Annotated in this window: 43 protein-coding genes (1 of these 43 only partly in view); 28 read left to right on the forward strand and 15 right to left on the reverse strand. The window is 32.4% G+C overall.

Annotated features, from left to right (window positions below; all coding sequences use genetic code 11):
* Nucleotides 1–208, reverse strand: partial view of a c-type cytochrome gene (locus ACIQ66_RS02735; protein ID WP_396211274.1) — the 5' portion only. The gene continues 83 nt to the left of window position 1, outside the view; only the first 208 of its 291 coding nucleotides appear in the window; it begins with the start codon at nucleotides 206–208; its stop codon lies off the left edge, out of view.
* Between the two features lie 170 nt (nucleotides 209–378).
* Nucleotides 379–1,311: a peptidylprolyl isomerase gene (locus ACIQ66_RS02740; RefSeq protein WP_396211275.1), complete on the reverse strand. Its 933-nt coding sequence runs from the start codon at nucleotides 1,309–1,311 to the stop codon at nucleotides 379–381.
* A gap of 175 nt (nucleotides 1,312–1,486) precedes the next feature.
* Between ACIQ66_RS02740 and trmD the strand changes: the two genes are divergently transcribed.
* From trmD to hemN, 16 genes are all read left to right on the forward strand, one after another.
* Complete coding sequence (trmD, locus tag ACIQ66_RS02745; RefSeq protein WP_396211276.1) at nucleotides 1,487–2,164, forward strand: tRNA (guanosine(37)-N1)-methyltransferase TrmD; 678 nt, start codon at nucleotides 1,487–1,489, stop codon at nucleotides 2,162–2,164.
* Nucleotides 2,165–2,340: 176 nt separating this feature from the next.
* On the forward strand, nucleotides 2,341–2,691 hold the full coding sequence (gene rplS / locus ACIQ66_RS02750; protein ID WP_298175729.1) for a 50S ribosomal protein L19: 351 nt from the start codon (nucleotides 2,341–2,343) through the stop codon (nucleotides 2,689–2,691).
* Nucleotides 2,692–2,909: 218 nt separating this feature from the next.
* Entirely contained in the window at nucleotides 2,910–4,133 is a 1,224-nt protein-coding gene (locus ACIQ66_RS02755) for an NADP-dependent isocitrate dehydrogenase (protein ID WP_396211277.1), read from the forward strand.
* A gap of 131 nt (nucleotides 4,134–4,264) precedes the next feature.
* Nucleotides 4,265–6,640 carry a TonB-dependent receptor domain-containing protein gene (locus tag ACIQ66_RS02760; RefSeq protein ID WP_396211278.1) on the forward strand — a complete coding sequence of 792 codons (2,376 nt, stop codon included), beginning with the start codon at nucleotides 4,265–4,267 and terminating at the stop codon, nucleotides 6,638–6,640.
* A 4-nt stretch (nucleotides 6,641–6,644) separates the two neighbouring features.
* Nucleotides 6,645–7,478 (forward strand): DUF4249 family protein, encoded by an 834-nt coding sequence (locus ACIQ66_RS02765; RefSeq protein WP_396211279.1) that lies wholly within the window; start codon nucleotides 6,645–6,647, stop codon nucleotides 7,476–7,478.
* 322 nt (nucleotides 7,479–7,800) lie between these two features.
* Complete coding sequence (locus ACIQ66_RS02770; RefSeq protein WP_396211280.1) at nucleotides 7,801–8,463, forward strand: thiamine diphosphokinase; 663 nt, start codon at nucleotides 7,801–7,803, stop codon at nucleotides 8,461–8,463.
* Nucleotides 8,464–8,475: 12 nt separating this feature from the next.
* Complete coding sequence (locus ACIQ66_RS02775) at nucleotides 8,476–9,849, forward strand: MATE family efflux transporter (RefSeq protein WP_396211281.1); 1,374 nt, start codon at nucleotides 8,476–8,478, stop codon at nucleotides 9,847–9,849.
* A gap of 7 nt (nucleotides 9,850–9,856) precedes the next feature.
* A complete protein-coding gene (locus ACIQ66_RS02780) occupies nucleotides 9,857–10,438 on the forward strand; it encodes a hypothetical protein (RefSeq protein WP_396211282.1) in 582 nt (193 codons plus the stop codon).
* A gap of 30 nt (nucleotides 10,439–10,468) precedes the next feature.
* Nucleotides 10,469–10,696: a hypothetical protein gene (locus ACIQ66_RS02785; protein WP_298175710.1), complete on the forward strand. Its 228-nt coding sequence runs from the start codon at nucleotides 10,469–10,471 to the stop codon at nucleotides 10,694–10,696.
* Between the two features lie 6 nt (nucleotides 10,697–10,702).
* A complete protein-coding gene (murQ, locus tag ACIQ66_RS02790; RefSeq protein WP_396211283.1) occupies nucleotides 10,703–11,515 on the forward strand; it encodes an N-acetylmuramic acid 6-phosphate etherase in 813 nt (270 codons plus the stop codon).
* A 4-nt stretch (nucleotides 11,516–11,519) separates the two neighbouring features.
* Complete coding sequence (locus tag ACIQ66_RS02795) at nucleotides 11,520–11,741, forward strand: DUF6095 family protein (RefSeq protein WP_298175706.1); 222 nt, start codon at nucleotides 11,520–11,522, stop codon at nucleotides 11,739–11,741.
* A 2-nt stretch (nucleotides 11,742–11,743) separates the two neighbouring features.
* Nucleotides 11,744–12,316, forward strand: a complete 573-nt coding sequence (locus tag ACIQ66_RS02800; RefSeq protein WP_396211284.1) for a pentapeptide repeat-containing protein — start codon at nucleotides 11,744–11,746, stop codon at nucleotides 12,314–12,316.
* Between the two features lie 23 nt (nucleotides 12,317–12,339).
* Nucleotides 12,340–12,714, forward strand: a complete 375-nt coding sequence (locus ACIQ66_RS02805; protein WP_396211285.1) for a DNA topoisomerase IV — start codon at nucleotides 12,340–12,342, stop codon at nucleotides 12,712–12,714.
* Nucleotides 12,715–12,755: 41 nt separating this feature from the next.
* Nucleotides 12,756–13,616 (forward strand): TerC family protein, encoded by an 861-nt coding sequence (locus tag ACIQ66_RS02810; protein WP_396211286.1) that lies wholly within the window; start codon nucleotides 12,756–12,758, stop codon nucleotides 13,614–13,616.
* Between the two features lie 312 nt (nucleotides 13,617–13,928).
* Nucleotides 13,929–15,977, forward strand: a complete 2,049-nt coding sequence (locus tag ACIQ66_RS02815; protein WP_396211287.1) for a DUF349 domain-containing protein — start codon at nucleotides 13,929–13,931, stop codon at nucleotides 15,975–15,977.
* A gap of 223 nt (nucleotides 15,978–16,200) precedes the next feature.
* Nucleotides 16,201–17,565: an oxygen-independent coproporphyrinogen III oxidase gene (gene hemN, locus ACIQ66_RS02820; RefSeq protein WP_396211288.1), complete on the forward strand. Its 1,365-nt coding sequence runs from the start codon at nucleotides 16,201–16,203 to the stop codon at nucleotides 17,563–17,565.
* Between the two features lie 79 nt (nucleotides 17,566–17,644).
* Here hemN and carB read toward each other — a convergent pair whose 3' ends face one another.
* Nucleotides 17,645–20,497, reverse strand: coding sequence for a carbamoyl-phosphate synthase large subunit (gene carB / locus ACIQ66_RS02825; RefSeq protein WP_396211289.1), 2,853 nt, complete (start codon nucleotides 20,495–20,497; stop codon nucleotides 17,645–17,647).
* A gap of 200 nt (nucleotides 20,498–20,697) precedes the next feature.
* Nucleotides 20,698–20,859 (reverse strand): 50S ribosomal protein L34, encoded by a 162-nt coding sequence (gene rpmH, locus ACIQ66_RS02830; RefSeq protein WP_008464848.1) that lies wholly within the window; start codon nucleotides 20,857–20,859, stop codon nucleotides 20,698–20,700.
* A gap of 168 nt (nucleotides 20,860–21,027) precedes the next feature.
* On the opposite strand from rpmH, the gene ACIQ66_RS02835 reads away from it, so the two are divergent.
* Complete coding sequence (locus ACIQ66_RS02835; protein ID WP_396211290.1) at nucleotides 21,028–21,543, forward strand: DUF2892 domain-containing protein; 516 nt, start codon at nucleotides 21,028–21,030, stop codon at nucleotides 21,541–21,543.
* A 76-nt stretch (nucleotides 21,544–21,619) separates the two neighbouring features.
* On the opposite strand, the gene ACIQ66_RS02840 is transcribed toward ACIQ66_RS02835, so the two are convergent.
* Nucleotides 21,620–22,513 carry a lytic transglycosylase domain-containing protein gene (locus ACIQ66_RS02840; RefSeq protein ID WP_396211291.1) on the reverse strand — a complete coding sequence of 298 codons (894 nt, stop codon included), beginning with the start codon at nucleotides 22,511–22,513 and terminating at the stop codon, nucleotides 21,620–21,622.
* Nucleotides 22,514–22,567: 54 nt separating this feature from the next.
* On the reverse strand, nucleotides 22,568–23,227 hold the full coding sequence (locus tag ACIQ66_RS02845) for an alpha/beta hydrolase (protein ID WP_396211292.1): 660 nt from the start codon (nucleotides 23,225–23,227) through the stop codon (nucleotides 22,568–22,570).
* A gap of 79 nt (nucleotides 23,228–23,306) precedes the next feature.
* Between ACIQ66_RS02845 and ACIQ66_RS02850 the strand changes: the two genes are divergently transcribed.
* Nucleotides 23,307–23,618, forward strand: coding sequence for a GNAT family N-acetyltransferase (locus tag ACIQ66_RS02850; protein ID WP_396211293.1), 312 nt, complete (start codon nucleotides 23,307–23,309; stop codon nucleotides 23,616–23,618).
* A 94-nt stretch (nucleotides 23,619–23,712) separates the two neighbouring features.
* Nucleotides 23,713–24,054 (forward strand): hypothetical protein, encoded by a 342-nt coding sequence (locus ACIQ66_RS02855; protein ID WP_396211294.1) that lies wholly within the window; start codon nucleotides 23,713–23,715, stop codon nucleotides 24,052–24,054.
* A gap of 175 nt (nucleotides 24,055–24,229) precedes the next feature.
* Here the strand turns inward: ACIQ66_RS02855 and mtaB are convergent, their stop codons facing one another.
* The 3 genes from mtaB to ACIQ66_RS02870 all read right to left on the reverse strand — a co-directional run bounded on the left by mtaB (nucleotide 24,230) and on the right by ACIQ66_RS02870 (nucleotide 27,243).
* A complete protein-coding gene (gene mtaB, locus ACIQ66_RS02860) occupies nucleotides 24,230–25,558 on the reverse strand; it encodes a tRNA (N(6)-L-threonylcarbamoyladenosine(37)-C(2))-methylthiotransferase MtaB (RefSeq protein ID WP_396211295.1) in 1,329 nt (442 codons plus the stop codon).
* 123 nt (nucleotides 25,559–25,681) lie between these two features.
* A complete protein-coding gene (locus ACIQ66_RS02865) occupies nucleotides 25,682–26,857 on the reverse strand; it encodes a GlmU family protein (RefSeq protein WP_396211296.1) in 1,176 nt (391 codons plus the stop codon).
* Between the two features lie 134 nt (nucleotides 26,858–26,991).
* A complete protein-coding gene (locus ACIQ66_RS02870; protein ID WP_396211297.1) occupies nucleotides 26,992–27,243 on the reverse strand; it encodes a type B 50S ribosomal protein L31 in 252 nt (83 codons plus the stop codon).
* Nucleotides 27,244–27,471: 228 nt separating this feature from the next.
* Here ACIQ66_RS02870 and ACIQ66_RS02875 point away from each other — a divergent pair, with 228 nt between their 5' ends.
* The 4 genes from ACIQ66_RS02875 (at nucleotide 27,472) to ACIQ66_RS02890 (ending at nucleotide 33,059) form a co-directional block, all read left to right on the forward strand.
* Nucleotides 27,472–28,014: a DUF4199 domain-containing protein gene (locus ACIQ66_RS02875; protein WP_396211298.1), complete on the forward strand. Its 543-nt coding sequence runs from the start codon at nucleotides 27,472–27,474 to the stop codon at nucleotides 28,012–28,014.
* Nucleotides 28,015–28,021: 7 nt separating this feature from the next.
* Entirely contained in the window at nucleotides 28,022–28,975 is a 954-nt protein-coding gene (locus ACIQ66_RS02880) for a glycosyltransferase family 2 protein (RefSeq protein WP_396211299.1), read from the forward strand.
* A 527-nt stretch (nucleotides 28,976–29,502) separates the two neighbouring features.
* Nucleotides 29,503–31,230 carry a phospho-sugar mutase gene (locus tag ACIQ66_RS02885; protein WP_396211300.1) on the forward strand — a complete coding sequence of 576 codons (1,728 nt, stop codon included), beginning with the start codon at nucleotides 29,503–29,505 and terminating at the stop codon, nucleotides 31,228–31,230.
* Nucleotides 31,230–33,059 carry an ABC transporter ATP-binding protein gene (locus ACIQ66_RS02890; RefSeq protein WP_396211301.1) on the forward strand — a complete coding sequence of 610 codons (1,830 nt, stop codon included), beginning with the start codon at nucleotides 31,230–31,232 and terminating at the stop codon, nucleotides 33,057–33,059. The genes ACIQ66_RS02885 and ACIQ66_RS02890 overlap by 1 nt, the downstream gene beginning before the upstream one ends.
* 413 nt (nucleotides 33,060–33,472) lie before the next feature.
* Here ACIQ66_RS02890 and ACIQ66_RS02895 read toward each other — a convergent pair whose 3' ends face one another.
* Genes ACIQ66_RS02895 through ACIQ66_RS02905 form a run of 3 tightly spaced genes read right to left on the reverse strand, consistent with a single transcriptional unit; the run spans nucleotide 33,473 to nucleotide 38,384 of the window.
* Complete coding sequence (locus tag ACIQ66_RS02895) at nucleotides 33,473–34,186, reverse strand: hypothetical protein (RefSeq protein WP_396211302.1); 714 nt, start codon at nucleotides 34,184–34,186, stop codon at nucleotides 33,473–33,475.
* 40 nt (nucleotides 34,187–34,226) lie between these two features.
* Nucleotides 34,227–36,692 carry a carboxypeptidase-like regulatory domain-containing protein gene (locus tag ACIQ66_RS02900; protein WP_396211303.1) on the reverse strand — a complete coding sequence of 822 codons (2,466 nt, stop codon included), beginning with the start codon at nucleotides 36,690–36,692 and terminating at the stop codon, nucleotides 34,227–34,229.
* Between the two features lie 6 nt (nucleotides 36,693–36,698).
* Nucleotides 36,699–38,384: a M23 family metallopeptidase gene (locus tag ACIQ66_RS02905; RefSeq protein WP_396211304.1), complete on the reverse strand. Its 1,686-nt coding sequence runs from the start codon at nucleotides 38,382–38,384 to the stop codon at nucleotides 36,699–36,701.
* A 187-nt stretch (nucleotides 38,385–38,571) separates the two neighbouring features.
* Here ACIQ66_RS02905 and ACIQ66_RS02910 point away from each other — a divergent pair, with 187 nt between their 5' ends.
* The 4 genes from ACIQ66_RS02910 to ACIQ66_RS02925 all read left to right on the forward strand — a co-directional run bounded on the left by ACIQ66_RS02910 (nucleotide 38,572) and on the right by ACIQ66_RS02925 (nucleotide 41,622).
* On the forward strand, nucleotides 38,572–38,862 hold the full coding sequence (locus tag ACIQ66_RS02910) for a hypothetical protein (protein ID WP_396211305.1): 291 nt from the start codon (nucleotides 38,572–38,574) through the stop codon (nucleotides 38,860–38,862).
* 4 nt (nucleotides 38,863–38,866) lie between these two features.
* Nucleotides 38,867–39,160, forward strand: a complete 294-nt coding sequence (locus ACIQ66_RS02915; protein WP_396211306.1) for a cell division protein ZapA — start codon at nucleotides 38,867–38,869, stop codon at nucleotides 39,158–39,160.
* A gap of 207 nt (nucleotides 39,161–39,367) precedes the next feature.
* Nucleotides 39,368–40,930, forward strand: a complete 1,563-nt coding sequence (rny, locus tag ACIQ66_RS02920) for a ribonuclease Y (protein ID WP_396211307.1) — start codon at nucleotides 39,368–39,370, stop codon at nucleotides 40,928–40,930.
* 110 nt (nucleotides 40,931–41,040) lie between these two features.
* Nucleotides 41,041–41,622 (forward strand): Uma2 family endonuclease, encoded by a 582-nt coding sequence (locus ACIQ66_RS02925; protein WP_396211308.1) that lies wholly within the window; start codon nucleotides 41,041–41,043, stop codon nucleotides 41,620–41,622.
* Between the two features lie 33 nt (nucleotides 41,623–41,655).
* On the opposite strand, the gene xerD is transcribed toward ACIQ66_RS02925, so the two are convergent.
* The 3 genes from xerD to ACIQ66_RS02940 all read right to left on the reverse strand — a co-directional run bounded on the left by xerD (nucleotide 41,656) and on the right by ACIQ66_RS02940 (nucleotide 44,360).
* Entirely contained in the window at nucleotides 41,656–42,552 is an 897-nt protein-coding gene (xerD, locus tag ACIQ66_RS02930) for a site-specific tyrosine recombinase XerD (RefSeq protein WP_396211313.1), read from the reverse strand.
* Nucleotides 42,553–42,630: 78 nt separating this feature from the next.
* The gene (locus ACIQ66_RS02935) at nucleotides 42,631–43,356 is read right to left on the reverse strand and encodes a hypothetical protein (protein ID WP_396211309.1); all 726 of its coding nucleotides are present in this window, start codon (nucleotides 43,354–43,356) and stop codon (nucleotides 42,631–42,633) included.
* A gap of 116 nt (nucleotides 43,357–43,472) precedes the next feature.
* A complete protein-coding gene (locus ACIQ66_RS02940) occupies nucleotides 43,473–44,360 on the reverse strand; it encodes a hypothetical protein (protein ID WP_396211310.1) in 888 nt (295 codons plus the stop codon).
* 52 nt (nucleotides 44,361–44,412) lie between these two features.
* Between ACIQ66_RS02940 and ACIQ66_RS02945 the strand changes: the two genes are divergently transcribed.
* Nucleotides 44,413–44,681, forward strand: a 269-nt coding sequence (locus ACIQ66_RS02945; RefSeq protein WP_396211311.1) for a TM2 domain-containing protein, incomplete at its 3' end; no start/stop codon positions are given.

The following is a 44,681-nucleotide window of genomic DNA, read 5'->3' on the forward strand; positions in this document are numbered from 1 at the left end:
GCTTCCATTGTTCGGCTGTATAATCTTTGGGTTTAAACAATTCATGACACTTTGCACAATTGTTTTCGTAAGACATTTTGGCTGCAATCAAGTCGGGAGTTAGCTCGATTTTAGCAATTTGACTAGTACTTGTTGTTGGAGAAGTTTTTGGTGAACAAGCAAAAATTAGCAATGCCATCGCGGATATAATTGATGTTTTTGATTTCATTTTTTAGTTGTTTTTTGGATTATAAAAAGTAAATATAAAAAAATCCCAATAGAATTAACTATCAGGATTCATTTTTAACTTCATATCTCGTATTTCTTATCTCGTAAGATTTCGAAAAATTCGGAATAAGTGATTCACACAATTTAATTTCATAAAATTAAGTTCTCTACTTACTTCACGTCCATCAATTCAACATCAAAAACCAAAGTTGCATTAGGTGGAATTACACCGCCAGCACCACTTGTTCCGTAGCCTAAATACGATGGAATTACAAAACGAGCTTTATCACCCACCTGTAATAATTGAATTCCTTCATCCCAACCATCAATAACATGTCCTTTTCCTAACGGGAATTCGATTGGTTTTTTTCTTGGATAAGAAGAATCAAACGTTTTACCATTTTCTAATTGTCCTGTATAATGAACAGAAACAGTTTTTCCAGCTTCTGCTTTTTTACCATTTCCTTTTTGGATAATTTTATAACGCAAACCGCTTTCTGTTTTGTCAAAACCAGCTGCTAATTTTTCCATTGCTTCCTCAGCTTGTTTTTTAGCTTCTTCAATTCTTCTTAACCTTGAACCTTCAAAAGTTCTGAAAGCCTCGATAGCATTCCACTTTTCTGCCTCTTCACCTTCTCTAACAATTTCTACTGTTTCAAGTAAATCACCTTGCGCTACAGCATCAACAATGTCTTGTCCTTCAACAACATGACCAAAAACAGAATGTTTACCATCTAACCATGGTGTTGGTACATGCGTTATGAAAAACTGAGTTCCGTTGGTTCCTGGTCCAGCATTTGCCATTGATAAAACACCTGGTTTATCATGCTTTAAAGTTGAGTTAAACTCATCATCAAACTTATAACCACCATCGCCAGTTCCTGTTCCAAGTGGGCAACCACCTTGAATCATAAAATCTGGTATTACCCTGTGGAATTTTAATCCATCATAATACGGTTTTCCCATTGATTTTACTGAGTTTTCTAATTGACCTTCTGCCAATCCGACAAAGTTTCCAACTGTTCCAGGGGTTAAATCGTGTGTTAATTTTACTAAAATTGAACCTTTTGAAGTGTTAAATTTAGCGTATATTCCGTTTTCCATTCTATTGTATTTTTTATTTGTGGTGCAAATTTACAAAATTAAAATTGTTCTAATTTAACATTAGAGCAATTTGAGAATATATTTTACATTCATTTACTTTTATTAACCTGTTAGGAATAAAAAATTGGAAAAAAAGCGGTAGTAGCTTCTAAAGAATAATTTTTATCTTTGCCAAATGCGAATAGATATCATTACCATTTTACCAGAATTACTGCGAAGTCCTTTTGAAGCATCAATTATGAAACGTGCTATTGATAAAGGCTTAGTGGAAGTTCATTTTCATAATTTGAGAGATTATACAACCAATAAACAGAAATCGGTTGATGATTATCCTTTTGGTGGAGGTGCTGGAATGGTGATGATGGTGCAACCTATTGACGCTTGTATTACTCATTTGAAAAGTCAACGTGACTATGATGAAGTTATTTATATGTCGCCTGATGGAGAAACACTTAACCAAAAAATGGCCAATACAGCATCGATGTACGAAAACATAATTATTTTGTGCGGGCATTATAAAGGTGTTGATCAACGCGTTCGCGACCATTTTATTACCAAAGAAATTTCGATTGGTGATTATGTATTAAGTGGTGGCGAAATTGGAGCCATAGTTTTTTGCGATGCTATAATTAGATTAATTCCTGGTGTTTTGAGTGATGAAACCTCAGCTTTGACCGATAGTTTTCAAGACGGATTACTTTCGGGACCAATATATACAAGACCTGCCGAATACAAAGGATGGAAAGTGCCCGAAGTTTTAACCAGCGGACATTTTGCCAAAATTGACAAATGGCGAGAAGATATGGCGTTTGAACATACTAAGAATAGACGACCTGATTTGTTGGAAGATTAGTCACAGTTGACAGTCGCAGTAATCAGTATAAAACTGTAAACTGAAAACTGAGACTGAAAACTAAAATGAAAAGTTGTTTATTTAAAATAAAGTTGTAAATTTGCACCCACATTTGACCAACCTCTGGCGAAAACCGCGAATGTTGCTCAGATTTTAAACCATAATTAGCAATTAAAATGGCAAATTTAGTAGATTTCGTTAATAGCGAATTTGTAACAAGAAAAGATTTCCCTGTATTTGGAGCTGGTGATACTATCACAGTTTACTACGAAATTAAAGAGGGTGAAAAAACAAGAACTCAGTTTTTTAAAGGAGTGGTTATTCAAAGAAGAGGTTCTGGATCTACAGAAACTTTCACAATCCGTAAAATGTCTGGTGCAATTGGTGTAGAGCGTATCTTCCCAGTAAACTTACCAGCTTTACAAAAAATTGAAATTAACAAGAAAGGTGCTGTACGTAGAGCAAGAATTTTCTACTTCAGAGAACTTACTGGTAAAAAAGCAAAAATTAAAGATAAAAGAAGATAATTCTTTTTTCACAATTTATAGAAAGTCTCGATTCGTTCGAGACTTTTTTTATACAAAAATAGCGGGTTCAAATTATCAAATTCGTAATTTAAAAACCTTAAAATCGTAATTTAATAATTCAATCGATTTCGTACCTAAAGTATTTATTTTAAAGGTTTAAATTCTATATATTTGTTTCCGCTATTTTTTTTAAAACAAACAAACAAAACACAATTAATATGGCAAAAATTAAAGTAGCCAATCCAGTAGTCGAATTGGATGGCGATGAAATGACACGAATTATTTGGCGATTTATTAAAGACAAATTAATCCTTCCTTATTTAGATTTAGATATCAAATACTACGATTTAGGCATAGAAAGTAGAGAAGCTACCAAAGACCAAATTACAATAGACTCTGCCGAAGCAATAAAAAAATATAATGTTGGTATCAAATGCGCTACTATCACTCCAGACGAAGAGCGCGTAAAAGAATTCAACTTATCAGAAATGTGGAAATCGCCAAACGGAACCATTCGTAATATAGTGGGCGGAACTGTTTTTCGTGAGCCAATTATTATGCGCAATGTACCAAGATATGTTCAAGGTTGGACAAAACCAATCGTTATAGGGCGTCACGCTTTTGGAGATCAATATAAAGCTACTGATAAAGTTATTAAAGGAAAAGGTACTTTAACCATGTCATTTACAAACGAAGCTGGAGAAACTACTGAATGGAAAGTTTATGACTTCAAAGGTGATGGTGTAGCCATGTCAATGTACAATACTGACGAAAGTATATACGGATTTGCTCATTCTTCTTTTCAAATGGCGTTGACAAAAAAATGGCCATTATATCTTTCTACTAAAAACACAATCTTGAAAGCATACGACGGAAGATTTAAAGATATTTTTGAAGAAGTTTTTCAACAACACTACAAAGCCGATTTTGATGCAAACGGAATGGTTTACGAACACAGACTTATTGACGACATGGTTGCATCTGCAATGAAATGGAACGGTGGATTTGTTTGGGCTTGTAAAAACTATGATGGTGATGTTCAATCAGATACTGTTGCGCAAGGTTTCGGCTCACTAGGATTAATGACTTCTGTATTAGTAACTCCAGATGGAAAAACAGTTGAAGCCGAAGCAGCTCACGGAACGGTAACACGTCACTACAGAATGCACCAACAAGGAAAAGCAACTTCTACCAACCCAATTGCCTCAATCTTTGCTTGGACAAGAGGTTTAGAACATAGAGGAAAATTAGATGGAAATCAAGACTTAATTAATTTCTGTAATGCTTTAGAGCAAGTTTGTATAGACACAGTTGAATCTGGAAAAATGACCAAAGATTTAGCAATGCTAGTAAAACCAAAAGGTTTAACAGATGCTGATTACCTAACAACAGAAGCTTTCTTAGAAGCGATTAAAACCAACTTAGACAATAAATTAGGATAATTTTTTTCTAAAATTAATACTAAAAGACAATCAGCAATGGTTGTCTTTTTTTTTACTTAACTATACATTAACATTCATTATGTAACAAAATTGGCTATTTTTCGTCAAATTTGCAGTACAAAACCAAAGTCATGATTTTTAAAAAAATTATTCCCTTCATTTTAATTCTATTTATTTCAAATCTGGGATTTTCTCAAGAAAAATTTACGCTTAGCGGAACCATTTCCGATGCCAGCAGCAACGAAACATTAATTGGTGTAAATATTATTGCCAAAGACACCAAACTCTACGCAACCACCAACGAATATGGGTTTTACTCGCTAACATTACCCAAAGGTGATTATGAAATTCTAATCAGTTATGTAGGTTTTACAACTATTTCTGAAGCAATTTCTTTGAATCAAAATACCAAAAGAAATTTTTCACTTCAAGAATCTGGTCAAGAGTTGAAAGAAGTTGTGGTTACTTCAGAAAAGACAAAAGCCAACATTCGTAAACCAGAAATGAGTGTTAACAAACTCTCAATTAGCACGATAAAACAAATGCCTGTTGTAATGGGAGAAGTTGATGTTATAAAATCAATTCTGTTTTTGCCAGGTGTTACCAATGCTGGCGAAGGTCAATCGGGTTTTAATGTTCGTGGTGGTGGTGCCGATCAAAATTTAATTTTGTTAGACGAAGCAACTATTTTCAATTCATCACACGTTTTTGGCTTCTTCTCGGTTTTTAACCCAGATGCCATCAAAGATTTGAAATTATACAAAGGTGGAATACCTTCTAAATTTGGCGGTCGTGCATCTTCAGTTTTAGATATATACCAAAAAGATGGAAACAGTAAAGATTTTCACATCAATGGCGGAATTGGATTAATTACCAGTAGAATTCTTGCCGAAGGTCCAATTGTTAAAGACAAAGGCTCTTTCCTTGTTGGTGGACGTGGATCTTATGCGCATTTATTTTTGAAACTTTCTGACAATAAAAATACTGCTTATTTTTATGATTTAAATACCAAGTTAAACTACAAATTAGATAAAAATAATAGCTTATATCTATCAGGCTATTTTGGTCGTGATATTTTTTCACTAAACAAAACGTTTACTAATACTTATGGAAATTCAACATTAAATCTGCGTTGGAATCATCTTTTTAATGACAAATTATTTTCAAATTTATCGCTAATTTATAGTGATTATTACTATGGATTAACACTTGATTTCATTGGCTTCAATTGGGATTCTGGAATCAAAAATTATAATTTAAAATACGATTTCAAACATTATTTATCCAATGATATAAAACTAAATTATGGTTTCAATGGAACTTATTACGATTTCAATCCAGGAACCATCGAGCCAATTGACGAAACTTCTAATATAAACTTTAAACAATTAGACAAAAAATACGCTTTTGAACCAGCATTATATCTCGAAGCCGAACAAAAACTTACAGACAAATTAGCTTTTAATTATGGCTTACGCTACAGCTTTTTTTACAGATTAGGAAATTCAACTGTAAACTTATACGAAAATAACCAACCTGTTGTCTATGATGCCGAGACAAAAGTTTATGAGAAAGCTAAACCAATTGGTACTACTTATTTTGGAAAAAACAAAACTATTGCCAGTTTCGACAACTTCGAACCACGTTTTTCAGCAGCTTATGAATTGAATGAAAATCAATCGGTGAAAGCTAGTTATAATCGAATGGTACAATACCTTCAACTGGTTTCAAATACGGCTTCTCCTACTCCACTTGATGTTTGGATGCCAAGTGATAATTATATCAAACCTCAAATTGCCGATCAAGTGGCTGTTGGTTATTTCAATAATTTCAAAGAAGACGTTTATACTGTGGAAGTTGAAAGTTTTTATAAAACAATCAAAAACAGAATGGATTATATTGATGGCGCTAATTTGATTGCCAACGAAGCTATTGAACAAGTTATTCTTAACGGAGAAATGCGTTCGTATGGACTTGAATTCATGCTTCGCAAAAACACTGGTAATTTGAGTGGTTGGATTGCTTATACTTTATCAAAATCGCAACAAAAAACACCAGGAAGAACCGCTGACGAAATCGGAATAAATAATGGAGAATGGTATCGTTCTGCTTATGACAAAACTCACAATTTAGCAATAACTGGAAGTTATAAACTGAACGAAAAATGGAATTTTGGAGCCAACTTCACGCTGCAAACTGGTCAACCTGTAACCTATCCTAACGGGCAATATACTTACCAAGGCATTACTGTTCCAAGTTACGGAATACGAAATAAAAATAGCCTACCAGCCTACCATCATCTAGATGTTGCAGCAACACTAACACCTAAAAGTAGTAAAACAAAAAAATGGAAAGATGAATGGGTTTTTAGTATTTATAATATCTACAGTCGCAAAAATGCTGCTTCCATAAGTTTCCGAGAAAATACTGAAACTGGAAACAATGAAGCATCAAGATTATCTATTTTTGGAATTGTTCCTTCCGTTTCTTATAATTTTAAATTCTAATAGTATGAAAAATATAAAACTATATATTGTCCTTATTTTAACTTCAATTTCAATACTAAGCTGTGAAGATGTTATCAATGTCGATTTAGATACTGCCAATCCAAAACTGGTTATCGATGCTTCGCTAAAATGGCAAAAAGGCGAAACAGGAAATCTTCAAACAATAAAGCTTTCAACTACTACTGATTTTTATTCTAATACAATTCCACCAGTTACTGGTGCAACGGTTTCTGTTATAAATCTATCTTCAGATATTACTGTAATTTATATTTTTAACGAAACTGCTCCTGGAACTTATGTATGCACTAATTTTAATCCAATTATAAACAACGAATACCAACTAACAGTTGTTAATAATGGTGAAACTTACAAAGCAACTTCCAAACTAATGCCGACACCAGTAATCGAATTTGACAAACAAACCATGATTCCAGGTTTTGGTGGCGATGAAATAGTTGAAGTAAAATTTTATTTTGTTGACAACGGTGACGAAGATAATTTTTACCTTGTTGGAGCCAAAAACAGTAACATTGTATATACCGAATATAGCGTAATTACAGATGAGTTTTTTCAAGGAAACATGATGTTTGGCGTTTATATTGATGATAAATTAAAAGCTGGCGATGTAATCGATTATTCATTACAAGGAATTACCGAAAAATATAGTAATTATATGAACAAACTTTTAAGTATTTCTGGTAGCGGCGGCGGAGGTCCTTTTTCAACTCCACCGGCAACTCTTCGTGGAAATATTGTAAACCAAAATAATGCAGACAATTATCCACTAGGTTACTTTCACTTATCAGAAATTGATACAGGCTCTTATACTATTGAGTAGCTAATCAAGCTATTCATTCCAAGAAAACCTTGTTATAAGAAGTTTTCTATATTTCTTCAAGAGCTTCCGTTGGTCGCTTTGAAAAAATAAGAAAAACTAAACTTATGACAAGGTTTTGCTTTCCATTACTATCTCGGCTAAAAATTCAAACTTCAAATTATGAAATCGCCATTAACTACAAGTTTGCGTAAGCAAACACCAATGATTAAAAAGCGATACCAAATGTTACCTCAAAAAAATAAAATTTAAACATTTGAAATCATATAATTAAGTTCGTAATTTGCACTCATAAAAAATCTAAAATCACAAATCCTAAATCATAATGTCTTCCCACCACATTGTTCGCGACGACCAAGAACCAGCATTAATTATTGCCAATGGTGCTGCATGCAGTTATGAGTTATTAGGACAATTATTAGAATGGTCACCAATTGTGATAGTTCTAGACAACGCAATCGACCGCGTTTTACAATTAGACATAAAAATAGATGTTTTACTAGGCGATTTCGATGATAATTTTAATCCAGAACTCTACAAAGAAAAACAGTTTCCACTAGAAATTATACATACACCCAACCAAGACAAAACCGATTTAGAAAAAGCCTTTGACTATTTAATAGAAAAAGGACACAAAGCCGTAAATGTTGTATGGGCAACGGGTAAAAGAGCCGATCATACTATCACAAATATCACCAATATTGTAAGTTACAGAAATAAATTGAAAATTGTTATTCTAGACGATTACTCAAAAGTGTATTTATTACCAACAAAATTTGAAAAATGGTACACTGCAAAAACACCAATTTCTCTTATTCCGATTGGAAAAGTAACAGGAATAACAACCGAAAACTTATTTTACCCATTAAAGAATGAAGAACTTACAATAGGTTACCGAACTGGTAGTAGCAACCACGTAATAGAAGATGGAATTGTAAAAATCGAACATATAGAAGGTGACTTGCTACTAATGGAATGTTGGGATTAATTAAATAATAAAATGAACTTATCTACCTATACAAAAGAGTTTTCATACAACCTTAAACTGGCTTATCCAGTTATTCTAGGAATGGTTGGCCATACTTTAATAGCAATTGTCGATAATATTATGGTGGGCAAGTTAGGTTCAACTGAACTAGCTGCTGTTTCATTAGGAAACAGTTTAATTTTTGTAGCTATGTCAATAGGTATCGGATTTTCAACAGCCATAACGCCAATAATTGCCGAAGCGGATGCCGAAAACAAAAAGGGTAAAATACGATTGGTTTTTCACAACGGGTTATTTTTATGCACCATTTTAGGTTTTGTACTTTTCGGGTTAGTTGTAATTGCCAAACCAATTATGGAATTGTTACAACAACCAAAAGAAGTAATAACCTTAGCCAAGCCCTATCTTGATTGGGTTGCTTTTTCGCTTGTTCCTCTTATTATATATCAGGGTTATAAACAATTTGCAGACGGATTATCATTGACTAAATATTCGATGTATGCAATTGTATCGGCAAATATTATACATGTCTTTTTTAATTATGTTTTAATATATGGCGTTTGGGGTTTTCCAAAAATGGGAATCATCGGTGCCGGTTTAGGAACGGTAATTTCTCGTATAGCTATGGTTGTTTTTATGCACTTTATTTTAGCCAAACAAGAAAAACTAAAAAACTATTTTCAAGGTTTCAGTTTTAATGAAATCAAAAAAGAAACTATCTCTAAAATTGTCAACCTAGGATTTCCATCTGCAATGCAAATGCTTTTTGAAGTGGTACTTTTTACAGCTGCTATTTGGCTTTGTGGAAATATTGGAAAAACAAGTCAAGCCGCTAATCAAATTGCCTTGAGCTTAGCTTCAATGACTTTTATGTTTGCCATGGGATTAAGCGTTGTAGCCATGATTAGAGTTGGAAATCAAAAAGGAAATCAAGATTATAAAAATTTGGTAATTGTGGCACGTTCAATATTTTTATTAGCTATTTTTATCGAAATTATATTTGCCATATTGTTTGTGCTTTTACATAATTCATTGCCCTATATTTTTCTAAATATGGAAAATCAAGCGCAACTTATAGACAATAAAGAAGTTATTGCTATTGCTGCCAAGTTATTACTAGTAGCTGCGGTTTTTCAAATTTCAGACGGAATTCAAGTAGTAGTTCTTGGTGCTTTACGTGGTTTACAAGATGTAAAAATTCCAATGTATATAACTTTTGTAGCCTATTGGGTTATTGGCTTTCCTATTTCATACTATCTTGGCGAACATACATCCTTAAAAGCTGTTGGTGTTTGGATAGGACTTTTAGCAGGATTATCATTTGCAGCAATTTTTTTGTATATTCGCTTTCACTTTCTAACTAAAAATTTAATTAATACAAAATAATTTTATCATGATTCAACTTTTAAGAGGTGAGGAATTTAGAAAAATTTTTGTTCCAGAAAGCTTAAAATTAAATTATGCCATTTCTAATTATGGTCGTCTTGTAAGTTATACTGAAAACACTTTGGAAGGAAAAGAATTAAGAGGAAGTATGCTAGAGGGTTATAAAATATGGAAATATGCCGTATATACAGATGGTAAACGCAAAACAGTCCATATGTTTATGTACAGACTCGTTGCTATGTATTTCATCGAAAAAGCTCCAGATGATGAAAGACGATTTGTGCTTCATTTAGATTTTAACAAAGTTAATGACCATGTATCTAACCTAAAATGGGCAAATCAAAAAGAACTAACAGCACATCATAGCAAAAATCCTTTAGTTATTAAAGCTAAGCAATTTATAATCGAATATAATAAAAAAGCAGATGGTAGAAAACTAACTTCTACACAAGTTATTCGTATCAAAAAAATGTTAAAACGAGAAGACAACAAAACACGATTAACATTAATTGCCAAACAATTCAATATAAGTACACAACAACTTTGGCGCATAAGAACAGGCGAAAACTGGAGCCATCTTCAAGTTTAAAAATCTTTCATAACATCAAAAAAAAAAACAATGCAATTACCAAAATTTGTTCTAGGCGATAACACCGATTTTCCTGAAGATATTTTTATCATTCACCTTGATTATCCTCGTTTTATCATTAATCTAAAAGATGATGAAGTAGAGTTTATGGAAGAAGATGAAGATCTTGACGAAGCCGAACTTAATGCCGAAATGGAAAACTTGATTACTCTTGCCAACGAATTTTACGATAGAGAAATTCAACGATATGAAGAATAATTGGTTATGAATTTTATTAAAACAACGGAGCAATCATCCAAATACGAACATTTAGAAAAAATGTCGGTGGCCGAATTATTGCAAAATATCAACAACGAAGACAAAACCGTTCCATTAGCAGTTGAAAAAACCTTGCCTCAAATTGAGCCTTTGGTTACCAAAATTGTTGAGAAAATGAAATTGGGTGGAAGACTTTTCTATATAGGTGCTGGTACTTCTGGTCGATTAGGAATTGTCGATGCATCAGAATGCCCACCAACTTTCGGTGTTCCATTTGATTTAGTAAACGGAATTATAGCTGGTGGCGACAAGGCGATTCGTCGTGCAGTTGAAAACGCCGAAGACAATACAACACAAGCTTGGCTCGATCTGCAAGAACAAAACATTTCTTCAACTGATGTTGTAATCGGAATTGCAGCTTCTGGCACAACACCTTATGTTATCAAAGGTTTGGAAAAATGCAACGAAAATAACATCGTAACTGGTTGTATTACTTGCAACGAAGGAAGTCCATTAGCCTTGGTAGCCAACTTTCCAATAGTAGTTGTTGTAGGTCCAGAATTTGTTACTGGAAGTTCAAGAATGAAAGCAGGAACTGCTCAAAAGTTGTTGCTAAATATGATTTCAACAACAACCATGATACAACTCGGAAAAGTAAAAGGCAACAAAATGGTCGATATGCAACTAAGCAACGACAAATTGGTTGATAGAGGCGTAAAAATGATTATGAGCGAAATCACAGTTAGTTACGATGAAGCCGCAATACTGCTTTCAAAATATGGAAGCGTTCGAAAAGCTGTAGATAATTATAATTTGTAAAAAAATGTCAACCAATAGAACTGTTTTATCCAAAGGAATCAAATATTTAGTTTTTGCTTTACCACTACTTTTTATTGGTCCATCGGTAATTTATAACGCCTTTATCAATAAGCAAAATGTTTGGCATTATCTTGTTTTAGCAGTCGGAATTTTTCTTTCAGGATTAGCTGTTTATTTTATGTACAAAGGCTTACAAACTATTATGAAAGCATTATTTAATGATTAATTATGAACGAGCTTCTATACATCAACACCACTTTTGAAAAAGTAATTCTACTCGACGCCAAGATTACCAATCGCGAATTTGACGGTTGTACGTTCAAAAATTGTGATTTTTCTAATGCCAATTTTACCGAAACAACTTTTATAGATTGCGAGTTTATCGATTGCAATTTAGCAATGTCGAAACTCAAAAATGCAAGTCTAAAAACGGTAACTTTCAAAAACTGCAAATTACTAGGAATCGCTTTTCACGAATGCACCGATTTTTTATTCAGTGTTCATTTTCAAGATTCTACATTAGATTATGCTTCGTTTGTCAATAAAAAAATGCCCAAAACCAATTTCATTTCTTGTTCACTAAAAGAAGTAAATTTTATTGGATCCAATTTAGCCAATTCTGTTTTTGATAATTGCAATCTTATCAATGCCATTTTTAACGAAAGTGAACTTAAAGAAGTTGATTTTACCACTTCTCATAATTTCAAAATTGATCCCGAATTCAATTCGATAAAAAAAGCAAAATTTTCGTTGCAAGGGATACCGAATTTGTTAGACAAATATGATTTAAAAATAGAGTAATTTTAACAATTAATAAAAACTAAATGAAACCAATTCTTATCCTATTTTTGCTTACACTTATTTCTTGTATGCCCACTAAAACAGAATGCAATTGTACCGATTTTAAAACAGGTAAATTTGAATTTACTAAAGAAATTGATGGCAAAAAAATAACTTCAACATTCGAACGAACTGACAAACTTCAAGTTGAAAACTTTCAAGGGAAAACAGATTCTGCTTCGGTAAGATGGATTAATGATTGTGAATTTATTTTGCAAAAAATCAATCCTAAAAACAATACAGAAAAAAAAGCTATTAGTATGAAAATTGTTGCCACAAAAGAAAAAACATACACCTTTGAATTCTCGTTTGTAGGCGATGCAAAAAAACAACAAGGTTTTGTAACAAAACTTGACTAACTTACGTTTAACAACATTTACAAACTAAATTTAAAAACAAAATGCTCGAATTAATTTCAAACCCAAATGCTTGGATAGCTTTATTAACCCTAACTTTTTTAGAAATTATTTTAGGAATCGACAATATCGTTTTTCTATCAATCGTTTCAGGAAAATTGAAAGCCGAAGATCAACCAAAAGCCAGAAGAATCGGTTTATTGCTAGCAATGGTTTTTAGAATAATACTATTATTCGGAATTTCATGGGTTTTAAGTTTACAACAAATACTTTTACCAATCAATTGGGGCTTTTTTGAAGCACGAATTACGGGTCAAAGTCTTATTATTTTTGGTGGTGGATTGTTTTTGTTATATAAATCAGTTTCTGAAATTCATCACAAAATGGAAGGAGAAGAGGAAAGTGCTTCAGGAAAATCGGCTTCAAGTTTATCAAGTGCCGTTTTTCAAATTGCAATGCTAAACATTGTTTTCTCTTTCGATAGTATTTTGACAGCTATTGGAATGATAAGTATGAAATCGCCCGCAGAAGGTGGTTTTGGATATGAAGGAGCTATTGAAATTATGATCATCTCAATCGTAATTTCTATCGTTATCATGATGATATTTGCAGGGCCTGTTAGCAAGTTTGTAAATGAGCATCCTACTATTCAAATCCTTGGTTTGTCATTCTTAATCTTAATAGGTGTAATGCTTTTAGCTGAAGGTTCTCACTTAGCGCATTTCCGCTTTGGTTCTGATGTAGAAATACATAGCATTCCAAAAGGATACTTATATTTTGCCATTTTCTTCTCATTATTTGTAGAGTTTTTGAATATCAAAATGCGAAAAAACAGTAAACCTGTTGTATTGCATAATAACAAATTAGAAGATAAAAAATTGGAAGATTTTGATCTAAATAACTAGTTTTTTTTTAATTAAAAACGAATTACACAAATTTACACGAAGCAAAAATTCTAAAAAAAGATTTTCACAAATTAAAATTACTATCAGCAATTATTTGTGTACTAATAGAAGCTAACAATATGTACTAACTTCTGAAATTTGTGTCTAAAAATTGTAACTACTTTTATAAAAGCATTGTTAGAGAAAATTCTTTAATGATGCTTTTTCATTTTTATTTGGTTTAATTTTTCTAATTGTTTTGAATTTTGTTAGGTGTTTACTACCTTTCGCCCTATTATATCGTATAATTATAAACCTTACACATTTAAAAAAATGTCTGAAGAAAAGAATGATAACCTGCCTAGTAACGAAAATCTAGCAGATGGAAACCCTGAAAACAATGCTGTAGAAGCAACGACTCCTGAAATGCACGAAGTTGTAGAAACTGAAGAAACAACTTTAACAGAACAAATTGTCGAACCAGCTCCAAAAGTTGAAGCTACTAAAGAAGATAATATCGCTGAATTGACCGATGAGCAAGTAGCTGACGATTCGCTAAAAATAGTTGACAAAAGCATCATTGCTATCAATGAAATAGCTGCAACCAACGCTGCCGAAAGCGAAGATGAAACCATACGTCATGAAATTCCTATGGAAGATTATGAAGCCATGTCTATGGAAGCTCTTGTTGATACACTTGAAAAAATCGCTGAAAACGAGAAGGTGATGGCTGTAAAAGAGCACGTTGAAGAAATAAAAAAATCATTTTTGGCAAAATACCATCATTTTATTGATGAGAAAAAGGAAGAATTTAATGCCGAAAATCCAGATACAACTGAGGATTTTGAATATCATTTTCCACTAAAAACTAAGTTTGACCAAATATATTCTCATTACAGAGATAGAAAAAATAAACATTACAAAAGTTTACAATCTAATCTTGAAGCCAACCTTCAAAATCGATTGGTGCTTGTTGAAGAATTGAAAAACTTAGTCACAAATCCAGGAAATATTACTAATTCGCTTAAACAGCTAAACGACATTAGAGATCGTTGGAAAAATGCTGGCTCAATTCCTAAAGATAAATACAACCACGTTTGGAATAATTACCATTTTCATATGGAGAATTTCTATGACTTTCTTCACTTAGACAGAGAAGCTAGAGATATTGATTTCAAACATAATTTGGAACAAAAACAAAAAATTATTGCTCGTGTTGAAGAGTTAACACAAATGGAAGACGTGAACAAAGCCTTCCGTGAATTGCAAGATTTACACAAAATTTGGAAAGAAGAAATCGGTCCTGTTTCGAGAGAACACCGTGAGGAAATTTGGAATAAATTCAGCGAATTGACCAAAATTATGCACGACAAGCGCGAACTTATTTTCGAAAAATTGCGTGCTGGTGAAACTGAAAATTTAGAGAAAAAGAAAGCCATTATTGCCCAAATTGAAGTTTTAGCTACCGAAAAAGTAAATTCTCATGCACTTTGGGCAGCTCAAGTGGCAAAAGTAGAAGCGTTGCGCAACGAATTTTTCTCAACAGGAAAAGTTCCTAGCGAAGTAAACGAAGAAACTTGGTCGACATTCAAAACGGCGGTTCGTAATTTTAATACGCTTAAAAATTCTTTTTACAAAGACATTAAAAAAGATCAAACTGATAATTTGACCAAAAAACAAGCCTTAGTTACCAAAGCAGTTGAATTGCAAAACAGTACAGATTTTGCCGCAACTACGCCAATTATGAAACAAATTCAGGATGAATGGAAAACTATTGGTCATGTGCCAAGAAAATTCTCTGATAAAATTTGGGCTGAATTTAGAACGGCTTGCAATCATTATTTTGACAAATTAAAAGAAAACAAAACTGAAGAAAACACAGAAGAAGTTGAAGCATTCGAAAAGAAAAAAGAATACCTTGAAACTTTGCGTGCTTTTGAAATGACAGGCGATCACAAAACAGATTTAGATGCTATCAAAGCACATATCGAAAATTGGAAAGGCTTTGGTAAAGTTCCTTTTGGCAGAAGACATATCGAAGGAAAATTCAATAAAATATTAGATGTTTTATTCGAAAAATTAAGCTTGAGCAAAAAAGAAACCGACATGATGCGTTTCAACAATCGTATCGAGCAATTAGCTGGTTCTGACGATTCGAGAAAATTAGAAAACGAAAAAGTTTTCTTAATGCGTAAAATTGACGAAGTGCAGAGCGAAATTTTCCAATTGGAAAACAACATTCAGTTTTTTACCAATACAAAAAATGCCAAAAAAGAAAATTCAATTGTGTTAGAAGTACGTAAAAACATCGCAAAACACAAAGAAGAATTAGCGGTTTTAAAAGACAAATTAAAACAACTTCGCAATCTAAAAGCAGAATAGTTTTTTCTTTAAAATAATTCAGAAACCTCGAACGTATAGACTTCGGGGTTTTTTGTTAGATGTTAGATGATGGGTGTTGGATGTTAAATTATAGAAATCTACTTTCTGCAATCTAAACCAAAACTTCGTACCTCGTATTTCTAAACTCGAACCTTCACATGATATTTATCATTTTTTATTCAAATTGATAAAATTAAGTTTGTACCTTAAAAGATAGTATTTCATGTCCGTCTCCTTAATACAAAAATATAATGTTCCTGGTCCACGATACACAAGCTACCCTACTGTTCCTTACTGGAATGAAAATTTATTTTCTCTAGAAAACTGGAAAAAAACACTTAAAAACTCTTTTTACGAAAGCAATACTACCGAAGGCATCAGCGTTTACATACATTTGCCTTTTTGCGAAAGCCTTTGTACATTTTGCGGCTGTAACAAACGCATCACCAAACGTCACGAAGTAGAAAATCCTTATATTGAGGCAATTCTAAAAGAATGGAAATTATACTGCGATTTGCTTTCAGAACAACCTACTATTAAAGAAATTCATTTGGGCGGCGGCACACCCACTTTTTTTTCACAAAAAAATTTGACTACACTTATCAATGGTATTTTTAAAAGAGCCAAAAAAGCACGTAATCACGAGTTTAGTTTTGAAGGCCATCCAAATAATACAACTAGAGGACATTTACAAACTTTATATGACTTGGGATTTAGACGCGTAAGTTTTGGTGTTCAAGATTACTCAAGCAAAGTGCAGCAATCCATAAATCGTGTCCAACCGTTTCATAATGTAGCGAAAGTTACGTTTTGGGCAAAAGAAATTGGTTATACTTCTATTGGGCACGATTTAATTTTTGGTTTACCGTTCCAAACGCTTGAAGACGTTATGGATACTATTGATAAAACCAACTCTCTACAACCCGATCGCTTGGCGTTTTACAGTTATGCACATGTGCCATGGATAAAAGGCAACGGACAACGCGGTTTTAACGATGAAGATTTACCAATAGATGATGAAAAGCGTAAACTATACGAAGAAGGCAAAAAATTACTGAGTCAAAACGGTTACCATGAAATTGGAATGGATCATTTTGCACTTGCGAGTGACAGTATGTACCAATCTTTTTTAGATGAAAAACTGCACCGTAATTTTATGGGCTATACTTCGTCTAAAACGCAGGTTATGATTGGTTTGGGCGTTTCTTCTATTAGTGATAGTTGGTATAGTTTTGCACAAAATGTAAAAACAGTCGAAGAATACTACGCCAAATTGGAGCAAAACGAACTACCTGTTTACAGAGGACATTTGCTAACCAACGAAGATTTGATTATACGCAAACACATATTGAACCTAATGTGTCAATTTACCACTTCTTGGGAAGACAAAGAATTGTATTTTAATGAGTTGCCCTACATTATCCACCAGTTAAACGAAATGGAACACGACGGTTTGGTAAAAATAAGTAGCACTAGTATAACCGTAACCGAAAAAGGAAAACCCTTTGTACGCAACCTATGCATGGCATTTGACCTACGACTAAAACGTAAAGCACCCCAAACACAATTGTTCTCAATGACGGTTTAGAATTCTGTCTTATCAAAACTTCGTAAAACCTTGTGCCACAAAAATCGTTACACAAAGCTTCACAAAGCAATTGAAAACTTTATTTACTCAAATACATTTTTCTTCTGCTGTATAATTCGTAGAATTGATCATCTTTTAAATCATCAATAAACAAAATACTTTCTCCTGTTGATTTCATTTCTGGTCCGAGTGCTTTATTTACATCTTTAAATTTACTAAAAGAGAAAACGGGTTGCTTAATAGCATAACCTTTCAACTGAGGATTGAACGTAAAATCGGTTACTTTATTTTCGCCCAACATTACTTTGGTTGCGTAATTTACATAAGGTTCGCCATACGCTTTTGCAATAAACGGAACCGTTCTTGATGCTCTTGGATTGGCTTCGATGATGTAAACCGTATCATCTTTTATGGCAAATTGAATGTTGATTAAACCAACAGTTCGTAATGCCAAAGCAATCTTTTTAGTATGATCTTTTATTTGTTGCATCACAAATTCACCTAAATTAAACGGTGGCAAAGTCGCATTAGAATCACCTGAATGAATGCCGCAAGGTTCGATGTGTTCCATAATTCCGATGATGTACACATTTTCTCCATCACAAATAGCATCAGCTTCTGCTTCAATTGCGCCATCCAAATAATGGTCTAAAAGCAATTTATTTCCTGGAATCGATTTTAATAAATCAATTACGTGTTCTTCTAATTCTTGTTTGTTGATGACAATTTTCATTCCTTGTCCACCCAAAACATACGATGGGCGAACTAATAACGGAAAGTCTAAACTATCAGCCAATTTAGAAGCTTCATCAGCACTTTCAGCAATTCCAAACTTTGGAAACGGAATGTTCAATTCGGTTAACAATTCAGAAAAACGTCCTCTATCTTCGGCTAAATCTAGAGCATCGAATGAAGTTCCAAGAATTTTAATTCCATATTTAGATAATTTCTCTGCTAGTTTTAAAGCCGTTTGTCCACCAAGTTGTACAATTACACCTTCTGGTTTTTCGTGGCGAATGATGTCGTAAATGTGTTCCCAAAAAACGGGTTCGAAATACAATTTATCAGCGGTATCAAAATCGGTTGAAACAGTTTCTGGATTACAGTTTATCATGATGGTTTCATAACCACATTCTTTTGCTGCTAATACTCCATGAACACAAGAATAGTCAAACTCAATTCCTTGCCCAATTCTATTTGGTCCAGAACCTAAAACTACCACTTTCTTCTTATCAGTTACAATGCTTTCGTTTTGAACGTATCTTTCTCCGTTTGCTGTTTGAATTTCAGCTTCAAAAGTCGAGTAATAATAAGGTGTTTTTGCTTTAAATTCGGCAGCACATGTATCCACCAATTTATAAACACGTTTTATGTTCATTTCATCACGCAATTTATAAACCTGACTTTCCAAACAACCCAACATGTGAGCAATTTGTCTATCGCCGTATCCTTTTTGCTTTGCTTCGAGTAATAACTCTTTTGGCAAAGCATCAATTTTGTAGTTTGTAATTTCTCTTTCCAACGAATACAATTCTTCGTATTGTTTCAAAAACCACATATCGATTTTAGTAATTTCGTGAATTCTACTCAACGGAATTCCCATGGCAATGGCATCGTAAATTACAAAAACTCTATCCCAACTTGCGAAAGTTAATTTCTCGATAATTTGCTCGTAGTTTTTATAGCCTTTTCCGTCTGCTCCAAGTCCGTTTCTTTTAATTTCGAGCGATTGCGTTGCTTTGTGGAGCGCTTCTTGAAACGAACGACCAATTCCCATTACTTCTCCAACCGATTTCATTTGAAGTCCCAAAGTTCTGTCGGCACCTTCAAATTTGTCGAAATTCCAACGTGGTATTTTTACTATTACATAATCTAAAGTTGGTTCGAATAACGCCGAAGTTGATTTGGTAATTTGGTTTTGAAGTTCATCTAAGTTATAACCTAATGCTAATTTTGAAGCAATTTTTGCAATTGGATAACCTGTAGCTTTTGACGCTAATGCAGATGAACGCGAAACTCTCGGGTTGATTTCGATTGCAACAATGTCTTCTTTTTCGTCGGGCGAAACGGCGAATTGTACGTTACAACCTCCAGCGAAATTTCCTATGGAACGCATCATTAAAATGGCATAATCACGCATTTTTTGAAAAGTTGTGTCCGACAAAGTCATTGCTGGTGCAACCGTAATTGAATCACCTGTATGAATTCCCATAGGATCCATGTTTTCAATCGAACAGATGATTACTACATTATCGTTTTTATCGCGTAGAAGTTCTAATTCATATTCTTTCCAACCCATTAATGCCTTGTCAATCAAAACTTCATGAATAGGTGACATTTCTAAACCATAAGTTAACTTCTCGGCAAAATCTTCTTTTTTATATACAATTGCTGCTCCAGTTCCACCAAGTGTAAACGATGGTCGAATTACTAATGGAAAACCAAATTCTTGTGCAATTTCTTTACCTCTCAAAAACGAAGTACAGATTTCTGCAGGCGCAGATGGAACATTTATCTTCTTTAAAAGTTGTTTAAATTGTTCTCTATCTTCAGTAATGTTGATGGCATTAACATCAACTCCAATCATTTTTACATTAAAGTCTTGCCAAATTCCTTTTTCGTCGGCTTCTAGGCAAAGATTTAAAGCTGTCTGCCCACCCATTGTTGGAAGAACAGCATCAATTTGAGGATGTTCTTTTAGAATTTGGATAATTGATTTGGTTGTTAATGGCAATAAATAAACATGATCCGCCATACTTGGGTCGGTCATAATAGTTGCCGGATTGGAATTGATAAGGATTACTTCAATTCCTTCTTCACGAATAGAACGCGCTGATTGTGAACCTGCGTAGTCAAATTCACAAGCTTGTCCAATAACGATTGGACCTGAACCAATAATTAAAACCGATTTGATTGAATTGTCTTTTGGCATTGTAGTTAGTTTGTTGTTGTGTAAGATATAGCCCTAGCCCTGATAGCAGTGAAAATCCTTTTTATTTTTTCTTTAAAAATAAAAAGATTATAACGAATAGCAGGAAATAGCTCCTAAAACTTATTAAAATTTATAAACAGATTTAAAAAAAAGCCGCTACTAATAAAAGTAACGGCTTTATATTGATTAATTGTTAATCATTATTTTTTGTGTCTTGGTTCAGAAGATACAGTTAACTTATGTCTTCCTTTAGCTCTACGACGCGCAAGGACTTTTCTTCCATTTGCAGAAGCCATTCTGTCCATAAATCCGTGCTTATTTCTTCTTTTTCTTTTCGATGGTTGAAACGTTCTTTTGCTCATTGCTAATTATCTTTAAAAATCTTGATTTATTTTGTACTTATAGTTTACAAAGACTGTCTTTGTAAAACCGAGTGCAAATATACAAAGTCTTTTTTTTCTGGCAAGTAGTTTTTTAAAAATATTTTAAAATCCTTTTACTATCTTTGCAATCAAATAAAAACACCTATTATGTTTCACAGAAATATCAAACTAATTATTGCTGGACTTATTATAATTGCTGGCATTTGGCAAATGACGGAAGGTTATATTGGCAATGGAATTTTCCTTATTATATTGTCGGCTCTTCCTATTTTTCTTTACTTTAAAAACGAATTTATCCTTTTGGCTTTCCTAAAATTGAGAAAACAGGATTTTCCTGGCGCTCAAAAATGGCTAACTTACATCAAAAATCCGGAAACGGCATTGGTACAAAAACAACAAGGTTATTTTAATTACTTACACGGAATTATGTTATCGCAAACAAATTTGACACAATCGGAGAAATATTTCAAAAAAGCGATTGAGTTGGGTTTGAATATGGATATGGACTTAGCTGTAGCAAAATTAAATTTGGCTGGATTGGCAATGACTAGAAGAAGAAAATTGGAAGCTACCAACCTTATTAATGAAGTAAAAAAGCTAGATAAACAAAATATGTTGGCTGATCAGGTAAAGATGATGAAAGAGCAATTGAAGAAGATTTAATTGTTTTGTAGCATATTTTAAAAAATAAAAAAAGTTCGCGATTGCGAACTTTTTTTATTTTTATACCACTTGAATACTAATATCCTTCTGTTGGGATTTCTATTTCGTATTTTTTCTTATTTGGATTTAGCAATTTTGTGTCTCTCAACCAAGGATTGTGAATTTTTAAAATCTTGTAATTAATTCCTTGACCGATTGCAAAACTTGCTAAATTCGTAATTGACGAATCAACCTCAACTTTTTTGGTTGGAATATAATTGTAAAGCTCTTCGCTAGAAATAGTAAAACCAAAATTTGTTGGAGTTTTCATAATTTCTTTCAATGCTAAAATTCGGAAAACGTATCTTGATGTTTCTTCATTTAGTAACAAATCATAATAACTTGCCACTTTTTGGCTTTCAATTTGTTTGTTTACACCAGCTGTTCCACCATTGTAAGCAGCTGCTGCCAATGTCCAATTTCCAAATTTTTCTTTAGCTTGAATTAGGTATTTACATGCTGCTTCTGTAGCTTTTTCAAGATGGTATCTTTCGTCAACGGTTTCTGTAACTTCCATACCGTTTTCTCTTGCTGTTGCTGGCATAAATTGCCAAATTCCTCTTGCTCCGGCAGGTGAAACAGCATTGGTCAAATTACTTTCGATTACGGCTAAATATTTAAAATCATCAGGAATACCATTTTTCTTTAAAATAGGTTCCATAATTGGAAAAATTCTGTTGGCTCGTTTCAATATTAGTATTGTTGACGAATGCAAATTAGCATTTACCAATAATTCTCTATCAAAACGTTCTCTAACATCTGAAATATTTAAAGGTGTTTTTTCTCCAGCAAAATCTACGCTTACTGGAAAATATTGTGTCGTACCTTGGCGTGTAATAGCGTTTTTTGTTTCTGTTGAAACCGAATGAATTAACGCACCACTAACTACTAGTAATCCTAAAATCAATCCTATTTTATTTCCTTTTATCATAGTTAGTTTATTTTGTATTTAGGTAAACTTACAAAAATCGAGCCGAAAGCCAAATTATTCTCCCAAAATTATTTTGGGCAAATTGGTATTAAACCATTTGTATTTATTCAAAATCATGGTGTGCGTTCCGCCTTTAACATTGATAAATTGTTTGATATTCTTGGCTGGAAAAACCTCATCGGCGTCACCATGAATATGAATTATTTCTGGATCGATTTTTATTCTTTTCCAACAAATCATTTGCTCAATAGCCCAATCTAAGTAGCTTTTATTGCGCATGTGAAGATATTTTTCATAGAGTTTTAATTTCTTTTTTAACATATCTCCAAAAGCATATTTGGTAAGCAATTCAACATCTTGCATCAAACCTGTTGGCAAAAGTTTATAGGCTTTTGTAGATTTAGCAATTTTCATTCTGTTAGGTAATTCTACATTAGAACGAACGCTCGAAATGATAATTACTTTTTTAGGATTGAGAAATTGTTTCATTTCTTGCACTAAAACACCTCCAAACGAAACTCCAATAAGAACTGCATTGTCATCATTAACTTTTTCAGCCATTCGTTTTGCATAACTTTTTAGTGATTCATTTCCAACGGGAAGCACCCATTCCAGTAGATGCACTTCAAAAGTTTCTGGTGGCAAATTGATATATTCAAAAATGGTTGGACTTGCCGCTAATCCAGGCATGAAGTAAACGGGAATTTTAGACATATTTTCGTTGATTCTTTTAGTAAAACCAGTTTATTATACTTAATTTTGCATAAATTTAAATAATTAAAATGAATTGGCTATGGATGCAGCAGAATTATTAGAAAAATTAGAAATTAAAGATAACACTTTCGCAAGACAATTTGAAACACTTGTAGATGGGAAAATGGTTTCAGTTGAATATTCTTTTCAAGAAAAAAAGATTTTTTTAACGCGCATAAATACATTTGATGGTTTTGAAAACGAAGAATTTATTACGACTTTTTTGAAAAACATCATGGAAATTGCCTACGAACGTAAACTAAAAGTCGTTCCTATTTTACCAAAAATTGCCCTTTTCTTTAGAAAAAACACAATTTATAGAGATTTATTGCCGCCAGGTATTAAGATATAATTTTTTGAAATTCCAAAAAAAAACAAAAATTCCAAATTCCAATATTTAAAAACTTGGGATTTGGAATTTTTAGTTGAATTAGTATCTTTATCAAATGAATTCTGAAGAACTAAATTCCGCTATTATTTCATTTTTTGAAACTATTGAAAAATATTATGGATGCAAAACAGAAATTACTGAAGGTTTGTTTTCAGAGTTAGATGATTTGGACGCCAACTTAACCACATGGAATTTATCAGAATTTGATTTAATTCGCTCCGCTTATCGTAATAATGGTGGTAGATTTATGTTTGAAGGAGACAAAATGTACTACGAAATTTCAGGTGAAAGAATAATTGAATTTAGACAACCTGGCAGAAACAAATTTGAATTTATTGAACAATACAGCGAAACCGTTTTTAGGATTACTAAGATTCGGTTTCATTATAAATATTGATTTTTTTGTATAACGTATATTGTATAATTGTATAGTGTATCAGGCAATATTATTGACTACAAATAATTTACTTTTATTTCAAAAACAATAAATTATTAGACAAACCACCTTAGAAAATACAATTTTACAATATACATTATACAATTTTACAGTATACAATTTTACAGTATACAATTTATACATTTATTGCTAAAAATTCCAATCTAACACTTCCATCTTCATCAATTTTGGTCAAATAAATTTCGTGTAAAGTATTAACCAAATCTGGATTCCAAGGCGTTTTTACTTTTACATAATTTTCTGTAAATCCGTGAATGTAACCTTCTTTGTTTTCGCTTTCGAATAAAACGGTTCTTTTGGTTCCGATTTGACTTTCGTAAAAAGCACGTCGTTTTTTAACCGATAAACCGCGTAACATTTTGCTGCGTTTGTTTCTAACATTCATTGGAACAACATCTGGCATTTCAGCAGCTTCAGTATTATCTCTTTCGGAATAAGTAAAAACGTGAAGATAGGAAATCTCCATTTCATTTAAGAAATTATATGTTTCCAAAAACTCTTCATCAGTTTCACCAGGAAAACCAACTATAACATCTACACCAATACATGCATGAGGCATAACTTCACGAATTTTCGTAACTCTATCAGTATAAACTTCTCGAAGATAACGACGTTTCATTTTTTTCAAAATCTCGTTACTTCCACTTTGCAGCGGAATATGAAAATGCGGCACAAATGTTCGACTTTTTGAAACAAATTCGATGGTTTCATTTTTCAACAAATTAGGTTCAATTGATGAAATTCTCAAACGTTCAATTCCTTCCACTTTATCTAACGCTTTTACCAAATCAAGGAAAGTATGTTCATGTTTTTTGTTACCAAACTCACCTTTTCCGTAATCTCCAATGTTTACACCTGTTAAAACAATTTCCTTGATTCCTTTTTGAGAAATTTCGGAAGCATTTTTCAAAACATTTTCCAAAGCATCACTTCTAGAAATTCCTCTTGCAAGTGGAATTGTGCAATAGGTACATTTATAATCACAACCATCTTGCACTTTCAAAAAAGCACGTGTTCTGTCGCCAAAAGAATAACTTCCAACGTAAAAATCGGCTTCTTCGATTTCGCATGAATGAATTTCGCCCAAATCATTTTTGGACAAGTCATTTAAATAATCGGTGATTTTGAATTTTTCTGTAGCACCAAGAACCAAATCAACACCATCTACCGAAGCTAATTCTTCAGGTTTCAACTGAGCATAACAACCAACGGCAGCAACAAACGCTTTTTCGTTAAGCTTCATTGCTTTTTTTACAATCTGCTTGAATTGCTTATCTGCATTATCGGTTACCGAGCAAGTATTGATTACATATATATCGGCAATTTCTTCAAAATCAACACGTTCAAAACCTTCGTCTTGAAAATTACGCGCAATTGTAGAGGTTTCAGAGAAATTCAACTTGCATCCTAAAGTGTAGAATGCTACTTTCTTTTTGTTTATCATAGGTAAGCTCAATTGATGAAATCGTTGTCAAAAAATTGAGAGTGCAAATTTAAATAAAATAGCCACAGATTCACAGATTTTTAAAATTATTTTATCTGTGAATCTGTGGCTAAACTAATTAAACTATTCTTTTCTATATTTTTTAGTTTCTTCAAAAACGTGTTCTAAAATTTTAGCCTCTTCTTCGGTAAAGTCAACATGACGTCTTGACATTACAATTTTAGCCGTTTGAAAAGCTTTATTGGTCATGTAAGTAGTAAAACCTGAAGCACCACCCCATGAAAAACTTGGTACAAAATTGCGAGGAAAACCAGAACCAAAAATATTGGTTGAAACTCCCACAACTGTTCCTGTATTAAACATAGTATTGATACCGCATTTGCTGTGATCTCCCATCATCAAACCACAAAATTGCAATCCGGTTCTAGCAAAGTTTTCGGTTTCGTAGCTCCATAACTTAACTTCTTCGTAGTTGTTTTTAAGATTCGAATTATTACTATCAGCACCAATGTTGCACCATTCTCCTAAAACAGAATTTCCTAAAAATCCGTCATGACCTTTGTTAGAATAACCCATTAAAACGGAATTATTTACTTCACCGCCGATACGACAATGAGGACCAACAGTTGTTGCTCCATAAACTTTGGTTGCTAATTTTACTTGCGCTTCTTCACATAGTGCAAAAGGGCCACGTATAACAGAGCCTTCCATGATTTCTGAATTTATTCCTATGTAAATTGGACCTGTCGAAGCATTTAAAGTAACATATTCAAGCTTTGCTCCTTCTTCAATAAAAATATTTTCGGGTGCAATTACATTTACACTTTTGGGGATTGGTTGCGAAGTTCTATCTTCAGTGATTAAATCAAAATCTTCACGAATAGCGGCATCATTTTTGGCAAAAATATCCCAAGTATGCTCAACTGTAAGACATTCTTGATTGAATTCTATAATTTCGTATGAGTCAAAATCAACCTCGTCTTGAGTTTCATTTGTATAAAATGCAACCACTTCATCACCTTTGAAAATTACTTGGTTTCTCTCTAGATTTTTTACCAATTCAGCTAAAGTTTCATTTGGCAAAAACGAAGCGTTTATCATAACATTTTCTTCCATTTCAACCATTGGATATTTTACAGAAAGATATTCTTCTGTTAAAGTTGTGGTAGTTGAGCCTAAATATTTTTCCCATTTTTCACGAATGGTTAGAATTCCGATGCGAATATCGGCTACTGGTCTTGTAAATGTAAAGGGTAATAATGCGTTGCGAACGGTTCCGTCAAAAAGTATGTAGTTCATTTTAAAAGTTTAAAAGTTTAAAAGTTTAAAAGTTTAAAAAAACTGATAAAACTCTGTTCAAAGTTACAAAGTTTATTGCATAAAAAAAACCTTCCAAAATATTGAAAGGTTTTAAGTATTTGAACACTAAAAGACTATTTAGCGTGTTTAGCGTATTTAGTTTTAAATTTATCAATACGTCCTGCAGTATCAATAAGTTTAGATTTACCTGTGTAAAAAGGGTGAGACGTTCTAGAAATCTCCATTTTAAAAACTGGATATTCTACACCTTCGTGTGTGATTGTTTCTTTAGTTTCAACTGTAGATTTAGTAATAAAAACATCTTCATTTGACATGTCTTTAAAAGCAACTAATCTGTAATTTTCTGGGTGTACACCTTTTTTCATTTTTGTAAATCTTTATTTGTTATGAAGTAGTTTGTCTTGATGCTTTTAAAATCAAAAGGTATCAACTTACTACAACTTTTGTTGTTTCAATTTTTATTTGAGAGTGCAAATTTACAACTATTTTTTAATATTCAAACTAATGTGTAACTTTTTTTAATTCTTAACATTTTACTGTAGTAATTATGGATTTGTTATATTTGTAGATTATTTTAAAAAGATACTTTTTATATGGGAAACAAGACTTCAATCTCAAAGTTTGCACTTCAATACGGGATTTTATTTGGTATTATAATGATTCTTGAATTTGTTATTGGATATATTTTAAATATTGATCCAACCACAAATCAAAGTTTTGGCGTAATTATTAGCGTTTTGAATTACTTTATTTTACCTGCCATTCTAATTTATGTTGCTTGCAATGCATACAAAACGAAATTTAACAATGGTTTTATTAGTTTTAGTCAATGTTTAAAAATTGGTGTTACTATATGTGTTATTGCTGGTTTGCTTTATGGTCTTTTTAGTGCTACTTTCGGCATGATGTTTCCAGAATATTTTGAGGAAATGATGAAAAAAATGAGAATTGTTATGCGAGATAAAAATCCTCAAATGACTTCAGAACAAATTGACATGGCAATCACTATGAGTAAAAAGTTTATGAATCCAGTAATTTCTATTCCAATTACCGTTATTATGTATGCCTTTATTGGATTACTAATTTCATTAATTATTGGTGCAATTGTAAAGAAAGATCCAAATCAAAGCATCTAAAAAAAGAATGAACTTATCCATTGTTATCCCATTATTAAACGAACAAGAATCGTTACCCGAGTTGCACTCATGGATTGTTAAAGTCATGACTGCCAACAATTATTCATACGAAATACTTTTTATAGACGACGGAAGCACTGATGATTCTTGGCAAACAATTTGTGACATTTCAGCAAAAGATTCGAATGTAAAAGGCATTCGGTTTATGAAAAATTATGGCAAATCGCAAGCGTTACATGCTGGTTTTGCTAAAGCGCAAGGTGATGTTATTATTACCATGGATGCCGATTTGCAAGATAGTCCAGACGAAATTCCTGAATTATTTGATATGATTACTAATGGTGGTTATGAACTAGTTTCTGGCTGGAAAAAGAAACGTTATGACCATGTAGTAACAAAAAATTTGCCTTCAAAATTATTCAATTGGGCTGCTCGAAAAACATCGGGCGTGCAACTAAATGATTTTAATTGTGGCTTGAAAGCCTATAAAAATATTGTTATAAAAAACATTGAAGTTTCTGGTGAAATGCACCGTTATATTCCGGTTTTGGCGAAAAATGCTGGTTTTAAGAAGATTGGCGAAAAAACAGTAATTCATCAAGCTCGAAAATATGGCGAATCTAAATTTGGGATAAGTCGTTTTATTAATGGTTTTTTAGATTTGATAACGATTTGGTTTTTGTCTCGTTACGGAAAAAGACCGATGCATCTTTTTGGTGCTGCTGGTGTTTTGATGTTTATTATTGGATTTTTGGCAACTGGATTTATAATAACATTAAAGTTAATCAAACTTTACTCTGGATTTGAAACGATATTAGTTACAGATAATCCGTTGTTTTATATTGCCTTAACATCGATGATGATTGGAACACAATTATTCTTAGCAGGATTTTTAGGAGAAATTATTTTGCGTACAAAAAATAATGAAGAACGTTATAAGATTTCAGATAGTGTGAATTGATTCTTTAAAGTCACAAATTGTGACCTTAAAGAATGGAAGAGGTCAACACTCAAAATTTTTGCCTTTTGCTTTTAAGGAACAAGGAATTGCAATGCTTTCGAGTGTTCTAAATTTTGAAAAAGCTATTAAAGTTAATATTTCAATTAATAAGAACTTTTGTAACTTTTAGACAATTTTCGTTTTCTTATGCTGAATTGAAAACTAGAATTGAAGAAATAGAAAATTAGTTTGCTCCGCCAGTTCGCTCTTTCAGGCTCGAGTCCAGACATTTATAAAGCACTAAATTATTTGGTCGATAAAGATAAAACAACGTGCGATAACAAAGAAAGAACCAAGATTGGTTACTGATTTATACAGAATGACAAAAGAATGCAAATAAGCTTAGCCATGATTACCTCACTAAAACATTTATTTTCATAGGTGTTCGGTGAACACTTCGTGTTTGCAGTGGAAATCCTTTCATTTTTTTCTTTAAAAAATGAAAGATTGTAACGGAAAGCGGGAAATAGCTTCAAAAATAATATATAATGAAAATTGAACAAAACATTTTAGACAAAGTAAATGAATGGTTAACTCCACCCTTCGACAACCAAACGCAAGAATCAATCAAAGAAATGATGACTTCGGCTCCGAAAGATTTAGAAGAAAGTTTTTATAAGAATCTTGAATTTGGAACAGGCGGAATGCGCGGCGTAATGGGTATTGGAACCAATAGAATAAACAAATATACGCTTGGAAAAAACACACAAGGTTTATCAAATTATATGATTAAATCGTTTCCTGGCGAACAACTAAAAGTTGCCATTGCTTATGATTGCCGTCACAATAGTAATACATTGGCAAAAGTGGTAGCAGATGTTTTTTCGGCAAATGGAATTAACGTTTATCTTTTTTCAGATATGCGTCCAACACCTGAATTGTCATTTGCTTTGAAATATTTGAATTGCCATGCAGGAATTGTTCTAACGGCTTCACATAATCCGCCAGAATATAATGGTTACAAAGTTTACTGGCAAGATGGCGGACAATTAGTGCCACCTCAAGATAAAGAAATTATTCAGGTGATTGAAGCTTTAAATTATGGCGAAATTAAGTTTGAAGCTAACGAAAATCTGATTGAATATATTGATATTGCTATTGATGAAGCTTTCGCAAAATCGACTGTAGAAAATGCAAGTTTCAATACACCAACTGCTGCAAAAGAAAATTTAAAAATTATTTATACTTCGTTACACGGAACTTCTATCAAGGCAATTCCAGGAGTTTTGTCAAAAGCTGGTTATACTGATGTGAATATTGTTCCTGAACAAGAAGTACCAAATGGCGACTTTCCAACGGTGAAATCTCCAAATCCGGAAGAGCCTGAAGCGCTTACAATGGCAATAGCATTGGCAGATAAAATTGGTGGTGATATTGTAATTGGAACCGATCCTGATTCAGATAGATTAGGTGTTGCTGTTAGAGATAATGACGGGCAAATGATTTTGCTAAATGGTAACCAAACCATGGTAATCATGACCGCATTCTTACTAGAACAATGGAAACGTGCTGGAAAAATTACTGGAAAACAATTTATAGGTTCGACAATTGTTTCAACACCAATGATGTTAGAACTAGCTACTGGTTATGGTGTTGAATGCAAAGTTGGATTAACGGGTTTTAAATGGATTGCAAAATTCATAAAAGATTTTCCAGAATTAGAATTTATTGGTGGTGGCGAAGAAAGTTTCGGATTTATGGTAGGTCATGCTGTTCGTGATAAAGATGCTGTTGCTGCTAGTTTGTTAGTATGCGAAATTGCCGCTCAAGCCAAAGCATCGGGAACCACTTTATACAATGAATTATTGAATTTATATGTTGATTTCGGATTTTACAAAGAACATTTAATTTCGTTAACCAAAAAAGGAATTTCAGGAATGCAAGAAATAACTCAAATGATGATTGATTTGAGAGAAAATCCAATGAGTGAAATCGATGGTCAACGTGCAGTTTGCATTGAAGATTATGACAATTCGACTTCACGTAACTTGATTACAAATGAAGTAGAAACTCTAAACATTCCGAAATCGAACGTGTTGATTTATTATCTTGAAGATGGTTCAAAAATCTGTGCTCGCCCTAGTGGAACTGAACCAAAAATCAAATTCTATTTTAGTGTAAACGCACCATTAGATAAGGTGGAAAACGCCGAAGAAGTTGAAAAACAATTAGACCAAAAAATTAAAAATATTATAGCAGCAATGCAGTTAAATTAATGAAAAAAATAATAGAGAAACTTAAGCCTTATATTTTACCATTCAAAAGTCATGTGGTATGGAATATTATCTATAATGTTTTGTATGCCCTTTTTGGAACGCTTTCATTTGTTACATTATTACCAATGATAAACGTTTTGTTTGACAAAACAACAAAAGTTACCGAAGAGCCAAAATATACAGGTATTGCGGATTTATATAATTACTTAGAAAGTTCTTTTTACTATAAAGTAACACAACTAACAGAAAATGGAAGTCCACAAATTGCTCTTATGTATGTTGTAGCACTTGTTATTATTACATTTTTATTAAAAAACCTATCCGGTTATTTGGCTTCCTATCATATGATGCACCTTCGTAATGGTGTTATGGCGAAGCTAAGAAATGTTATGTATAACAAAATCATCGACTTACCTATTTCATTTTATTCTGAAAAAAGGAAAGGTGATGTCATGGCGAGAATGCTTGGCGATGTTGGAGAAGTTCAAAATTCTTTTTTCATGCTTTTAGAACTTATCATAAAAGAACCATTGACCATCGTTTTCTCTATTGTAATGATGTTTACTTTTAGCTGGAAATTAACCCTTTTTGTTTTCATTTTTATACCAATTTCTGGGTTGATAATTTCTATAATTGGTAAAAATCTTAAAGCACAATCACTAAGTGCCCAAAATGAAGGCGGTTATATGATTTCGTTAGTTGAAGAATCTTTATCTGGATTAAAAGTAGTAAAAAGCTACAATGCTGAAGGAATTTTTAAAAATAGATTTCAAAATTCGGTTACTAGATTGTTGAATTTATCTAACAAAATTGGAAATAAAAACAATTTAGCATCGCCATTAAGTGAATTTTTAGGAATAATCACTATCGCAGTTTTATTATTATACGGTGGAACTTTAGTTTTAATTGACAAATCGCTAGATGGTGCTGTATTTATATCCTTTATGGGATTAGCTTACAATATTTTAACTCCAGCAAAAGCAATTTCAAAAGCTTCTTATGCAGTAAAAAATGGAGTTGCGGCAGCCGAACGTGTTTTTGAAGTTTTAGAGCAAGAAAACACAATTGATTCTAAAGAAAATGCCATTGTGAAAAATACTTTTGATGATAAGGTTTCTATTGAAAACATCAATTTTAGATATGGCGAAGAAAATGTATTGAAAAACTTTTCAATTGAAGTTCCAAAAGGAAAAACAGTTGCGCTAGTTGGTCAATCGGGTTCAGGAAAAAGTACGATTGCTAATTTGCTTACTCGTTTTTATGATGTAAATGAAGGAAGTATCAAAATAGACGGAACTGATATTAGAGATTGGAATATTCATTCGTTAAGAGGATTGATGGGATTGGTAACGCAAGATTCAATCCTATTTAATGATACAATAAAAACCAATTTATTAATCGGAAAACCTGATGCAACTGATGAAGAAATAATTGAAGCATTAAAAGTTGCTAATGCCTACGAATTTGTAAAAGATTTGCCAAACGGAATAGAAACAAATATTGGTGATGCTGGCGGAAAACTTTCTGGTGGACAAAAACAACGTTTGTCAATTGCAAGAGCGGTGTTAAAAAATCCACCAATTATGATTTTGGACGAAGCAACTTCTGCTTTAGATACAGAAAGTGAAAAATTTGTGCAAGTTGCCCTAGAAAACATGATGCAAAATCGAACTTCTATTGTGATTGCGCACCGTCTTTCTACTATTCAAAAAGCAGATACTATAATTGTGATGCAAAAAGGCGAAATTGTAGAACAAGGAACACATGCCGAATTATTAGCTAAAGATGGAATGTATTCTAAGCTAGTATTGATGCAGAGTTTTGAGTAAGAAGTCGGATGATGGAAGTTTGTAAGTAGTAACTCAAATTTATTTTATATGAAAATAGAATATTTTTTGATCTTGTTTTTGTTGTCTTCTTTTTTATCTACTTTTTAGTAGAAGACTTTTTAGGCGAAGCAATTTTCAATAAATACCTTAAAAATTATATAACAATTTGGTTAATGATTCCTTTCTTTTTAGGTCAATATTCAATAAAATTTCTAAAACGTTTTTAAAAAATGTACAATCACAATCCAAATATTACTCTTGCTGAAGATCCTGATATGAATCGTTTGCTATGTAGCAATTTTAACTCAAAAAAGTGAAAGTTTGGCTATTCAATCAACAATTGGAAGATTGAAAAAAGTTTTAGAAGTTGATTTTGAAATAGAAAAATCAGATTTAGAAAGTGCTATTCTGATTTAAATTGGTGAATAATCCTGAACTTTCCAATCTTTAGAACTCAAATCAATAAAGTGATAATGAATAACATCATTTTTGTCGAATTCTCCATTTTTATTAGTATCTTCAATACTTCTAAAGTATAAACGATTTTTAGATTCTACTAAATTCCAGTCAATCAATTCCATTATTTCTTCTGAAACTTTTTTGAAAGATGTACCATCTATTTTGCTTAAATACAAAGATTTTATATCGTTAGAATCTAATTTATCATCTTTATTAGTATCCATATCGGCTAGAACATAAACCAAAATTTGATTTTTTGTTTTGTCTGCAATTGATTTTAAATAAGTAACTCGTTCAATTAAAACGGGTTTATCGGTTAAAACTCTTAATGAATCGGAACCAATTTCTTGAAATTTGAAGTTACTCAAATAACCCGTAATTTCATTTTCACTCGAATTAGATACGGTAAAACTTTCTCTTTCTGAAACCGAATAACTTGATTTTGAAACGCCAGCAGCCACACTAAATTCACCTATTGGATGAATCAAAATATTTGTTCCCTCCATTTGTATTGGTAAATCTGCTAACAAAATTTTAGGAGTATCTGTTTTAACTCCCGCTTTTTGCTTTGAAGATTCGTAACTAACTTTTGGTTTTAGAACTTCTTCTTTGCAACTAACTAGTGTTATTACTAAAGCTAAAAAAGTAAATTTGGATATATTTTTCATTTGAATAGAAAATTTATAAGTCAAAAATAATGAAATTTTTCTATAATCTTGCGGTTAACTTGATATTAAAAACTCTAGTGGTCATATAGTTGGGAATTCCGTATTGATTTTTGGTATAAACATCTCTAACCCAAGTATTCGTTATCGCATTTTGATTGTTAAAAAGATTAAAAATTTCAAATCCTGCCGATAAATCTTTAAAGTTTTTCAACCAATGCCCTTCTCGCCTATTTTTGTTGTTTTCGGTAAAAACATATGAGAATCCAGCATCTGCTCTTCGGTAATCTCTTAGTCTATTTTGGTATTCATAAACATCGGCATACGATGGCGAGCCACCAGGCAAACCTGTATTATAAACTAAATTCAAATACATTTTGACACTTGGAATATTAGGCATATAATCCTGAAACAAAATTGCAAATTTCAATCGCTGATCGGTTGGTCGTGCAATATCTCCTCTATTATCAATGTTTTCTTTTGTTTTTAGATAACCAAAACTTAACCATGATTCTGTTCCTGGAACAAATTCTCCATTTAGTCTAAAATCTAGCCCTTGTGCAAAAGCCACCGCATTATTATTGGCAGCATATCGAATTCTTACATTCTCAATAGTGTACGGATTTACATCGGTCATCGATTTATAATAAGCTTCTGAAACCAACTTAAATGGTCTATCCCACATTTTGAAACTATAATCATTACTTAAAACAAAATGAATAGATTTTTGGGCCTTAACATTTGGATTTACAAGACCATTTCTATCACGCAGTTCTCTATAAGAAGGTGGCTGGTAGTACAATCCTGAAGAAAATCTAAAAATCATATCTTTTTCCCAATCAGGTTTTATAGCAAATTGCGCTCTTGGCGTAAAAACTACTTGACTATCGCCGTTTATATTATCGCCTGAAACTTGCCATTGATGCACTCTAACTCCAGCATTATACCAAACATCGCTTGAACCTATTTTGTCTTTCAAACTCCATTGTGCGTATCCCGATAATCTATTAATTACTGCAAAATTTTTGGCTCTAACATTTTGATAAGGAACAAGTGGACCAAGGTAAGGATTGTAGGGTTGGTCATTATTTGGCAAAACATGTGGCGGATTTATTGAAAAACCTGCTGAATCTATCACTTCCCATTCGATAATTCTATCTCGAATATCTTCGCGAGTATATTTAAAACCCCACTCTACTTGATGCGATTTTATATCATGATTTCCTTTTACTTCAGCATTTACAATTACGGCATCTAAATCGTTTCTGGCATGATTTAACTGCGTACCTATTGCACGACTGTAAGTAACATCTCCAAAAGTTTCGGAACCTAAATTTCCATCAACTTCGCCTAAAGCATAACCGGCAAAAATGTCAAAATATTCTTGTTCTTGCGTGTGATATCCAGATGTTATAAACTTAAGTGTAAAATTTTCATTGACTTTATGAACTGCTTTTAATGCTCCAAAAAGTGTGGTGAATTTATTTTTTTCTTGTCCTTGATAAAGAACCTGCAAAGCTATTGGATCGTCAATTGTTCCAAAATTGGTTTGGCGAGATAATGGTTTGTAGTTGTATTTATTTTGAGAAACATTACCAAGAAAACTCCATTGCCATTTTAGCGAAGGCGTAAAAATAACATTGGTCTGGATATCGGCAAAAGTAGGTCTAAAATCAATTTCAGTTTCTTGACTATTTACCAGCAAACTATTATCGCGATACCGAACTCCTGTAATAGCTGACCATTTTTGATTTTTTGAAACGGCATCAACTGCTACACTACCTCCAAGAAGACTTGCTTCGGCTGCTGCTCCAAACTTAGATGGACGACGATATGTAATATCTAAAACAGAGGATAATTTATCGCCATATTTAGCTTGAAATCCTCCAGCAGAAAAGTCAACATTTTGAACCAAATCTGAATTGGTAAAACTCAACCCTTCTTGTTGACCCGAACGGACTAAAAACGGACGGTAGATTTCAATATCATTTACATAAACCAAATTTTCGTCATAATTTCCGCCGCGAACTGAATATTGTGTACTCAATTCGTTATTAGAGTTTACACCTGGAAGTGTTTTAATAATATTTTCTATTCCGGCATTTGCTCCAGGAATTCTTCTAATAACTTCGGGTTCAATAACTGTAATTCCTTGAACTCTTTTTCTATTATTAGACGTTACAATAACTTCGCCAAGACCTTCAGATTTGTCATTCATTACAATATTGAGTTCGTAATCTTCATTGGGTTTTAGCTCCACATTAACCGTAATTTTTTTTAATGATGTATGAGTAAAAACCAAACTCACTTTTCTGTTAGCTGGAATTATCAATTCATAAAAACCTGTTTCATCGGTAATTGTATTTTTAAAAGCGGAACTAATATTTACAATATCAACTGGAGTATTGTATTCATCTAGCACAATACCTTTCACTCTAGCTGTTTGCGCAAAAGATAGGAATCCGAAGAATAAAAAAAGAATGGGAATAATTTTAATTGAATTTTTCAAGGCGTGTTATTTAGTTTTTTTTCTTTTAAATGTAGTTTCAAATGTAGTTGAATTTCCAACATTATCAGTAACAATTACTTTTAAAATATTGTCACCATCTACAACGTAATTATCATCAAAAAAGTGTGTGATTTTTCTAGTTTTTAATTCATATTCAAAAAGAACCCATTTGTCGTTCAAATATCCTTTGTATGAATTAATACCCGACAAATCATCACTTATTGTTAATTGAACAGACTTAGCGGCGAGCAACTTGCCTTGAATTGATTTTGCAATTGAAATTTTTGGTGCTATACTATCTTTAGCAAGTGTAAATTGTCCCAAACTTTTTGTTCTACATGAGAAAGTGTTTCCATTTACTTTTGTCGAAATATAACTTAGTTTTTTACCTATACGAGTAGCAATAAACATTTTCTTTTTCTGTTCAGCAGTAGTAGATTTGTCTTCTATTGAAATTGTAAAATTAGAATGCACTGGAACACTGTCGTCATGCAAGAAAAGCTCATTGCCTTTCACATCAAAGTTCAAATAAAAATCTTCGTAAAAGGTATTGGCCGGAAAGAAAACAGACACATTATCTTTTTCAAAACTTGAATCATTTTTATATTTTACAAAATATTTAGTTTTTTTACTATCCTTAGAAATCACTGCAGGTTTATCAGAATACTCAACAGGGATAGTTATAACTGTACTATTATTATTAAAATCTGAAACTTCTAAATATTCTGTTTGAGAAAAATTTTTAACCACATTAAAGATTCCGTTGTCTTCATTTTTTTCAATATTACTCAAACTAAAAGGCTCTTTCATAAACAATTTTTGTACTCTTTGCTTACTTGCTTTATATCGCTTATAATCTATAAAAGCATTGATATACCTTGCTTCATCAAAAGCCAATTCGTCAAATTTATAACCATAAACTAATTTTCCATTAGAAATCAATTGGGTTCTAAAAACGCCATTAGCATTATAGGAAACATCATCTGTATCATAAGAGCTAACACCAAAACCAATTCTTCCATTGGCAAAAACTTTATCCGAAAGATACGTTCCATCTTTTTGCAAAGTCAAACCTACTACTACTGGACGCATAGATTCATTTACAGTCGAACTATCATCAATAGGATATGCCAAAAGACTTGATATTATTGGCTTTTTAGTATCTTTTATCGAAAAAAAAGAACTTGGATTAATGACTTTTTCAGTATCGGCATTTCTAATTTCAAAATGCAAATGTGGACCATCAGAACCACCCGTATTTCCTGAAAAGGCAATTAAATCCCCTTTTTTAACAACAAGATCATTTAGCTTTGGAAAAACTTCAATTTCATATTCTTTTTGTTTGTATTGCTCGGCAACAATAAAATCCTGAATGGTTCCAGATGCTCTTTGCAAATGACCGTAAACAGTTACGTAACCATTAGGATGCGTTATATAAATTGCTTTTCCATAACCATAAAGTGATATTTTTATTCTCGAAATATATCCATCAGCGCAAGCATACACTTTTTGTCCTTCAACTTTATTGGTTTTTAGATCAAATCCTACATGAAAGTGGTTGGTACGTAATTCGCCAAAATTTCCAGATAATTGCATCGGAATGTCCATAGGTGGTCTAAAATAATCTTTAGTATAAAGGTTTTGAGCTGAAACACTCATGGAAAACAAAACAAAAAAGACAACAAATTTCATAAAAAAGCTTTTGGCTAAAATAGCAAAAAAACTTAAATTCCAAAAAAGAGAAATTTTTATTTAAAAAACTAAAATACAGATAGTTAACATAAAACTGTTTAGAAATTTAAAATATTTATCAAAAGTATTGGTTTAATTCAATCATAATACTAACTTTGTAGAGATAAGTTAAAGAACTTTGCAATAGATGAGTGAAATTGTAGAAATTATTGATACTCTTGAGGGAAGGCTAAAAAAACTAGTACAAAAGTTAGTTGTTTTAGAGCAAAAAAATTCCGAATTAAGTCAAGAGTTGAGTAAAACTGCAGTGCTTTATAAAAATCAGTCACAACAGATTGAAGAATTAAAAAAGCAAAACGAATCACTAAAAATTGCAAAATCTTTGCTTGGCAGTGACGAAAACAAAAGAGATACAAAGCTTAAAATAAATTCATTAATTCGTGAAATTGATTACTGTATAGCGCAACTAGCAGATTAAAATTATGGACGAAAAGCTTAAAATCAAAATATCAATAGCAGACAGAGTGTATCCGTTAACGGTTACCATGTCGCAGGAAGAAGGACTAAGAAGTGCTTCTAAAAAAATTGATGCGATGATGAAGCAATTTGAAGAAAATTATGCTGTTCGAGATAAACAAGATGTATTGGCAATGTGTGCCTTGCAGTTTGCTTCTCAACTAGAACAAAAACAAATTGATACAACTATTGATGGTAAAGAAACCATTGCTAGAATCAAGAAAATTAGTGATTTATTAATAAACTATCTCGATAAATAATACGTTCTTTACATTAACTAAGATACTGCCTACATTAGTTTTATTTGGTAAACTCAACACTAACAATTTAGAATGAGCAAATCATCGTTACTATAGCACGTCCGCCAAGGCGGAAAGCTTGAACAGCGAGTTAGCTCAAAACTTGTATATTCGAGTTTATACAACCCTCTAATGTAGGCTTTTTTATATATAAATTTTAACAAAATTATGGACATTTTAACACTAATTATTTCGGGAATAGCAGGTATAGGAGGAGGATTTGCAATTGCAAAATTTATGGAAAAAAGCAATGTTTCAAACATGGTAAAAATTGCCAAAAAAGAAGCAGCTTCTATCCTAAAAGACGCCAATCTTGAAGCTGAAAATATCAAAAAAGATAAAATTCTTCAAGCCAAAGAAAAATTCATTGAACTTAAATCGGAACACGAACAAGTAATACTTGGTAGAGATAAAAAAATTGCTGAAGTTGAAAAAAGGGTTCGAGATAAAGAATCGCAAATTTCAAGCGAATTGTCAAAAGCTAAAAAAATAAACGACGATTTTGAAGCAAAAACACTTGAATACAATTCAAAAATTGAAGTGCTTGACAAGAAACAACAAGAAGTTGAACGCATGCACAAAAGCCAACTAAATCAGTTAGAAGTTATTTCTGGTTTATCGGTGGAAGAAGCAAGAGAACAACTAATTGAAGGATTAAAAGCAGAGGCTAAAACCCAAGCGATGTCTCATATACAAGACACAATGGAAGAAGCTAAGCTTACTGCACAACAAGAAGCTAAGAAAATCATTATCAACACTATTCAAAGGGTTGGAACAGAAGAAGCTGTTGAAAATTGTGTTTCTGTTTTCAATATCGAATCGGATGATGTAAAAGGTAGAATTATTGGTCGTGAAGGTAGAAATATTAGAGCAATAGAAGCGGCAACTGGTGTCGAAATCATTGTTGACGATACTCCAGAAGCCATTATCCTTTCTTGTTTTGATCCAGTTCGTAGAGAAATTGCTCGTTTGGCATTGCATAAATTAGTAACCGACGGACGTATTCACCCTGCAAGAATTGAAGAAGTGGTTGCCAAAACAGCTAAACAAATTGATGACGAAATAATCGAAGTTGGTAAACGTACTGTAATTGACTTAGGAATTCACGGTTTGCATCCTGAACTTATAAAAGTTGTAGGTAGAATGAAATACCGTTCTTCTTACGGACAAAATTTATTGCAACACTCTCGCGAAGTTTCTAAACTTTGTGGAATCATGGCTGCCGAACTAGGACTGAATGTAAAATTAGCTAAAAGAGCTGGTTTACTTCACGATATTGGTAAAGTGCCCGATACAGAAAGCGATTTGCCTCACGCATTATTAGGTATGCAATGGGCTGAGAAATATGGCGAAAAAGAAGAAGTTTGCAACGCTATTGGTGCGCACCACGACGAGATAGAAATGAAATCATTATTATCGCCAATTATTCAAGTTTGTGATGCTATTTCGGGTGCTAGACCTGGTGCTAGACGTCAAGTTTTAGACTCATACATTCAACGTTTGAAAGACTTAGAAGAAGTTGCTTACGGTTTTAGCGGTGTAAAAAGTGCTTATGCTATTCAAGCCGGTAGAGAACTTCGTGTTATTGTAGAAAGCGAAAAAGTTTCTGATGACAATGCTTCAAGTTTATCTTTTGAAATTTCACAAAAAATTCAAACAGAAATGACTTATCCTGGTCAAGTAAAAGTTACTGTAATTAGAGAAACTAGAGCCGTTAATATTGCGAAATAAAAGTTTCAATTAATTGAATTTAAGTTTTCAAATAATCGCTTTTCACCAAAGCGATTTTTTTTTATACAGCTAATTAAAATTTATCTTAACTTTGTTTAAAATTCAAAATCATGGGAGTACCTGAAATAAAGTATTTTACCGAAAAAGAGTATTTAGATTCTGAAAGATTGGCATTGGATAAACACGAATTTTACAAAGGTGAGATTTTTGCTATGAGTGGAGCTTCAATCCCTCATAACATTATTGCAATGAATTGTTACATTGACTTAGGAACAAAACTTAAAGGCAAAAACTGTATGCCTTTTGGCAGTGATTTAAGAATTCATATACCCAAAAACACATTGTACACGTATCCAGATATTAGTATTATTTGTGGCGAAATTGAGAAAACCGATGACAAGTTTGATACTGTTACAAATCCATCTGTAATTATCGAAATACTATCGGAATCTACAAAAAATTATGATAAAGGTGGGAAATTTACATTGTATCGTGATATTGAATCATTAAAAGAATACATTTTGATAGATTCAGAAGCTGTAATGGTCGAAAAGTTCATTAAAAACTTAGATAATAGCTGGCAACTTACCGAATATAAAAAAATGGAAGAGCATTTTACAATTGAAACTGTAGCAATTCAAATAGAACTAACAACTGTATATCAAGGAGTTCAATTTAAAGCTCCCAATTAAAATACTTAAAGTTGGAAGTTGGAATTTCTTAAACTATTTCCTTGGGTGAAATGTATTCATGATTTGTGTTAAATGCTTTCTGTCAAGATGTACATATATTTCTGTTGTAGTAATTGATTCGTGACCTAACATTAACTGAATCGAACGCAAATCGGCCCCATTTTCTAGCAAATGTGTGGCAAATGAATGTCTAAACGTATGTGGACTTATATTTTTTTTCAAATCAATTTTTAAAGCCAACTCTTTAATTATTGTAAAAATCATGGCTCTTGTTAACTGCCTTCCACGACGATTTAAGAATAAAGTATCTTCATGCCCTTTTTGAATAGGCAAATGAACTCTAATTGAATTCTTGTAAATTTCAATATATTTTTGTGTCAAATTTCCAACCGGAACAAATCGTTGTTTATTTCCTTTTCCGGTAATTTTTATAAAACCTTCTTCAAAAAACAAATCAGATATTTTGAGATTTACCAATTCTGAAACCCTAAGTCCGCAACCGTAAAGCGTTTCTAACATGGCTCTGTTGCGTTCACCTTCGTTTGAAGATAAATCGATGGCAGCAATTAGATTATCAATATCTTGAATGGCTAATGTATCGGGCAATTTTCTTCCAATACGCGGTGCTTCTAATAATTCTAGCGGGTTATCATTTCTATAATCTTCAAAAATGAGATAGGAAAAAAAACTTTTTAAACCCGAAATAATTCTTGCTTGCGAACGCGCATTGACTTCTTTAGAAACCGAATAGATGAATTGTTGAACCGTTTCTTCCGTAATTTTTATAGGCGAAACATTGATAGCATTTTGCTCCAAAAATGAACAAAGTCGCTCAATATCAAAAGAATAATTCTCGATTGTGTTTTTAGACAAACCTCTTTCGAGTTTGAGATACGATTGATAACTTTTTATATAGGTTTTCCAATTCATACTACAAAGTAACGTGAAATTTGGCAATAAAAAAACCGCTTCACGAATGAAGCGGTTCATTGAAAAAATAAGATTTAATTAGAAGTGTAACGTCAAGCTGATTGCACTAGAAGCTACATTACCTAAGCTAACGTCTGTAGAAGATTCTCCTTTAACAGAAGAACCTGTTGCAGGTGTGTACTCTGGAGCACCATTTGAAGCAATTCTTAAGCCATAGTTGTACTGTGCACCAATAGACATTTTAGGAAAAATGAAATACTCAGCACCAATAAAACCTGTTACACCAACATTAATTGAAGTCCCAGCGTTATACTTATCATTTCCTGCAGGGTTTTTAGTTTCTGTCCACTTTGCAGAAGAAAAACCAACTAATGCATCAGCACCATAGAAACCTTGTAATCTTGTAGAACCTCTTCTCCACTCTTTACCTAGACCAACATTCAAATCAATTGTTGACGATTTGTAATTAGCAAAATCTGTAGTTCCGTCATTGTCAAAATCACCGTTTTTGAAATTACCACTTCCAAAACCTAAATTAGCTACTACTCTGTAAGCACTTTTAGCATCGATGAATTTTTTTCCAACGAAAGAATTAGATGTAACATTTGTAACACCTGGTGCATTGTTGTTTGTTTTACCATTAAATGCATTACCTGCATATTCGAAAACACCATTAGCATTAAAGCTAATAGCCCAATCACCAGCTTCTGGTAAATAGTTTTCTCCTTTTTTAGATTTCAAATCTTGAGCAGTAACTACTCCAAATGCAAAAATAGTTGCAACCGTTAAAATAATTTTTTTCATTTTAGTTTTTGTTTAAAATTAATACACAAATATATTACTATTCTATATTTAGATATAAGGTGTGGTTTTTATAGTTATTAACATAGTTATTAACATTTATCAACATTTATCAACATTTATTCGCTTTCAATCGAAATCGTAGTTTTCTTTCCTTTGGTTAATCTGGTAACAGTTTTTAATTCGTTATTGGTATCTCTAATTATTACACTAGCGGTATTTGGTGGCATTGTGCCCTCGTTAACGGCTTCAACTTCAATAATTGTATTTTTACTAACTATAGGTATCTCGATTATTTTCTTTATTTTACTAACTTCATAGTTTTCAAGAATTATTTTGCCATTTACATATATAGTAATCCTATCGCCATCTTCAACACCCGGGTCACAAATTTCAAACTTAATCATCTTGTCTTTGGTAAACATTTGCAAGTTTTCAGTTTCTTTCAAAATATTCATGTTTAATGAATCCAATTTTTTAAGTGGATTTACACTTTCTTTAATTTTTGAATCAATCTTTTTTGACTTCTGAATCTTAGTATTAATCTTAGTGGCTAATTTAATTATCTTTTTAGTACCAACCATCTGTATTATTCCGCTTATACATTTCGTTTCGTTTTTATATAATCCTACAAACTTGTTATCAATTTTAGGATTAGACGATTTTAAATTCATTTTTCCATTAAAGTTAACATAACAAAATGAACTTTTTTTGACTGAAGATTTGGTGTAAACAATTTCGTCTTCTTTAAAAAAAAGGAGGTTTTTATTTTTGTCATAAGTACCTACTATCGTATTTTTAGTTTCGTGTTCACCACCAAGATCTGTAATAGAAAATCCTTTGATAACGCCTTTTTCTTCATTAAAAGTAATTTTGTATGAAACAACCTGTTCATCACTTCCGTTTAGTTTTAAACCACCAACAAATTCATATGTGTTTTTCGATTGTGAAAAAGATTTGAAAAAAAGAAGAAAAAAAAAGAGTGAAATAATTTTGATGTTTGCCATGATTCTATATATTTGCGCAAATATAATATTAATCCTTTAACAATTTTTTTTTATGAAAATTAAATTATTTTTCAGCTTAATTGCATTTTTCATGCTATCATTATCTGCTAGCTATGCGTCGTTCCCAGTTGAACAAAGAACAACTTCTAACACAACTACTGTAGTTGAACAAAAAGAAGAATTATCATCTCCAGCTGCTGCTAAAGGTGGAAAAAGTCAAATCATTGCTTTAGTACTAGCTGCTTTAGTAGGTGGTATTGGTGTTCACCGTTTTTACTTAGGTTACACATGGCAAGGTGTTGTTCAATTACTAACTTTAGG

The organism is Flavobacterium sp. (genome assembly GCF_044377315.1).
Lineage (GTDB): Bacteria > Bacteroidota > Bacteroidia > Flavobacteriales > Flavobacteriaceae > Flavobacterium.

Excerpts from the sequence above, each read along its gene's own strand:
- ACIQ66_RS02740 (WP_396211275.1), bottom strand. The coding sequence starts at position 1,311 with ATGGAAAACGGAATATACGCTAAATTTAACACTTCAAAAGGTTCAATT.
- trmD (WP_396211276.1), top strand. The coding sequence starts at position 1,487 with ATGCGAATAGATATCATTACCATTTTACCAGAATTACTGCGAAGTCCT.
- rplS (WP_298175729.1), top strand. The coding sequence starts at position 2,341 with ATGGCAAATTTAGTAGATTTCGTTAATAGCGAATTTGTAACAAGAAAA.
- ACIQ66_RS02755 (WP_396211277.1), top strand. The coding sequence starts at position 2,910 with ATGGCAAAAATTAAAGTAGCCAATCCAGTAGTCGAATTGGATGGCGAT.
- ACIQ66_RS02760 (WP_396211278.1), top strand. The coding sequence starts at position 4,265 with ATGATTTTTAAAAAAATTATTCCCTTCATTTTAATTCTATTTATTTCA.
- ACIQ66_RS02765 (WP_396211279.1), top strand. The coding sequence starts at position 6,645 with ATGAAAAATATAAAACTATATATTGTCCTTATTTTAACTTCAATTTCA.
- ACIQ66_RS02770 (WP_396211280.1), top strand. The coding sequence starts at position 7,801 with ATGTCTTCCCACCACATTGTTCGCGACGACCAAGAACCAGCATTAATT.
- ACIQ66_RS02775 (WP_396211281.1), top strand. The coding sequence starts at position 8,476 with ATGAACTTATCTACCTATACAAAAGAGTTTTCATACAACCTTAAACTG.
- ACIQ66_RS02780 (WP_396211282.1), top strand. The coding sequence starts at position 9,857 with ATGATTCAACTTTTAAGAGGTGAGGAATTTAGAAAAATTTTTGTTCCA.
- ACIQ66_RS02785 (WP_298175710.1), top strand. The coding sequence starts at position 10,469 with ATGCAATTACCAAAATTTGTTCTAGGCGATAACACCGATTTTCCTGAA.
- murQ (WP_396211283.1), top strand. The coding sequence starts at position 10,703 with ATGAATTTTATTAAAACAACGGAGCAATCATCCAAATACGAACATTTA.
- ACIQ66_RS02795 (WP_298175706.1), top strand. The coding sequence starts at position 11,520 with ATGTCAACCAATAGAACTGTTTTATCCAAAGGAATCAAATATTTAGTT.
- ACIQ66_RS02800 (WP_396211284.1), top strand. The coding sequence starts at position 11,744 with ATGAACGAGCTTCTATACATCAACACCACTTTTGAAAAAGTAATTCTA.
- ACIQ66_RS02805 (WP_396211285.1), top strand. The coding sequence starts at position 12,340 with ATGAAACCAATTCTTATCCTATTTTTGCTTACACTTATTTCTTGTATG.
- ACIQ66_RS02810 (WP_396211286.1), top strand. The coding sequence starts at position 12,756 with ATGCTCGAATTAATTTCAAACCCAAATGCTTGGATAGCTTTATTAACC.
- ACIQ66_RS02815 (WP_396211287.1), top strand. The coding sequence starts at position 13,929 with ATGTCTGAAGAAAAGAATGATAACCTGCCTAGTAACGAAAATCTAGCA.
- hemN (WP_396211288.1), top strand. The coding sequence starts at position 16,201 with ATGTCCGTCTCCTTAATACAAAAATATAATGTTCCTGGTCCACGATAC.
- carB (WP_396211289.1), bottom strand. The coding sequence starts at position 20,497 with ATGCCAAAAGACAATTCAATCAAATCGGTTTTAATTATTGGTTCAGGT.
- rpmH (WP_008464848.1), bottom strand. The coding sequence starts at position 20,859 with ATGAGCAAAAGAACGTTTCAACCATCGAAAAGAAAAAGAAGAAATAAG.
- ACIQ66_RS02835 (WP_396211290.1), top strand. The coding sequence starts at position 21,028 with ATGTTTCACAGAAATATCAAACTAATTATTGCTGGACTTATTATAATT.
- ACIQ66_RS02840 (WP_396211291.1), bottom strand. The coding sequence starts at position 22,513 with ATGATAAAAGGAAATAAAATAGGATTGATTTTAGGATTACTAGTAGTT.
- ACIQ66_RS02845 (WP_396211292.1), bottom strand. The coding sequence starts at position 23,227 with ATGTCTAAAATTCCCGTTTACTTCATGCCTGGATTAGCGGCAAGTCCA.
- ACIQ66_RS02850 (WP_396211293.1), top strand. The coding sequence starts at position 23,307 with ATGGATGCAGCAGAATTATTAGAAAAATTAGAAATTAAAGATAACACT.
- ACIQ66_RS02855 (WP_396211294.1), top strand. The coding sequence starts at position 23,713 with ATGAATTCTGAAGAACTAAATTCCGCTATTATTTCATTTTTTGAAACT.
- mtaB (WP_396211295.1), bottom strand. The coding sequence starts at position 25,558 with ATGATAAACAAAAAGAAAGTAGCATTCTACACTTTAGGATGCAAGTTG.
- ACIQ66_RS02865 (WP_396211296.1), bottom strand. The coding sequence starts at position 26,857 with ATGAACTACATACTTTTTGACGGAACCGTTCGCAACGCATTATTACCC.
- ACIQ66_RS02870 (WP_396211297.1), bottom strand. The coding sequence starts at position 27,243 with ATGAAAAAAGGTGTACACCCAGAAAATTACAGATTAGTTGCTTTTAAA.
- ACIQ66_RS02875 (WP_396211298.1), top strand. The coding sequence starts at position 27,472 with ATGGGAAACAAGACTTCAATCTCAAAGTTTGCACTTCAATACGGGATT.
- ACIQ66_RS02880 (WP_396211299.1), top strand. The coding sequence starts at position 28,022 with ATGAACTTATCCATTGTTATCCCATTATTAAACGAACAAGAATCGTTA.
- ACIQ66_RS02885 (WP_396211300.1), top strand. The coding sequence starts at position 29,503 with ATGAAAATTGAACAAAACATTTTAGACAAAGTAAATGAATGGTTAACT.
- ACIQ66_RS02890 (WP_396211301.1), top strand. The coding sequence starts at position 31,230 with ATGAAAAAAATAATAGAGAAACTTAAGCCTTATATTTTACCATTCAAA.
- ACIQ66_RS02895 (WP_396211302.1), bottom strand. The coding sequence starts at position 34,186 with ATGAAAAATATATCCAAATTTACTTTTTTAGCTTTAGTAATAACACTA.
- ACIQ66_RS02905 (WP_396211304.1), bottom strand. The coding sequence starts at position 38,384 with ATGAAATTTGTTGTCTTTTTTGTTTTGTTTTCCATGAGTGTTTCAGCT.
- ACIQ66_RS02910 (WP_396211305.1), top strand. The coding sequence starts at position 38,572 with ATGAGTGAAATTGTAGAAATTATTGATACTCTTGAGGGAAGGCTAAAA.
- ACIQ66_RS02915 (WP_396211306.1), top strand. The coding sequence starts at position 38,867 with ATGGACGAAAAGCTTAAAATCAAAATATCAATAGCAGACAGAGTGTAT.
- rny (WP_396211307.1), top strand. The coding sequence starts at position 39,368 with ATGGACATTTTAACACTAATTATTTCGGGAATAGCAGGTATAGGAGGA.
- ACIQ66_RS02925 (WP_396211308.1), top strand. The coding sequence starts at position 41,041 with ATGGGAGTACCTGAAATAAAGTATTTTACCGAAAAAGAGTATTTAGAT.
- xerD (WP_396211313.1), bottom strand. The coding sequence starts at position 42,552 with ATGAATTGGAAAACCTATATAAAAAGTTATCAATCGTATCTCAAACTC.
- ACIQ66_RS02935 (WP_396211309.1), bottom strand. The coding sequence starts at position 43,356 with ATGAAAAAAATTATTTTAACGGTTGCAACTATTTTTGCATTTGGAGTA.
- ACIQ66_RS02940 (WP_396211310.1), bottom strand. The coding sequence starts at position 44,360 with ATGGCAAACATCAAAATTATTTCACTCTTTTTTTTTCTTCTTTTTTTC.